Annotated in this window: 52 protein-coding genes and 1 tRNA gene (1 of these 53 cut by a window edge); 35 read left to right on the top strand and 18 right to left on the bottom strand. The window is 61.2% G+C overall.

Annotation, left to right across the window (positions count from 1 at the left end):
* Positions 1–780, bottom strand: partial view of a LysR family transcriptional regulator gene (locus AC1Q6X_RS16750; protein WP_492497860.1) — the 5' portion only. Its footprint begins 138 nt before the window's first position; 780 of the gene's 918 nt are visible here — the first part of the coding sequence; the start codon lies at positions 778–780; the stop codon falls past the left edge of the window.
* A 112-nt stretch (positions 781–892) separates the two neighbouring features.
* Here AC1Q6X_RS16750 and AC1Q6X_RS16745 point away from each other — a divergent pair, with 112 nt between their 5' ends.
* The 5 genes from AC1Q6X_RS16745 to AC1Q6X_RS16725 all read left to right on the top strand — a co-directional run bounded on the left by AC1Q6X_RS16745 (position 893) and on the right by AC1Q6X_RS16725 (position 6,453).
* Positions 893–1,492, top strand: coding sequence for a short chain dehydrogenase (locus tag AC1Q6X_RS16745; protein ID WP_121670302.1), 600 nt, complete (start codon positions 893–895; stop codon positions 1,490–1,492).
* Positions 1,493–1,601: 109 nt separating this feature from the next.
* Complete coding sequence (locus AC1Q6X_RS16740) at positions 1,602–3,323, top strand: dipeptidyl-peptidase 3 family protein (protein WP_492497859.1); 1,722 nt, start codon at positions 1,602–1,604, stop codon at positions 3,321–3,323.
* 151 nt (positions 3,324–3,474) lie between these two features.
* The gene (locus tag AC1Q6X_RS16735; protein ID WP_492497858.1) at positions 3,475–4,167 is read left to right on the top strand and encodes a hypothetical protein; all 693 of its coding nucleotides are present in this window, start codon (positions 3,475–3,477) and stop codon (positions 4,165–4,167) included.
* 104 nt (positions 4,168–4,271) lie between these two features.
* Positions 4,272–5,003, top strand: coding sequence for a BON domain-containing protein (locus AC1Q6X_RS16730; RefSeq protein ID WP_492497857.1), 732 nt, complete (start codon positions 4,272–4,274; stop codon positions 5,001–5,003).
* A 157-nt stretch (positions 5,004–5,160) separates the two neighbouring features.
* Complete coding sequence (locus AC1Q6X_RS16725; RefSeq protein WP_492497856.1) at positions 5,161–6,453, top strand: MFS transporter; 1,293 nt, start codon at positions 5,161–5,163, stop codon at positions 6,451–6,453.
* A gap of 59 nt (positions 6,454–6,512) precedes the next feature.
* Here the strand turns inward: AC1Q6X_RS16725 and AC1Q6X_RS16720 are convergent, their stop codons facing one another.
* Positions 6,513–8,672, bottom strand: coding sequence for a dipeptidyl-peptidase 5 (locus AC1Q6X_RS16720; RefSeq protein WP_492497855.1), 2,160 nt, complete (start codon positions 8,670–8,672; stop codon positions 6,513–6,515).
* A gap of 174 nt (positions 8,673–8,846) precedes the next feature.
* Between AC1Q6X_RS16720 and AC1Q6X_RS16715 the strand changes: the two genes are divergently transcribed.
* Together AC1Q6X_RS16715 and AC1Q6X_RS16710 are read left to right on the top strand one after the other, a co-directional pair.
* Complete coding sequence (locus tag AC1Q6X_RS16715; protein WP_492497854.1) at positions 8,847–9,893, top strand: lysozyme inhibitor LprI family protein; 1,047 nt, start codon at positions 8,847–8,849, stop codon at positions 9,891–9,893.
* Positions 9,894–9,896: 3 nt separating this feature from the next.
* The gene (locus tag AC1Q6X_RS16710) at positions 9,897–10,400 is read left to right on the top strand and encodes a hypothetical protein (RefSeq protein WP_492497853.1); all 504 of its coding nucleotides are present in this window, start codon (positions 9,897–9,899) and stop codon (positions 10,398–10,400) included.
* 14 nt (positions 10,401–10,414) lie between these two features.
* On the opposite strand, the gene AC1Q6X_RS16705 is transcribed toward AC1Q6X_RS16710, so the two are convergent.
* The 6 genes from AC1Q6X_RS16705 to AC1Q6X_RS16680 form a co-directional block, all read right to left on the bottom strand.
* A complete protein-coding gene (locus tag AC1Q6X_RS16705) occupies positions 10,415–10,819 on the bottom strand; it encodes a hypothetical protein (RefSeq protein WP_492497852.1) in 405 nt (134 codons plus the stop codon).
* 295 nt (positions 10,820–11,114) lie between these two features.
* Positions 11,115–13,502: a BACON domain-containing protein gene (locus AC1Q6X_RS16700; protein ID WP_492497851.1), complete on the bottom strand. Its 2,388-nt coding sequence runs from the start codon at positions 13,500–13,502 to the stop codon at positions 11,115–11,117.
* 707 nt (positions 13,503–14,209) lie between these two features.
* Positions 14,210–14,285, bottom strand: a tRNA-Lys gene (locus tag AC1Q6X_RS16695).
* Positions 14,286–14,353: 68 nt separating this feature from the next.
* On the bottom strand, positions 14,354–16,120 hold the full coding sequence (locus AC1Q6X_RS16690; protein ID WP_492497850.1) for a GspE/PulE family protein: 1,767 nt from the start codon (positions 16,118–16,120) through the stop codon (positions 14,354–14,356).
* Positions 16,121–16,167: 47 nt separating this feature from the next.
* Positions 16,168–16,956, bottom strand: a complete 789-nt coding sequence (locus AC1Q6X_RS16685; protein ID WP_230502510.1) for a class I SAM-dependent methyltransferase — start codon at positions 16,954–16,956, stop codon at positions 16,168–16,170.
* Between the two features lie 235 nt (positions 16,957–17,191).
* Entirely contained in the window at positions 17,192–17,704 is a 513-nt protein-coding gene (locus tag AC1Q6X_RS16680; RefSeq protein ID WP_492497849.1) for a glycine zipper 2TM domain-containing protein, read from the bottom strand.
* Positions 17,705–18,105: 401 nt separating this feature from the next.
* On the opposite strand from AC1Q6X_RS16680, the gene AC1Q6X_RS16675 reads away from it, so the two are divergent.
* The 5 genes from AC1Q6X_RS16675 (at position 18,106) to AC1Q6X_RS16655 (ending at position 23,433) form a co-directional block, all read left to right on the top strand.
* Positions 18,106–18,504 (top strand): barstar family protein, encoded by a 399-nt coding sequence (locus tag AC1Q6X_RS16675; protein WP_034747450.1) that lies wholly within the window; start codon positions 18,106–18,108, stop codon positions 18,502–18,504.
* A gap of 156 nt (positions 18,505–18,660) precedes the next feature.
* Positions 18,661–19,269: a phosphoribosylglycinamide formyltransferase gene (purN, locus tag AC1Q6X_RS16670; RefSeq protein WP_070289225.1), complete on the top strand. Its 609-nt coding sequence runs from the start codon at positions 18,661–18,663 to the stop codon at positions 19,267–19,269.
* 21 nt (positions 19,270–19,290) lie between these two features.
* Positions 19,291–20,610: an RsmB/NOP family class I SAM-dependent RNA methyltransferase gene (locus AC1Q6X_RS16665; protein ID WP_492497848.1), complete on the top strand. Its 1,320-nt coding sequence runs from the start codon at positions 19,291–19,293 to the stop codon at positions 20,608–20,610.
* A gap of 122 nt (positions 20,611–20,732) precedes the next feature.
* Positions 20,733–22,091 carry a mechanosensitive ion channel family protein gene (locus AC1Q6X_RS16660; protein WP_492401895.1) on the top strand — a complete coding sequence of 453 codons (1,359 nt, stop codon included), beginning with the start codon at positions 20,733–20,735 and terminating at the stop codon, positions 22,089–22,091.
* Positions 22,092–22,263: 172 nt separating this feature from the next.
* A complete protein-coding gene (locus AC1Q6X_RS16655; RefSeq protein WP_492497847.1) occupies positions 22,264–23,433 on the top strand; it encodes a DesA family fatty acid desaturase in 1,170 nt (389 codons plus the stop codon).
* 149 nt (positions 23,434–23,582) lie between these two features.
* On the opposite strand, the gene rpmG is transcribed toward AC1Q6X_RS16655, so the two are convergent.
* The 3 genes from rpmG to radC form a co-directional block, all read right to left on the bottom strand.
* Entirely contained in the window at positions 23,583–23,750 is a 168-nt protein-coding gene (gene rpmG, locus AC1Q6X_RS16650) for a 50S ribosomal protein L33 (RefSeq protein WP_010400929.1), read from the bottom strand.
* A 22-nt stretch (positions 23,751–23,772) separates the two neighbouring features.
* Positions 23,773–24,009, bottom strand: a complete 237-nt coding sequence (gene rpmB, locus AC1Q6X_RS16645) for a 50S ribosomal protein L28 (protein ID WP_010400928.1) — start codon at positions 24,007–24,009, stop codon at positions 23,773–23,775.
* A gap of 247 nt (positions 24,010–24,256) precedes the next feature.
* Positions 24,257–24,931 (bottom strand): RadC family protein, encoded by a 675-nt coding sequence (gene radC / locus AC1Q6X_RS16640; RefSeq protein WP_070224500.1) that lies wholly within the window; start codon positions 24,929–24,931, stop codon positions 24,257–24,259.
* A gap of 120 nt (positions 24,932–25,051) precedes the next feature.
* On the opposite strand from radC, the gene AC1Q6X_RS16635 reads away from it, so the two are divergent.
* From AC1Q6X_RS16635 to AC1Q6X_RS16610, 6 genes are all read left to right on the top strand, one after another.
* The gene (locus AC1Q6X_RS16635; RefSeq protein WP_070224501.1) at positions 25,052–25,507 is read left to right on the top strand and encodes an FKBP-type peptidyl-prolyl cis-trans isomerase; all 456 of its coding nucleotides are present in this window, start codon (positions 25,052–25,054) and stop codon (positions 25,505–25,507) included.
* A 9-nt stretch (positions 25,508–25,516) separates the two neighbouring features.
* Positions 25,517–26,464, top strand: a complete 948-nt coding sequence (gene ispH, locus AC1Q6X_RS16630; RefSeq protein WP_070224502.1) for a 4-hydroxy-3-methylbut-2-enyl diphosphate reductase — start codon at positions 25,517–25,519, stop codon at positions 26,462–26,464.
* Positions 26,465–26,764: 300 nt separating this feature from the next.
* On the top strand, positions 26,765–27,694 hold the full coding sequence (locus AC1Q6X_RS16625) for a branched-chain amino acid ABC transporter permease (protein WP_492497846.1): 930 nt from the start codon (positions 26,765–26,767) through the stop codon (positions 27,692–27,694).
* Between the two features lie 31 nt (positions 27,695–27,725).
* A complete protein-coding gene (locus tag AC1Q6X_RS16620) occupies positions 27,726–28,943 on the top strand; it encodes an ABC transporter permease subunit (protein ID WP_230502517.1) in 1,218 nt (405 codons plus the stop codon).
* A 12-nt stretch (positions 28,944–28,955) separates the two neighbouring features.
* Positions 28,956–29,729: an ABC transporter ATP-binding protein gene (locus AC1Q6X_RS16615; protein ID WP_034747484.1), complete on the top strand. Its 774-nt coding sequence runs from the start codon at positions 28,956–28,958 to the stop codon at positions 29,727–29,729.
* Positions 29,726–30,445 (top strand): ABC transporter ATP-binding protein, encoded by a 720-nt coding sequence (locus AC1Q6X_RS16610; RefSeq protein WP_070289244.1) that lies wholly within the window; start codon positions 29,726–29,728, stop codon positions 30,443–30,445. Before AC1Q6X_RS16615 ends, AC1Q6X_RS16610 begins: the two co-directional genes overlap by 4 nt.
* A gap of 153 nt (positions 30,446–30,598) precedes the next feature.
* Here the strand turns inward: AC1Q6X_RS16610 and AC1Q6X_RS16605 are convergent, their stop codons facing one another.
* Positions 30,599–31,165 (bottom strand): phasin family protein, encoded by a 567-nt coding sequence (locus AC1Q6X_RS16605; protein WP_070224506.1) that lies wholly within the window; start codon positions 31,163–31,165, stop codon positions 30,599–30,601.
* A 351-nt stretch (positions 31,166–31,516) separates the two neighbouring features.
* Here AC1Q6X_RS16605 and AC1Q6X_RS16600 point away from each other — a divergent pair, with 351 nt between their 5' ends.
* The 3 genes from AC1Q6X_RS16600 (at position 31,517) to pbpG (ending at position 34,428) form a co-directional block, all read left to right on the top strand.
* A complete protein-coding gene (locus tag AC1Q6X_RS16600; protein ID WP_409027992.1) occupies positions 31,517–32,443 on the top strand; it encodes a DMT family transporter in 927 nt (308 codons plus the stop codon).
* A gap of 14 nt (positions 32,444–32,457) precedes the next feature.
* Complete coding sequence (locus tag AC1Q6X_RS16595; RefSeq protein ID WP_492497845.1) at positions 32,458–33,177, top strand: nitroreductase; 720 nt, start codon at positions 32,458–32,460, stop codon at positions 33,175–33,177.
* A 177-nt stretch (positions 33,178–33,354) separates the two neighbouring features.
* On the top strand, positions 33,355–34,428 hold the full coding sequence (pbpG, locus tag AC1Q6X_RS16590) for a D-alanyl-D-alanine endopeptidase (RefSeq protein WP_492401898.1): 1,074 nt from the start codon (positions 33,355–33,357) through the stop codon (positions 34,426–34,428).
* Positions 34,429–34,532: 104 nt separating this feature from the next.
* Here the strand turns inward: pbpG and AC1Q6X_RS16585 are convergent, their stop codons facing one another.
* Positions 34,533–35,312: an IclR family transcriptional regulator gene (locus tag AC1Q6X_RS16585; RefSeq protein ID WP_492497844.1), complete on the bottom strand. Its 780-nt coding sequence runs from the start codon at positions 35,310–35,312 to the stop codon at positions 34,533–34,535.
* A 153-nt stretch (positions 35,313–35,465) separates the two neighbouring features.
* Here AC1Q6X_RS16585 and AC1Q6X_RS16580 point away from each other — a divergent pair, with 153 nt between their 5' ends.
* From AC1Q6X_RS16580 to AC1Q6X_RS16545, 8 genes are all read left to right on the top strand, one after another.
* On the top strand, positions 35,466–35,849 hold the full coding sequence (locus tag AC1Q6X_RS16580; protein ID WP_070224509.1) for a diacylglycerol kinase: 384 nt from the start codon (positions 35,466–35,468) through the stop codon (positions 35,847–35,849).
* A gap of 130 nt (positions 35,850–35,979) precedes the next feature.
* On the top strand, positions 35,980–36,984 hold the full coding sequence (locus AC1Q6X_RS16575; protein WP_070224510.1) for a sulfate ABC transporter substrate-binding protein: 1,005 nt from the start codon (positions 35,980–35,982) through the stop codon (positions 36,982–36,984).
* Between the two features lie 44 nt (positions 36,985–37,028).
* Complete coding sequence (locus tag AC1Q6X_RS16570) at positions 37,029–37,595, top strand: RBBP9/YdeN family alpha/beta hydrolase (RefSeq protein ID WP_326456402.1); 567 nt, start codon at positions 37,029–37,031, stop codon at positions 37,593–37,595.
* A 43-nt stretch (positions 37,596–37,638) separates the two neighbouring features.
* A complete protein-coding gene (locus AC1Q6X_RS16565) occupies positions 37,639–38,277 on the top strand; it encodes a peroxiredoxin (RefSeq protein WP_070224512.1) in 639 nt (212 codons plus the stop codon).
* Positions 38,278–38,590: 313 nt separating this feature from the next.
* The gene (cysT, locus tag AC1Q6X_RS16560; RefSeq protein WP_070224513.1) at positions 38,591–39,400 is read left to right on the top strand and encodes a sulfate ABC transporter permease subunit CysT; all 810 of its coding nucleotides are present in this window, start codon (positions 38,591–38,593) and stop codon (positions 39,398–39,400) included.
* On the top strand, positions 39,397–40,323 hold the full coding sequence (gene cysW / locus AC1Q6X_RS16555; protein WP_492497843.1) for a sulfate ABC transporter permease subunit CysW: 927 nt from the start codon (positions 39,397–39,399) through the stop codon (positions 40,321–40,323). Before cysT ends, cysW begins: the two co-directional genes overlap by 4 nt.
* A gap of 1 nt (position 40,324) precedes the next feature.
* Entirely contained in the window at positions 40,325–41,395 is a 1,071-nt protein-coding gene (locus AC1Q6X_RS16550) for a sulfate/molybdate ABC transporter ATP-binding protein (RefSeq protein ID WP_034747519.1), read from the top strand.
* 13 nt (positions 41,396–41,408) lie between these two features.
* Complete coding sequence (locus AC1Q6X_RS16545; RefSeq protein WP_070224514.1) at positions 41,409–42,341, top strand: CysB family HTH-type transcriptional regulator; 933 nt, start codon at positions 41,409–41,411, stop codon at positions 42,339–42,341.
* Here the strand turns inward: AC1Q6X_RS16545 and AC1Q6X_RS16540 are convergent.
* Both AC1Q6X_RS16540 and AC1Q6X_RS16535 read right to left on the bottom strand, forming a co-directional pair.
* Positions 42,338–42,691, bottom strand: coding sequence for an MmcQ/YjbR family DNA-binding protein (locus AC1Q6X_RS16540; protein ID WP_492497842.1), 354 nt, complete (start codon positions 42,689–42,691; stop codon positions 42,338–42,340). The two genes, AC1Q6X_RS16545 and AC1Q6X_RS16540, sit on opposite strands and share 4 nt — an antisense overlap.
* Positions 42,688–43,299, bottom strand: coding sequence for an immunity protein Imm33 domain-containing protein (locus AC1Q6X_RS16535; protein ID WP_070224516.1), 612 nt, complete (start codon positions 43,297–43,299; stop codon positions 42,688–42,690). Before AC1Q6X_RS16535 ends, AC1Q6X_RS16540 begins: the two co-directional genes overlap by 4 nt.
* Before the next feature lie 338 nt (positions 43,300–43,637).
* On the opposite strand from AC1Q6X_RS16535, the gene AC1Q6X_RS16530 reads away from it, so the two are divergent.
* Complete coding sequence (locus AC1Q6X_RS16530; RefSeq protein WP_227742023.1) at positions 43,638–44,195, top strand: PEP-CTERM sorting domain-containing protein; 558 nt, start codon at positions 43,638–43,640, stop codon at positions 44,193–44,195.
* A gap of 84 nt (positions 44,196–44,279) precedes the next feature.
* Here the strand turns inward: AC1Q6X_RS16530 and AC1Q6X_RS16525 are convergent, their stop codons facing one another.
* Positions 44,280–46,703 carry a TonB-dependent receptor plug domain-containing protein gene (locus AC1Q6X_RS16525; RefSeq protein ID WP_492497841.1) on the bottom strand — a complete coding sequence of 808 codons (2,424 nt, stop codon included), beginning with the start codon at positions 46,701–46,703 and terminating at the stop codon, positions 44,280–44,282.
* A gap of 289 nt (positions 46,704–46,992) precedes the next feature.
* On the bottom strand, positions 46,993–47,907 hold the full coding sequence (locus AC1Q6X_RS16520; RefSeq protein WP_492497840.1) for a LysR family transcriptional regulator: 915 nt from the start codon (positions 47,905–47,907) through the stop codon (positions 46,993–46,995).
* Between the two features lie 221 nt (positions 47,908–48,128).
* Here AC1Q6X_RS16520 and AC1Q6X_RS16515 point away from each other — a divergent pair, with 221 nt between their 5' ends.
* The 4 genes from AC1Q6X_RS16515 to AC1Q6X_RS16500 all read left to right on the top strand — a co-directional run bounded on the left by AC1Q6X_RS16515 (position 48,129) and on the right by AC1Q6X_RS16500 (position 51,613).
* Positions 48,129–49,220, top strand: a complete 1,092-nt coding sequence (locus AC1Q6X_RS16515; protein WP_492497839.1) for an alpha/beta hydrolase — start codon at positions 48,129–48,131, stop codon at positions 49,218–49,220.
* 9 nt (positions 49,221–49,229) lie between these two features.
* Positions 49,230–50,444, top strand: a complete 1,215-nt coding sequence (locus AC1Q6X_RS16510) for an MFS transporter (RefSeq protein ID WP_492497838.1) — start codon at positions 49,230–49,232, stop codon at positions 50,442–50,444.
* Positions 50,445–50,469: 25 nt separating this feature from the next.
* Positions 50,470–51,039, top strand: coding sequence for a cyclophilin-like fold protein (locus tag AC1Q6X_RS16505; protein WP_492497837.1), 570 nt, complete (start codon positions 50,470–50,472; stop codon positions 51,037–51,039).
* 127 nt (positions 51,040–51,166) lie between these two features.
* Positions 51,167–51,613 (top strand): (R)-mandelonitrile lyase, encoded by a 447-nt coding sequence (locus AC1Q6X_RS16500; RefSeq protein WP_492497836.1) that lies wholly within the window; start codon positions 51,167–51,169, stop codon positions 51,611–51,613.
* Positions 51,614–51,622: 9 nt separating this feature from the next.
* On the opposite strand, the gene AC1Q6X_RS16495 is transcribed toward AC1Q6X_RS16500, so the two are convergent.
* Entirely contained in the window at positions 51,623–52,672 is a 1,050-nt protein-coding gene (locus AC1Q6X_RS16495) for a quinone-dependent dihydroorotate dehydrogenase (RefSeq protein ID WP_492497835.1), read from the bottom strand.
* Positions 52,673–52,875: 203 nt separating this feature from the next.
* Between AC1Q6X_RS16495 and AC1Q6X_RS16490 the strand changes: the two genes are divergently transcribed.
* A complete protein-coding gene (locus tag AC1Q6X_RS16490) occupies positions 52,876–56,199 on the top strand; it encodes a S41 family peptidase (RefSeq protein WP_492497834.1) in 3,324 nt (1,107 codons plus the stop codon).
* Positions 56,200–56,254 lie beyond the last annotated feature (55 nt).

Here is a 56,254-nt window from a genome sequence, read left to right as displayed (position 1 = left end):
GCCGGCCAGCAGCGGCACCAGCCTGCCGGCGGTGATATCGCCGGCCATCAGGATCTCCGCCTGCATGACGATGCCGAAGCCGTGCAGGGCCGCCACGCGCAGCGCCTGACCATTGTTCGAGCGGAAGCGGCTCTCGCGCACGGGGCTGCCATCGTCGTCGCCGCTCCTGGCCAGGCGCCAGCGCACGTGGCGCGTCCATTGCATGAAGTCCAGGCATTCGTGGCGCGCCAGGTCGGCCGGCGTGCGCGGCGTGCCGTGCTTTGCCAGGTAGGCGGGCGCGGCGCAGATCACCATCGCATACGGCCGCAGCACGCGCGCCACCATGGCGGAATCTTCCAGCTTGCCGATGCGGATGGCCGCATCGAACCCTTCTTCCACCAGGTCCACCGTCCTGTCGTTCAGGTTCAGTTCCAGGCTCACTTCCGGATACGCATCGAGGTAGTCGGCCATCAGCGGCGCGATGCACTCGCTGCCGAAGGACACGGGCGCCGTGATCTTCAGCTTGCCGCGCGGCGCCGCGCGCATGGCTTCCGCACCCCGTTCGGCCGCATGGATGCTGGCCAGGATCTGGCGGCACTGTTCCGCATATTGCTGGCCGATTTCCGTCAGGCTTTGCCGCCGCGTGGTGCGCGCCAGCAGCCGCGCGCCCAGCCGCTCTTCCAGGTATTTGATGTGCTTGCCCACCATCACGGGCGAAATCTGGAATGCCTCGGCGGCGGCCGTGAAACTGCCCGCATCGACGACGGCGACAAAAATCTCCATGCTGCGCAATTTATCCATGACATCCCGATTGCAAACTACAGATTAGTAATCTTGTAAATTCTAGCGTATTTATTCCTTTTTGTAAGCGGCGCATACTGGCTCCATCGTTCAACCCACACAAGGAAGCAGCATGAAAATCGTCATCATCGGCGCCAGCGGCACCATCGGCACGGCCGTCGCCGCCCAACTGGCGCAACGCCATGAAATCATCGAAGTGGGCAGCCGCAGCGGCACGCACCAGGCCGACATGGGCGACATCGCGCAAGTGCGCGCCCTGTTCAAGCGCATCGGCAAGGTCGATGCCGTCGTCGTCACGGCCGGCAAGCTGCATTTCGGCCCGCTGAGCGAATTTACGCCCGAGCAATTCCGCCTGGGCCTGGACAGCAAGCTGATGGGCCAGGTCAACGTGGCGCTGGTAGCGCAGGAATACCTGAACGACGGCGGTTCGATTACCTTGACCAGCGGCATCGTGGCCGACCAGCCGATCCGCTTCGGCACGGCCGCCAGCATGACCAATGCGGCCGTGGAAGGTTTTGTCAGGGGCGCCGCCATCGAGCTTGCGCGCGGCGTGCGCATCAATGTCGTCAGCCCGACGGTGCTGGCCGAATCGCTGGAATCGTACGGCCCCTTCTTCTACGGCTTCGAGCCGGCCGCCGCCAGCCGCGTGGCGCTCGCCTACAGCCGCAGCGTGGAAGGGGCGCAGACGGGGCAGGTGTACAAGGTCTGGTAAGCCGCTTGCCATGCCATGGGGGCAGGTGGGACAATCGCAGGCTGAGCAAGAAAGCGGTAGCGCGCCATCCGCGCCAGCCGCGTCTGAGAAAAATCCAACCGAGACCTCCATGAAAAAACTCCTGATTCCCCTGCTGATGGCTGCCGCCGTCGGCAGCGCCTGCGCCGCAACGCCAGCCACCCCGGCCACCGCGCAACAACTGACGGCCATGAGCGCCCGTTACGCCCCCGTCGCGCTGACGGCCGACGTCACGCACCTGTCCGCGGGCGACCGCCAGGCCATCGCCAAACTGGTCGAGGCGGCCAAGCTGGTCGACGTGCTGCAGTTGCGCCAGCGCTGGTCCGGCAATGAAGCGCTGTGGGCGGCCCTGAAGAAGGACAAGTCGGCCCTGGGTCAGGCCCGCCTGAATTATTTCTGGATCAACAAGGGGCCATGGTCGGTGCTCGACGCGCACGCCTCGTTCATGCCGGCCAGCTATGCGGGCATCGCCATTCCTGCGCACAAGCCGGAAGCGGGCAACTTCTATCCGCAGGGCGCCACCAAGGCCAGCCTGGAAACGTGGATGAATGGCTTGTCGCCAGAGGACAAGCAGCAGGCGCAATGGTTTTTTACCACCATCCGCGCGGGCAAGGATGGCAAATACCAGACCGTCAAGTATTCGGACGAATACAAGGTGGAGCTGAAACAGCTGGCCAAATTGCTCGATGAAGCGGCGGCCGCCACGGACAATGCATCGCTGAAGAAATTCCTCACCCTGCGCGCCAAGGCTTTCCTCGACAACGACTATCTGCCGTCCGACTTCGCCTGGATGGACCTCGATTCGCCCGTCGACATCACCATCGGCCCGTATGAAACGTATAACGATGAGCTGTTCGGCTACAAGGCCGCGTTCGAAGCCTACGTGAACATCCGCGACCAGGCCGAGACGCAAAAGCTCAACTTCTTCGCCAAGCACATGCAGGAGCTGGAAGACAACCTGCCGCTCGACGCCCAGTACCGCAACCCGAAAGTGGGCGCGCTGGCGCCGATGGTGGTGGTCAACCAGGTGTATGGCGCCGGCGACGGCAACATGGCCGTGCAGACGGCCGCCTACAACTTGCCCAATGACGAGCGCATCATCAGTGCGCGCGGCTCCAAGCGCGTGATGCTGAAGAACGTGCAGGAGGCCAAGTTCAAGGCCACCCTGACGCCTATCTCCAAGTTGGTGCTCACCCCGGAAGCGCAGCAGGACGTCGATTTCAATTCCTTCTTCACGCACATCCTCGCGCATGAAATCATGCACGGCCTGGGCCCGCACGCCACCGTGGTCGACGGCAAGCCATCGACGCCGCGTCAGGACCTGAAGGAAGCCTATTCCACCATCGAGGAAGCCAAGGCCGACATCACGGGCCTGTTCGCGCTGCGCTACATGATGGACAAGGGCCAGCTGAACGACACCCTGGGCCAGGGCGAGGCGGCCGAGCGCAAGCTGTACAACACCTTCCTCGCCTCCGGTTTCCGCACCCTGCATTTCGGCCTGACGGATTCGCACGCGCGCGGCATGGCCATCCAGATGAATTACATCCTCGACAAGGGCGGTTTTGTCTCGCTGGGCGATGGCAGGTTCGGCGTCGATTTCGGCAAGATCAAGCAGGCCGTGATCGACCTGGACCGTGAATTCCTGACCATCGAGGCGACGGGCGACTATGCGCGCGCGCAAGCGATGATGACGAAATACGTGGTCATCCGCCCTGAGGTGCAGGTGGCGCTCGACAAGATGAAGGCCGTGCCCAACGATATCCGTCCGGAATTCGTCACGGCCCGCGCGCTGGACAAGGCGGCGAAGAAATAAACCCGATGCCGTATTGGCAGAGTGAACAGCCGGCGCTGCTGCGCCGGTTTTTTTTCGTCTTTATTTGTGAAAAGTTGCCAGTTTTTCCTTGTGGAAATGTATTCACCGCTTACTCTGCAGTGGTAAATCCTCTCTTCTCCGCACCGATCCCATGCTGAATCCGCTCTTGTTGATGAGCTTGCTCATCGCTTTCTCTCCTTTGCCTGCCGTGGCTGCCGCCCAGCTCACCGAACTGGAAACCCGTTGGCTGCAGTCGGGAAAACCCGTCATCGATTACGCACGTACGCAGGGCTTGCCCATCGATATCATCGTGCAGCCGCAGGATGCGCCCGGTGCCGTGCCGCTGGCGCTGGGCTACGAAGGGGGGCGCTGCAAGCTGGTGCTGTCCTTGCGCGGCAATGCGCAGGCGGACAGTGTCTTGCAGGGCGTGCCGGCCGCGGGCCGCGGCTTGATGATCGAAGCGATGACGGCGCATGAGATCGGACATTGCCGGCGCTATGCACAGGGCGACTGGCACGCCTTGCCACGCGGGTTTGTCGAGCCGCGCAGCGTGCAGCGCGGCCAGTTGACACCGCTGGCGCGGGAGCTGCGCGAGACGCGCCGCGAAGAAGGGTACGCGGACCTGGTGGCCCTGGCCTGGATGCACGGACGCCACCCCGGGCAGTACCGGGATGTGCTTGCCTGGATGCGCGGCGTGCGCGCCGGCGGCGATGGCGCGGGCGGTTCGCACGCCACGCAAGGCTGGCTGGCGCTGGCCGATGGCGCAGGTGCATTTGATGGGGCCGTTTCACCATTTGAACAGGCGCAAGTATTGTGGCGGATGGGTTTGAGCGGCGACAAATAAACGGTGATTTTTAAGCGAATGGACTGTCAGCGTGTGCTGTCGCACGGAGCTTTGCGCACGGCAGGGGTCTAATCTGGGCATCAACTAACCAGAGAGGAACCATCATGAACAAAATGATCGCACTCATGCTGGCCGCCAGTGCCAGCGCCCTGCTTGCCGCCGCGCCCGCGTATGCGCAGGATGCCTCGTACAAGAGTTTGACGGACAAGGCATCGGCCGACTACAAGCAGGCCAAGGCCGCCTGCGACAGCCAGAGCGGCAACGCGAAAAAAGTCTGCGTGGAAGAAGCCAGGGTAGCGCGCGCCAAGGCCGATTCGGATGCCGTGGCGCAATACCGCAACACGCCGCGCGAGCTGACCAAGGCCCGCAAGGATGTCGCCAATGCCGAGTATGACCTGGCCAAGGCCAAGTGCGGCGACCGCACGGGCGCCGACAAGACCACGTGCATGAACGATGCCAAGGCGGCGAAAACGGCCGCGCTGGCCGACGCCAATACGGGCGCCAAGGCCGGCACCAACGTGGCGCAGAATCCGCCCGCCACCACGAAGGAGAATTGCGACGCCATGGATGCGACGGCCAAGGCCGCCTGTGTGGCGCGCAATGCGGCTGGCAGCACCAAGGTGGCCGTGGAAGATTCCGTCATCACCACCAAGATCAAGGCGGACCTCGTCAAGGACAATGACTTGAAAGCGCTTGACGTGCACGTGGAAACGGTCAACGGCGTCGTCATGCTCAGCGGCTTCGTGCCTTCCCAGGCGCAAGTCAAGAAAGCCGCCGACCTGGCCCGTGGCGTGGAAGGCGTGAAAGACGTGAAGAATGGCTTGAAGGTGAAGTAAGCGCACTGTGTACAAGCATTGACACAGGAACTGGAGCCGCATACCGAGGGCGGGTGGCTCCAGTTTTTTTTGCTTGTATAAATTATGTACGTAATATAACATGGAAAATCTGGCCGGCGAGTGGTGCTCGGCATCCACTTTTTCTCATGAGGACGGCATGCTTTCTCTTCCCTTTTCGCAATGGCTGGCGCGGCGCGGCATCCACTTTGCCTGGGTCATCGTCGCCATTACTTTCCTCACGGCCCTGACGTCATCGGCCGCGCTGGGCTTGCCGGGCGCACTGATGCAGCCCCTGAGCCGCGAATTCGGCTGGGATGCCGAGCAGATTTCCTCGGCGCTGGCCGTGCGCTTCGTGCTGTTCGGTTTGATGGGGCCCTTTGCCGCCATCCTGATGGAGCGTTTCGGCTTGCGCAATATCATCTGCGTGGCCTTGGGCCTGATCGCGTGCGGCATGCTGCTGGCCACGCGCATGACGCACTTCTGGCACCTGGTGGCCCTGTGGGGCATCCTGCTGGGGCTGGGCTCGGGCATGACGGCGCTGGTCCTGAGCGCCGTGGTGGCCAACCGCTGGTTCGAGACGCACCGGGGCCTGGTGGTGGGCGTGCTGACGGCCAGCTCGGCCACGGGCCAGCTGCTGTTCCTGCCCGTGGGCGCCTGGCTGATCGAGCATTTCGGCTGGCGCACGGCCGTCATGCCCGTGTTTGCCAGCTGCGCCATCGTCGCCGTGCTGGCCTTCCTGTGCATGCGCAACCGGCCGCAGGACGTGGCCTTGCGGCCCTACGGCGCCGATCCGGCCACGCCGCTGACGGCGCCAGTGGCCGCAAAAATGACGTTCGCCACACCTTTTTTGATCCTGCGCAGCGTGGCTTCCAATCGCACCTTCTGGATACTGTTCGGCACCTTCTTCATCTGCGGCCTCAGCACCAACGGCCTGATCCAGACGCACTTCATTTCCCTGTGCGGCGACTCGGGCCTGTCCGCCGTGCCGGCCGCCTCCGTGCTGGCGATGATGGGGGCGTTCGACCTGTTCGGCACGATCTTGTCCGGCTGGCTGTCGGACCGCTATGACAACCGCAAACTGCTGTTCTGGTACTACGGCTTGCGGGGGCTGTCCCTGTTCTGGCTGCCGTATTCGGAATTCACCCTGTACGGCCTGTCCCTGTTTGCCATGTTTTACGGCCTGGACTGGATCGCCACTGTGCCGCCGACCGTGAAACTGGTGGGCGCCACGTTTGGCCGGGAGCGGGCGGGCATGGTGTTCGGCTGGATCTTCGCGGGCCACCAGCTGGGCGCCGCCGTGGCCGCGTACGGCGCGGGCCGCATCCGCACCCTGATGCTGACCTACAATCCGGCCCTGTTCGCGGCCGGCGCCGCCTGCCTCGTCGCCGCGTTAATGGTGCTGGCGATCCAGCGGCAGAAGGCGGCCGTGGCCGCCGTCCAGCCCGCATGAAAAAAAGCCAGGCCCGCATATGCGGAGCCTGGCTTTTCATTTCAAGAACGTTTCAGGATTTATTTAAGGTATTTGGCGAGCCAGCCCTCGACTTCGCTGTAGAAGAAACGGCTGTTCTCGCCCTTCAAAATCCAGTGGTTTTCGTCCGGGAACACCAGCAATTTCGCCGGCACGTTCAGGCGTTGTTGCACGGCAAAGTTCATCAAGGCATTGTTGGCCGGCACGCGGTAGTCGAGCTCGCCCACGGTGATCAGGATGGGGGTGGTAAAACCCGTGCCTTTTTCGTGGTTGCCCGCTTGCATGACGGGGCTTTGGTCGCGCCACACGGGCAGGTTCGACCAGACGGGACCGCCCGCATTCGTTTCACGGCCGAAGCCGCCATCGCTGGTGCCCCACTGCATGATCAAATCCATTTCGCCCGCGTGCGAAACGATGGCCTTGTAGCGCGTGGTGGTTGCCTGCAGCCAGTTGGCCAGGTGGCCGCCATAGCTGGCGCCGCCGGCGGCCAGTTTCGTGCTGTCGATGAACGGGTATTTCTTGATGGCTTCATCGACGCCCTGGTTGACTTCATCGCCCGGACCTTTCAATGGGTCGAACTGGATCGAGCGCGAGAATTCCTCGCCATAGCCGGTGGAACCCTTGTAGTCGGTCAGCAAGACAACGTAGCCTGGCTTGGCCAGCAAGTGATAGTTCCAGCGCAGCACGAACTGGTCGCGCCACATGCTGGCCGCGCCGCCGTGGATGACGGTAAACAGCGGGTATTTCTTGTTCGGGTCGAAATTCGCGGGCTTGACGAGCATATTGTGGATACGGCGGCCGTCGGCCGTGGTGAACCAGAAGTGCTCGGGCGCCTGCCAGTCGATCTTGTCTGCCTTGTCCGTATTGAAAGCCGTCAGCCGTTTCGGCTGCTTGCCGTTGAAGGCATAGATTTCCGGCGGGTTGATGGACGACTCCCACACGCCGACGAGGGCCTTGCCGCCGCTGCTCAGCGAGTTGATGGTGCCCGTCGACAAGGATGGCTCTTCGCGCACGTCGCCGCCTTTGACATCGATCGAGTACAGCTTTTCCAGGCCCGCATGTTCATAGCTGAAGATGACGCGCTTGCCGCCTTCGGGCAGCACGTAGCGGGAAATCGAGCGGTCCAGCTTGGCCGTCAGGATGGTTGGCGCAGGATTGCTCATCGGCCAGGCGAAGCTGGCCAGGCGTTTCACGTCATACACTTTACCGGGCGTTTGCGCGTCGCTCAAGGCGAACAGGGTCTTGCCGTCGGCCGCAAATTTCAGGGAACCGTAGCTATGTTTATCCTGCGTCAAACGCTGCGCTTCGCCGCCCGCCACGGGCAGCAGATACAGTTGCGAAACCACGGCTTCGCGCTGGGCCGCGTCGCGGTTGGTGGCCGCGTTGAAGACGACGGCCTTGCCGTCCGGCGTCCAGACGGCGTCCAAGGATTGTCCCTCGTCGCCCTGGCCGCCGCCAAAGCCGGGCAGCGCCACCAGTTGCGTGCCCGACAGGATGTCGCGCGGCGTGTTTTCACCTTTCGATTCAGGTTGCGCATCGACGATGAACAGGCGTACCTGCTTGTCCGTCAGCCATTTGTCGAAATAGCGCGGCGCCGTCGTTTCATATGAACGGGCACTGACTTTGCGGTCCTTGCGCTCTTTCGCGCTTTGCTTGACGTCGGCCTCCGTCTTGTTGCCTGGATAGATGTCGCTGATGAACAGCAATTGCTTGCCGTCCGGGCTCCATTTCGGCATGCGCGCGCCCAGGGTGAGCGAGGTCAGGCGCTGCGCTTCGCCGCCGGCGGCCACGTCGAGGCGGTAGATCTGTCCCGCTTCATCGCCGTCGCGCTTGGCGACAAACACCAGCTGGCGGCTGTCCGGCGACCAGGCCACGGCGCTTTCGCCGCCCTTGGAATACGTCAGGCGACGCGCGGGGCTGTCATCAAGCAGGGACTTGACCCACAGATCCGACGATTGTTCCTTGCTATCGTAGGCGCTGTCGACCACGGAAAACACGGCCCAGCGCCCGTCCGGGCTGGCGACGGGCGCGCCCACCCGTTTCATCAGCCACACGTCTTCATGCGTGATGGCGTGTCTGGCTTGCGTTTGCGTGGCGGCAACTGGGGTCGTGGCCTTGGTCTCGGCGGCGTGAGCCAGCGAGGCGCAGGCTGCTGCGATCAGCAGGGAGCCGAGGGAACGGCAAAGACGGGGTGAGGTCATGGGCGTGGTCCGGGTAGTGAAAAAAGTACAGCGGGCAACATTATTGCCCATCGATTCGGCCGCTGCCAAGGCCATGAACCGTTACTTACCAGGCACGATGTGCGTGTACCGGGCGTGCGCAGCCTGGCTGATCAGTTAAACTTGCCGCTTTATTCACGCTGGCGCTGATAGAACATGAAAATTTGTCTACCCTTATTGAAAACGGCATTGCTGGGCGCGAGCTGCCTGCTGGCGGCCCCGGTTTTTGCCGCCGCCGCCGCACCGTACCCGAACACCAGCGCCATGGGCGTGGGTCATGCGGAAAGCACGGCCTGGTATGCGGGCTGCCTGAAGGTCAAGGATGCGGCGCCGCCGCCGGCCGACCTGCCGGCGCCGTCCGCCGTGGCGTCCTTGCAGCAATGCCAGGCGACGGACCTGTATTACGATACCAAGAGTATGTCCTCGCCCAAGCCGGCCGACTGGCGTCCCGCACGCCATTGCGCCATGGCAACGCAGAACAGCGCCGTGTTGATGATGCTGTACCAGAATGGACAGGGCGTGCAGAAAGACCCGCTGCTGGCGCTCAAGTATGCGTGCAGCATCGACGCGGCACCGGCCGAGATGCGGGGCCGCATTGAACACTTGCAGCAGATCAATGCCAGCGGGCGCGGCATGATCGACTTGTGCGATGACATTACCAGCGGCTACATGATGGGCGTGTGCAGCGCCATCGATGCGCGGCAAAAGCAGCGCGTGCGCGCACAGGCGACAGGCAAGGTCAGCGCAAGCATGCCTGCCGTGGCGCAAGCGTCGCTGCAAAATCTGCAGGCGGCCGCAAGCAAGTTTGCCGACGCGCGCGCGGCCAATGAAACGGACTTGAGCGGCACGGCACGCGCCGCCCAGAGCATCGCGGCCCGCACGGCCGAGCTCGACTTATTGGCACACGATTTGCGCGAATATGAAGCGGGCAAGCTGCCTGCCAGCATGTCGAAGGCGCAGGCGGCGGCGCTCGACAAGGAGCTCAACGCCATCTACGGCAAGCTGATGAAAAAGCCCGCGTCCACCTATGCGGGTGCCGTGGATAAGGACGGCATCCGCGCCACCCAGCGCCTGTGGCTGGCGTACCGCGATGCCTGGATGAATTTTGGCGCCGTGCGCTATCCGTCCGTCACCAGCGAGACCTGGGCCGGCCTGCTGACGGCGCGGCGTAATGCGCAACTACAAGATTTGCTGGGGAATTGAGGCATGCGCGAAGCGTATTATCACGAAGATGACTATTGCATGATCGAACTGCTGCCGCTGGATAATTTGCAGCACTGCTTGACGCAGATGGGCGAGCAGCAGGCGTTCGCCGATGCGCACCGCAGCGGCGCCGGCTGGACGGACATGTACGTGATCAAAGCGCCACCGTCGCCACTGCGCGCGCTGGGCCTGACGGCCGAGCAACTGCGCCTGGCGCTGGACCATGCCTTGCCGCCGTATGACGCCGTCTACACGGGCTACAGCAGTTACCGCGTGGAATGCAAGAACGTGCTGGCCTTTGGCGGCGACAAGACGGAAACCCTGTTTGCGGGCCTGGACGAGCAGGGTATCGTGTGCGACCTGTGGTGCAGCGATGGCATGCCGCAACTGTTGCTGCTGCCCTTGAAAGAGCAGTTGCTGCTGGCCGATTGGGGCGCGGGGTTTGCGTGTCCGCTGGCCGATGGGGACTTGTTCGCCCGTTATCTGCAGGAGTATGAACTGGACTGATCGAACTGAACTGACTACTCGCAGGCGATGGCGTTCGGCTGCGCCACTTTGACCACTGACGCCAGGCGCGCCATGTCGTTGCCGTCGCCTTGCTCGACGTACGGTTGATAGGTATCGATGACGATGCGCGCACGCGCTTGCCAGCCGCAATTGTCGGCCTGGCGCGCGGGCACGCGCAGCAGGCGGCGCGCCTGGGCATCGTTGCTGAAACAAAACCATGCATCGTGCGTGGCGGCAGGGCGGGGCAAGCGGCCCCATTGCGCCTTGTCGGGCGCGAAGCAGACGCGGTTGCCGATGATTTCCAGACTCATCTCGTCCGTGCGTGCGCTGTACTGGCCGTCGAGCACGATGGGCGTTTGCGCCTGGGCTGGCAGCAACAAAGAGCACAGCAGGGGGGATAGCAGGGTGGCAAGTTTCACAGTGCGTCTTTCCGTATCGTCAGCAGATGCGCCAGTATATCGGCACTGGCGGCGCACGATTGCATTGCTCGCGGGGAGATTCTTTCCGCATCCGTCACGCACTGCTTTCGCTCAGCTTGTCTCTGGTCGAATTTACGCAAAAAAGGGCTGGAAAATGCTAGTTTGCCAACCCTGTGCGTACTGCTGTCTTCGTGGCAGGAGGGGATTAATGGTTCCCGTTGCCATGGACAAGGAATACTATATTCAAAAGAACCTCAACCAGCCGAAGCAGGGAGTATTTCCGCCGCCACTCCCCTTATGGGCCTACTGGTACAAATACCAGCAGGGGGTCGTCTGTCTGGCCCACCATCATGAGTCCATCAGCGGAAATACCCAGGGTGCGGGTCATCAGGCTCCTCGCGTACCCGGCAAACTTGAAACTCTTGAGCAGCATGCCGTTTGCGTCGTGCACCCATACGTCGGCGCTCGAATACCAGCCTGAGATGCCGCAGTAAACGCGATCATCGCTGCCCACCTCGACGTTGTTGGGGTAGGCATCTCCGCCGCTGAGGCTGCCGATGAAGCTCAGGTCCGACGGTTTTACGCTGCTGCAGCGGTAAGGTGCAGCCGACGCGACATACAGGCGCATGCCGTCAGCGCTGACCGCGATGTCTTGTCCATTCGATGCGCCGTTGATGAAGCCGGCGGAGCCCGCCGAAGCGCTGAACAGGGCACCGCCACCAATATCGGCGTAGTCAACTACAATTGCGCTTACCGATGCCGGGCTATAGCCTGAATCTTGCAAGTAGAGGCGGCTTCCGTCGCTCGATGCTGCCATGCTGTCGGCGTTGCCGATCATGCCCGCCACGGCGCCTGTGCTGGCCAGGTATGCCTTGCCGTCGGCTGCTGCCACAATCTCTACGCCATTTGGCCGCAGGGCCAGCAAGGCCGACGATTGCTGGACTGCTGCTGCCATTGGCCAACTGGTTTTTTTCGTCAGCGTAGCCAGGTCCACGACGATGATATTCCGATTGGCGGTATCGTAGGTGTAAAGATGCCGGCCATTCGGGCTGATGGTCATGTCTCCCATCGCGCCACCGAGGTTGCTGATGGTGCCGACTTGGGTGGCGGAATAGATGTTATACACATCGATATCGCCTGTGCCGTTGTTTGCATACAGCAAAGGTCGGATCGGATCGGTCTTGAGGTGGCTGTAGGACTTCGTCAATTTCGTCGTGACGGCCGGCGTGACGCTTCCTTTCCAGATCGCAACATGCAGCTGCTCTGAAGTCTGAATACCATTCTCGCTGGCCAGGCTGACGGTGGCATAGCTGATGGCGTCGACCGGTAAAGTGGATGGATCGGCCGTCAGCGTCAGCGCATTTCCGCTGCGTTGCACGGACAGCCATGCCTTGTCGGAACTGGCAGTCCATGCAGGAGTTAGCCCGAAGTTGTCGCGCACGGTGACCTTGCGCGACAGGCGTGACCAGCCTGGGGTGGAGGACAGCCCGACGCCGACTTCCGAGAACAGCAGTTTGCGCGTATCGCGCTGGGCGGTGATGGTGACTGGTACCGAGATGGTATCGCCATTGACTTGCGTGCTTGCGGTCAAGGTCGTGGCACTGGTTCCGATGGGCTGGTTGGCGCCGATTTGCGAAAACACAATGCTGCTGCCAGCCTGATTCACCGTACCGCTGGTAGCGCTCGCGCCTAGCCATGCAGGCAGTGCCGAGAACGACCAGGGATAAGCGTTCGCCATGGTGTTGAGATTCAGCGTCAGGTTTGCTGTCGACGCAGGCGAGCGGCCATAAGGTCCTCCCAGCGTGATGCTGTCAATCGAGGACGTTAAGGTGGCTTTCGTCAAGTTCAGCGTGACAGGAACTTTGCTGTCGCTGACGTTCGGTGCGGTAATCGTTAACATTGCATCGTGTCGGCCGCTGGCAAGCTTGCCGTTCGCCGGGTCGACATATACCGATGCAATGGCAGGTGTGGTGCCGCTCGTCGGGGTCACTCCTAGCCATGCCGCGCTGGCGGTGGCTTTCCAGTTCGCCGCTAGGTTAGGTGCCGTAAATTTAACGGGCGCTGCCGCAATGGGAGCGCCGTTGATGCCATTGAAGGTAATCTGGCCGTGATCAATGGAAAAAGCGGCAGGCAGCAATTCGGCACTGACAGGCAGCGAGGCGATTTGCCCGTCGCTGCTTGTGACTACGATAGTGCCTGTCTGGACGCCAAATGTCAGCGCGGAAACATCGTAGCCGACAGTAAACGAGCTGACGCCGTGACCTGCTGCCGTCGAGAGCTTGATCCATGCCGCGTTCGTGTTCACAGTCCATGTGCGACTTTTCGCGCTGACGTTGACAGTGACGGGCGCTGGCGCCGGATTTCCCTCAGAAATGGTCGCGTTGAGAAGGCCAAGTGGCGCCACTGTCATTGGTGACAAGGGTATCGGCACGACAGTGATCGCATATGGCAACTGCATCGGCGAACCGGGGAAGTGTTGCGTACAAGCGGCATCCTTGCAAACTTTGACTGAAAAAGTGCCTGTATGTTTTCCGATGGGCAGCGTCGGCGCAGTCTGGAGCAGAATGCTGTAACTGCCTGGGCTTAGCTGGGAAAATTGTACCTCCGGCAGTATCACGCCTGTCGTATCGATGACGTAGGCGAACACACTGTTTACATTTTGAAATTCCGATGGCGTGTTCACAGTCGCTAGCAATGACAATGCCTTCGTGCTCCCCTCATCGGCGGTAGCGGCGGCCGTCGGCACGCTGAATGTCAATGTTGGCGTGGGCGTCGGGGTAACTGGCACCGGAGGGGCAACGCCGCTGCTTCCGTCGCCTCCACCGCTTGGGCTACCACCGCCGCCACAGCCAGCCATTAATGTGGTTGCGAGCAAGTATGCCAGTGCGCGCGAAATGCTGTACCTGAAAAGAACGGACGCCATTTTTGTCGGAGGTAATCATTAAGAGAGAGGCATTATTGCTTATTTTAAATTGTTTGAATAGCATTTAGTTGCCAATAATTAATTTCCTTTATTTATTTTCTTTTTTACAAGTAATGGCATTCTCGACGCATTGCCTGTATGGCATCGTTGAAGCTGGCGAGCTGGATATGCTGGAGGGGAGGAAGCGCGTGCTGTATTTGCAACGAGCACGTTGGCATCGCGGTGGCGCGCCATTGCCATGGGCATGCGTCTTATTTCCTCACGGGTTTGGGAGTGTTGCGCAAGGCGCGGCTCAATGCTTGCTTGTCCGTCCTTTAGAAACATGGGTTAAGGCAGTGCCGGGAGAGTTTCTGCACTTGGCGGTGACCGGGGCACATTTCCCCCATGTGGGCAATATCACGGATAAAGACGCAAAAAAGGGTTAGCAAACGATAGTTTGCTAACCCTGATCTGTACTGCTGTATTCGTGGTAGGCCGTGCGGGATTCGAACCTGCGACCAACGGATTAAAAGTCCGCTGCTCTACCAGCTGAGCTAACGACCCGAAAGAGGCCGCATTATATATCAGTTGAAAAAGAATGCAAAGCATTCCTGCACGAAAATGAAGATGGCTTAATGCAGGGCGGCCGTGAGCTTCAGCACTTCGTCGATGCTGGTCGTGCCATCGATGATCTTGCGCGCGCCGGCGAGGCGCAGCGGCGTCATGCCGTCGAGGATGCTCTGGCGGCGCAAGGCGTGCAGGTCGGCGCCCGCCTTGATGAGCTGGCCGAACGTTTCCGTCACGCTCAGCAGTTCATAGATGCCGGCCCGGCCCAGGTAGCCGCTGTGCCGGCACTGGGCGCAGCCGACGGGGCGGTACATGGCATGGGGCCGTTCCAGCTGGCCGCCCGTCAGGCGCTGCCATGACGCGTCGTCCGGGGCGCCGCCCGGCTGTTTGCAGGCCGGACACAGGCAGTGCAGCAGGCGCTGCGCCAGCACGCCGATCAGGCACGCTTCCAGCAGATAGGCGGGCAAGCCCAGTTCCAGCAGGCGCATGACGGCCGAGGGCGCGTCGTTGGTATGCAGGGTCGACAGCACCAAGTGGCCCGTCAGCGCCGCCTGGATGGCCATCTCGGCCGTGGCCAGGTCGCGGATCTCGCCGACCATGATGATGTCGGGATCTTGCCGCATCAGCGCCCGCACGCCGTCGGCAAACGACAGTTCGATGCCGGCCTGGGTTTGCACCTGCATCTGGTTGAAGGCCGGCTCGACCATTTCGATGGGGTCTTCCACCGTACACACATTGACTTCGCTGCCGGCCAGCGCCTTCAACGTGCTGTACAGGGTGCTGGTCTTGCCCGAGCCCGTGGGGCCCGTCACCAGCACGATGCCGTGCGTGCGCGCCGTCAGCTGGCGCCAGCGTTCGGCGTCCGCGGGCGGAAAGCCCAGTTCGGCGAGACTCTTGACGGCCACTTCCGGATCGAAGATGCGCATGACGAGCTTTTCGCCGAAGGCCGTGGGCAAGGTCGACAGGCGCAGCTCGATTTCCTGCCCTTGCGCATTGCGCGTCTTGATGCGGCCATCCTGGGGGCGGCGCTTTTCCACCACATCCATGCGCCCGAGCAACTTGATGCGCGCCGTCATGGCCAGCATGACGACGGGCGGCAATTGATAGGCCTGGTGCAGGCGGCCGTCGATGCGCAGGCGCACGAGGCCCGCGTCGCGCTTCGGTTCCAGGTGGATGTCGGACGCGCGCTGGGCGAACGCGTATTGCCACAGCCAGTCGACGATGCGCACCACGTGCTGGTCGTTGGCGTCGAGGCTGGTCTTGTTGCGCCCCAGTTCCACCAGCTGCTCGAAATTGTGGCGCAGCGCGAGGTCTTGCGTGGACGCTTGCCTGGCCACCTTGACGGAGGTGGCCAGGCTGAAAAATTGCGCGATGGCGTCGGCGATGTGCAGCGGGTTGGCGATGACCAGGCTCAGCTTGCGCGGCGCCAGGTTGCCCAGCTGCGCCTGCCAAGCGAGCGCGTAGGGCTGGGCCGTGGCGATGACGATGCGGTCAAGCGTGCTTTCCACTGGCAGGATGTTGAAGCGGGCCGCATAGCCGGCCGTCATGACGTCGGCCACCTGGCTGAAATCGATGTGCAGGGGATCGATGCGCAGATACGGCAAGCTTGCGCGTTGTGCCAGCCACGCGCACAGGGTATCGAGCGTCAGTGCGCCGTGGGCGATGCTGCACAGCGGATGCAAGGCGGGCGCCGGCAGCAGGGCGGCCTGGGTGGCGATGGCGGCCGCTTGCGCTGCGTCGAGCAAGCCGTCTGCCTGCAGCCAGGCCAGCAGTTGCGGCAGTTCCAGTGGCGTGTCGGGCGAGATGGGAGAGGGAGGCGGGGAAGCGGGCATGGCCGGCGTCTTTCAGGACTGCCGGCCTAGCCTGGGAATGCCGGCGCTTACAGGGTGCTGGCGATGCCCTTGACCCAGGACTTGGCGGGCAGCTTCGTCTCGGCGACGATCTGCTTGGCGCGCTCGAGCAGGGCGGCTTGCGCTTCGGCATCGAGTGCCACTTTCGTCTTGAATGCGATCGCCACCACGTTCCCATCATGGACTTCCGGCAGGCAGATCACCTGTGCAAACGCAAACTTCATCGCCTTGATGTTCTTTGCGTAGCTGGGATGGTCGCCGAACAGGTTGACCGTCATGATGCCGTGCGGCGCCAGGCAAGCGCAGCAGGCGGCATAGAAATCGGCGCTGTCGAGCACGGGACCGCGTGCCGTGGCGTCGTACAGGTCCACTTGCAAGGCGTCCAGGGTGCCGTGGTTGGCTTCATCGTTGACGTAGTCGAGCGCATCCATCTCGCGCACGTGCAGACGCTCGTCGTTGGGCGGCAGCTTGAACATCGAGGCGCAGATGGTGATGACGGAAGGATTGAGTTCGATGGCCTCGACCTGTGCCTGCGGAAACTGACGGTAGCAAAATTTCGTCAGCGCGGCCGTGCCCAGGCCCAGCTGGGCGATGCGCTGCGGCTGCTCGATCCACAGCATCCACGCCATCATCTGCTGCGCATATTCGAGTTCCGGCCAGTCCGGCTTGCGGATGCGCATGGCGCCCTGCACCCATTCCGTGCCGAAATGCAGATAACGCACGCCATCCATTTCCGACAGCGTGACAGGGGCGTAGCGGGGCTTGCGCGCAGGGCGCGAGGATTCGACTTGTTCGATGGATTTTCGTTTGATAAGCATAAGGCGGCCTGAAAGTGTGCCGCATTATAGCCCGTGCCGGAGCGCCATAAAAAATGCCGGCCCCATGAGAACGACATGGGGCCGGCATTTTCATACTGAGTAAGAACGCCTGACAGAAGCGTCGCGAGCGGAAGGCAGAGGTGGCCGAGAAGCGCAACCGTGCTTAGTACGGGGGCGCCGAGCCGGTGAGCATCGCAGGCCGCCTATGCCGACGCGCAGCAGCTTATGTCAAGCGTTACTGCTGTGCTGGTTCAATCGAGACGCGCAGACGGATGCGCTCGCCCGGATCGTAGGACATGATGCTCGTGTAGTTGCGGCCGCGGTAGTCGTAGGTGACCTGGTAGCCATTGTTGCGCGATTCCCAGTGGTCGACCTGACGGCATTGCTTGACGGCTTGTTCCTGCATGCCGCCCTGGTAGTTGTTCTGGTTGTCGACACGGTCGCCCACGACGGCGCCGGCGATCGCGCCCGCCGCTGCTGCTGCCGTGCGGCCATTGCCGCCACCGACCTGGCTGCCGAGCAGGGCGCCGGCGATACCGCCGACGATGGAGCCGCCAGCGCTGCGCTGTTGCGGCGGTGCCTGGACTTGCACGTATTCCGTACGGCATTCCTGGCGTGGACGATTGATCTGTTCCACTTGCGGCACGACGCGTACGACCTTGCCGAAATCTTCAAAGTCGGCGGCCTGGGCGAGTGACAATGTGCCGAGACAAACGGCTGACAACATCAATTTGGCTTGCAAGTTCATTTGTAACCTCGTTATCTAGAGAATCTTTCAGGGTATTTTTTACAACTTGGGACTATAGTAATCCCGCCAGAGCGGGGCAAGTGTTTCGCATGGCAACAAAATGTAACAGCCCAAGCCCCTTGCCCCACAGTCTGTAACATGCACTTTCAATCGATACAAGATGTTGAAGTGACTTGAAACCAGCGGTTTGTAACAAATCTTGCGTTTGACATCATATTCGGGTTGATTCATGCAGGACAACACGTTACCCTAATACGCGTATGGCTTATATAAAATCGCACTGAATCGCATAAAAGTTGATACAGATCGAATCACCGCGTGCGCATTGACCCGCGTGCGGGGATGCAATAAGAAGAGCAGCTAGAAAAAATCCATACATAACAGGTCGATTTGAGGGAAAAATGAGTTTGTTACTAACCGTGCCGCCCAACCTTGTCCAGTCCATCCGTGCCTTTCGCGTGACCGAATTACAAGACGAGGCGATCCGTCTCGGGCAGCACTTTTTATATGCGCATTGCAACGCTGGACAGACCAAACAACAAGTCATCGGCATTATTGCGGAAGCCTTCCTGTTTCCGAAAAACCTGGCGAAGAATTTCGATGCCCTGCGCCTGTGCCTGACGGACACCATGTTCAAGGCGGGCACGCAGACGGGCTTCCTGGTGGTGCTTGAGCAATTGCCAAATACGCAAAAATTTGACAAGGAAGCGCGCGAGATCCTGCTCGACGTGTTCCGCGACGCGGCCGACTACTGGGCCGAGAAAAAAGTCCCGTTCCGCGTCTTCTATTCGTTCGAGTAAGCACCTACTCACGCCGCGGAGGCGCCAAACCAGCCTTTCATGCCCTGATCGGGCGGCGTAATCGGGCAGCGGCGGCGGCCCGGTCGCTATGTTGCGCCGCAACAATAATAGCGGCCTTTCTTGGTTCGCATCGCCATAGCGGGTACAATGCGCGCTATGAAAAATATCGTTATCCTCATTTCCGGACGCGGCAGCAACATGGAAGCGGTCGTGCGCGCGGCGCAAGCCGAGCAATGGCCAGCCCGTATTGCCGCCGTCATCAGTAACCGGGCCGATGCCCAGGGACTGGTTTTTGCCGCGGAACATGGGATAGCGACGGCAGTCGTTGCCAACAAGGATTATGCCAGTCGCGAACAGTTCGATGCGGCGCTGCAAGCCGTGATCGACGGCTACACCCCCGACCTGGTCGTGCTGGCCGGTTTCATGCGCATCCTGACGCCGCCCTTCGTCGAGCATTACGCGGGGCGCATGCTCAATATCCACCCGTCGCTGCTGCCTTTGTTCCCGGGCATGGCGACGCACCGCCAGGCGCTCGAGGCGGGCGTGACGGAACACGGCGCGACCGTGCATTTCGTAACTGCCGAGCTCGATCATGGCCCGGCCGTGGCGAGCGCGAAAGTCCCCGTCTTGCCGGGCGACACAGAAGACAGCTTATCGGCGCGCGTGCTGGTACAGGAACATCTGCTTTACCCGCGCGCCATCCGCCTGTTCATTGACGATAAACTGTCGGTCGAGCATGGCCAGGTCCGCGTGGACCCTCAATAAAATATTACAGGAAGAATAACAATGAGATTGCCACCAGCGATACTTGCCAATGCTGAAGAAGTGTTGCGCGAAATTTTACGTTTCACGGCCCCGGCCGACACCACCCTGTCGCGCTATTTCCGCGACCATCCGCGCCTCGGTTCGCGCGAACGCGGCGCCATCGCCGAAGGCATTTATGCCGTGCTGCGCAATAAATCGTTCTTCACGGACTTCGCCGAAGCGGGCAGCGGCCCGACCATGCGCCGCCTGACCATCCTCGGCCTGGCCGAAGCCGTGGGCGCCGACTCCTTGGGCGGCCTGACGGAAGAAGAAGTGGAATGGCTGGAACGCATCACGCAGATCGACCGCAGCCTGATGCCGGCGAACATGCGCGCCAATATGCCGACCTGGCTGTTCAACAAGCTGATCGCCCAGTTCGGCGAAGCGGAAACCATGAAGCTGGCCGATGCGCTGAACGCGCCGGCGCCGCTGGACTTGCGCGTCAATTCGCTCAAGGCCACGCGCGAAGACGTGATGCTGGCCCTGGCCGAAGCGCCGATTCTCAGCACGCCGACGCCGTTTGCGCCGCTGGGTTTGCGCGTGATCAAGAAGCCATCGCTGCAAAACCTGCCATTGTTCCAGAGCGGCGCCATCGAAGTGCAGGATGAGGGCAGCCAGATCCTGTCGCAGATCGTCGGCGCCAAGCGCGGCGAGATGGTGGTCGATTTCTGTGCCGGCGCGGGCGGCAAGACGCTCGCATTGGGCGCGCTGATGCGCAACACGGGCCGCTTGTACGCGTTCGACGTATCGGAAAAGCGTCTGGCCAAGCTCAAGCCGCGCATGGCCCGCAGCGGCCTGTCGAACGTGCATCCGGTGCAGATCGCGCATGAGCGCGATGCCAAGATCAAGCGCCTGGCCGGCAAGATCGACCGCGTGCTGGTCGATGCCCCGTGCAGCGGCCTGGGCACCCTGCGCCGCAATCCGGACGTCAAATGGCGCCAGCAGCCGAACTCCATCGTCGAGCTGCAAGCCAAGCAGGCAGCCATCCTGGCCGGCGCGGCGCGCCTGGTCAAGGGCGGCGGCCGCCTGGTGTACGCCACCTGCAGCTTCCTGAACGAAGAAAACGATCAGATCGCCGAGCAATTCCTGGCGGCCAACCCCGACTTCACCCTGGTGCCGATGAGCAAGGTGCTGGCCGAACAGAAGATCGAGCTGGAAATGGGCGACTACCTGAAACTTCTGCCGCACCTGCACCAGACGGACGGCTTCTTCGCCGCCGTGTTCGAGCGCAAGGTCATGCCGAAAAAAGTCTACGCCGATGAAAAGCCGGCCGACGACGTTGACGCTGAACCAGCCGAGTAAGCCTGTCACGGGTCGCCGCTGCACCCTGCAGCGGCGCCCTTCAATGCCGCCAGCCCGCCTGGCGGCATGGGATCACTCCCCATCCGTACCATCTTCGTCCCACCTTCCGGACCGCATCCGCCATGAATGAAACCCCGCTGCTCAATCTGATCACTGATTTTGTCAATGATTTCCGCCAACCGGCCATCCTGTGGCAGGCGCTGGTCATCCTTGCCTGCCTGGCCCTGAGCTGGCTGCTGGTGCGGCAGTTGCGCGTGTTCCTGCATAAGCGGGCGGAAGCGGCGGCCACGCCCGCCACGCCGGAAACCTTGCAGCGCACGGACAGTTTCATCCGCATTTTGACGCCCGTCCTGGCGGCCATGCTGCTGGGCATTGCGCAACATTTCCTGGCCAAGTTCCAGTCGGTGAACCTGCTCAGCATTGCCATCCCCCTGTGCACGTCGATGGCGCTGGTGCGCTTCGGCTTTTATGTGCTGCGCCGCATTTTTGCCCGTCATGGCGACATCAGTCCCACCATGTTGTTGCTGGAAAAGATTTTCACGGTGGTGGTGTGGGCCGGCATGGCCCTGTACATCACGGGCCTGTGGCCGGAACTGCATACCTTCCTGGAAAGCATCGTCGTGCCGCTGGGACGCAACAAGGTGTCGGTGGCTGCCATCCTGCAAGCCGCTATTTCCGTCGCCGTGCTGCTGGTGCTGGCCATGTGGGCCGGCACCTCGCTCGACGAGCGCCTGATGAAAATGCAGGGCTTGCACACTTCCCTGCGCGTGGTGCTGTCGCGCATGGGGCGCGCCGTGCTGATTCTCGTTTCCGTGCTGGTCAGCCTGTCGCTGGTGGGCATCGACTTGACGGTGCTGTCCGTGTTCGGCGGCGCCTTCGGCGTGGCGCTGGGCTTCGGCTTGCAAAAGATCGCCGCGAACTTCGTCTCCGGCTTCATCATCCTGCTCGACCGCAGCCTCACCATCGGCGACATGATCACGGTGGGTCAATTCACGGGCAAGGTCACGCAGATCAATACGCGCTATACTGTGTTATTGGGTGGCGATGGGGTTGAATCCATCGTGCCGAATGAAATGCTGATTTCCGGCGGCGTGCAAAACATGTCGCTGAGCAACCGCATGGTCTGGCTGTCGACGGCCGTGTCGGTGGGCTATGAAACGGATCTCGATGTGATCTTCCCCTTGCTGGAAGCGGCAACGGCCAAGGTGCCGCGTGTGTCGCAAAGCAATCCGCCCTCGGCGACGCTCGTGCGTTTCGGCGCCGACGGCCTCGACGTGCAGATCGGCTTCTGGATCGCGGATCCGGAAAACGGCACGGGCGGCGTGAAGTCGAATGTGAACCGCGCCATCTGGCGCACCTTGCAGGAACATAAGGTCACTGTACCGTTTCCGCAACGCGAATTGCGTATTGTTGGTACGCCTCCTGCCCCGCTCGCCAGCGCTGCAGACGGTGAGTCCCCGCCATCCGGCACCCAGCCTTAACCTAGCTGCCTGCCTCCGTTTTTGCCTGATAGCACCCATTAGGGCGTACAATCACGCCTAAAATTAACTCTGCCGGACCTCCAGAGTCACTGGAGCGACCGTGCGCACGCCCTGTCCACTTGGAGTAGCAGTAATGACATTGAGTTCCGTTTTACACGACGTTTTGCAGTTCATGGCAACTGGCATTACCGATCTGTCCGCATGGCAAGTTTTCCTGTACACCATGGTGGTCACGCATATCACGATCGCCAGCGTCACGATTTACCTGCACCGCCACCAGGCCCACCGGGCGCTGGAATTGCACGCGCTCCCCAGCCATTTCTTCCGCTTCTGGCTGTGGCTGACGACGGGCCAGGTCACCAAGGAATGGGCGGCCATCCACCGCAAGCACCATGCCAAGTGCGATACGGAAGAAGATCCGCACAGCCCCGTGACGCGCGGCATCAAGAAAGTGTTCTGGGAAGGCGCCGAGCTGTACCGCGCTGAATCGAAGAACATGGAAACCATGGCCAAGTATGGCCACGGCACGCCGACGGACTGGATCGAGCGCAACCTGTACACCAAGTACAGCTGGCTGGGCGTGGTGTCGCTGTTCGTCATCAATTTCGTGTTGTTCGGCGTGATCGGCATTTCCGTGTGGGCTGTGCAAATGATGTGGATCCCCATCACGGCGGCCGGCATCATCAACGGCATCGGCCACTACTGGGGCTACCGCAACTACGACTGCGCCGATGCGGCCACCAACATCATTCCGTTCGGCATCCTGATCGGCGGCGAAGAGTTGCACAACAATCACCATACGTATGCGACGTCGGCCAAGCTGTCGTCGAAATGGTATGAAATCGATATCGGCTGGGCGTACATCCGCGCGCTGGAAATGCTGGGCCTGGCCAAGGTGAAAAAGCTGGCGCCGGAACCGAAGTTCTCGCACGGCAAGCTGGAAGCGGACTTCGAGACCTTGCAATCGGTCATCGCCAACCGCTACGACGTGATGGCCAAGTATGCGAAATCGATCAAGCATGCCTGGAAGGAAGAGCTGGAACACCTGAAGCACAAGGCCGAGCTGGAAAAGCGCTTCCTGAAATCGTCGCGCAAGCTGATGCAGCGCGAGCCGGGCAAGCTGGCCGATGCACACCACGAGCAACTGTCGGAACTGTTCCAGCACAGCAAGGCGCTGGAAACCATGCACCACATGCGCGTGGAACTGGGCGCCATCTGGGAGCGCTCGCACTTTACGCGCGAGCAATTGCTGCAAAAGCTGCAAGACTGGTGCGCGCGCGCCGAAGCGTCGGGTATCCAGTCGCTGCAGGACTTCTCCTTGCGCCTGCGCAGTTATGCATAAAGTTATGCATAAGTAAGCTGCCGCATATCAAGGCCCTGGTTTCCAGGGCCTTTTTTTCGTCCCGGCACAAGGCGAGGGGAGCCGGCTGAAAATCAGGGCGAAAAAAAACCGCTCATCGGAGCGGCTCTTTTTACAGAACACAAGATCAATTACTTGATTTTGGTTTCTTTGTACGTGACGTGCTTGCGTGCTTTAGGATCGAATTTCATGATCTCCATTTTCGCAGGCGTCGTACGCTTGTTTTTGGTAGTCGTGTAGAAGTGACCCGTACCGGCGGTCGATTCTAACTTGATTTTGTCGCGGCCTGATTTTGCCATGATAGCTCCCTTATTCTGCTAATTAGACTTTTTCGCCACGAGCGCGCATATCGACCAATACGGCGTCGATGCCGACTTTATCGATGACGCGCAGACCGGCGTTGGACAAACGCAGGGAGACCCAGCGGTTTTCAGATTCAACAAAAATACGACGATTCTGCAAGTTAGGCAAAAAACGACGTTTGGTTTTGTTGTTTGCATGGGAAACATTGTTGCCGACCATCGGCTTCTTCCCAGTGACTTGGCAAACACGTGCCATGGCGCACTCCTTAAAGATATTCCAAATTGGAAAAACGAGAGTATATCCAAAATAAGCAGATTTATCAATGACTTGCGAAAAACAATTGTGTCATGTTGTATTGAAAAAATTTAACAATTTGGCGTCTGCCTATTCTTCATAGGGCAGCCGCTGGTAAGCCGCGTCGTTTACTGCTAGATAACAGTCCCTCTGCTGTCACGTATGTCCTTGTTTACACATGGTTAACTGTGAATCGGCTGGCGCCGGCTTAGATCTGGCCGTGCTCCGCAAACGAATGCACTTGCCGCCCGGCCACGACGAAATGGTCGAGGATGCGCACGTCCACCAGCGACAGGGCTTGCGCCAGCGCGCGCGTCAGTAATAGATCCGACTCGCTCGGTTCCGGCGTGCCGGACGGGTGGTTATGGGCCAGCATGACGCTGGCCGCGTTGTGCAGCAGCGCCTGTTTCACCACTTCGCGTGGATACACGCTGGTGTGGGTGAGGGTGCCGCGAAACATTTCCTGTGTCGTGATCAGGCGGTTCTTGACGTCCAAAAACAACACGTGAAACGCTTCATGCGCCAGGTTGCCCAGGGTCAGGCGCAAATAGTCTTTGACGGCGTGCGGCGAATTGAGGGCTTGTCCCGCCTGCAAGTCCTCGATGATGGCGCGCCGCGCCAGTTCCAGCACCGCTTGCAGCTGCGCGAACTTGGCGCTGCCCATGCCGTGCACGGCGGAAAAACTCACGAGGCTGGCGCCGAACAGGCCCCGCAGGGAGCCGAAGTGCTCGACCGTGTCGCGCGCCAGCTCGACGGCGCTCTTGCCGCGCACGCCCGTGCGCAGGAAGACGGCCAGCAATTCCGCGTCCGACAGCGATTGCGCGCCATCCTCGATCAGGCGTTCGCGCGGCCGTTCGCCGGCCGGCCAATCCTTGATGCCCATGCTGTTCTCCTGTTTGGCACCGGCGCGCGCCCCAGTGTGGCCTTCTTTGACGAAGCCATGGGGCAGGCGCGGCCAGTGTGGCTTACAATATCGTTTTGCACCAGTTACCTGAAAACTACTATGTCCAACGAGCAACCAGCAGTCGTCACCGAAGCGGCTTACCTCACCCTGCATTATCGTCTTGCTACTGTTGACGGTACTGATATTGTCACTACCTTCAGCGGAAATCCTGCTACCTTGATGCTGGGACAGGGCCAGCTGGCGCCATTCCTCGAGCAGCGTCTGCTGGGCTTGCCTGAAGGCACGCACCAGACGTTCGAGCTGGCGGCCGGCGAAGGCTTTGGCGAGCGCAATCCCGAGCTGGTGCAGTCCGTTTCGCGCGCGACCCTGGACGAAAACTCCGTGCCGGGCGCCGACTACAAGATCGGCGACCTGGTCGACTTCGCCGCGCCGGGCGGCGGCCGCTTTGCCGGCGTGCTGCGCGAAATGCGTGAGGACTCCGCCCTGTTCGATTTCAACCATCCGCTGGCGGGCCAGCCGTTGCGTTTTGAAGTCAAGCTCATTTCGGTCCTGTAAGGAATAGCGATGGATAAAGAACTGTTACTGGCCCAGCCCCGCGGTTTCTGCGCTGGCGTCGACCGGGCGATCGAAATCGTCGAGCGCGCCTTGCAGCAATTTGGCGCGCCGATCTACGTGCGTCATGAAATTGTCCACAACGCCTATGTGGTGGCCGACTTGCGCAACAAGGGCGCCATCTTCATCGATGACCTCGACGACGTGCCTGCTGGCAATACGCTCGTGTTTTCCGCGCATGGCGTGTCGAAAGCCGTGCGCGCCGAGGCGGAATCGCGCGGCCTGAGCATTTTTGACGCCACTTGCCCGCTCGTCACCAAGGTGCACATGGAAGTGGGCAAGATGCGCCGCGAAGGCCGCGAGATCATCATGATCGGCCACGACGGCCATCCCGAGGTGGAAGGCACGATGGGCCAGGCCGATATGGGCATGCATCTGGTGGAAACGCTCGAAGATGTGGCGAAATTGCAGGTCGCCAATCCGGAGAGCCTGGCCTATGTTTCGCAAACAACGTTGTCAGTTGACGACACTAGCGACATTATTGCGGCCTTGAAAGCGAAATATCCGAATATCGCCGAGCCGAAAAAAGGCGACATTTGCTACGCCACCACGAACCGCCAGGAAGCCGTGAAATTCATGGCGCCGCAAGTGGAAGTGGTGATCGTTGTGGGCAGCCCGAACAGCTCGAATTCGAACCGCTTGCGCGAAGTGGCCGAGAAGATGGGCACGCCTGCCTACATGGTCGACAATGCCTCGCAGATCGACCCCGCCTGGCTGGAAGGCAAGCTGCGCGTGGGTGTGACGGCTGGCGCCTCGGCACCCGAGGTGCTGGTGCAAGCCGTCATCGACCGCTTGAAGGAGTGCGGCGTGAAGAGCGTGCGCCCCCTCGATGGCGTGCAGGAAGCCGTCACGTTCCCGATGCCGAAAGGCCTCGATGGCATCAAGCGCGACGTCGCCTGAGCCTGCGGGACGATTGAGTATCAATGAAATAGCCACCTCAAAACAGAATTTAATTCGGAAATGATCGATTTATTCCAAGTTTAGTTTTTGCAAAAGATCGTTATGATTGCCTCAAGCTTGAATATGTTGTCGTTATGACTAAGCAAGGTCACGCGCGTTTTGAGTGCGTGCACCATGCTGGTGAGAACGGTCCAGGGATGGCACTGCAGGATTTCTTCCTCCGGTGCCGTTTTTGTATCAGCGACATGTTCTGGTGGAAGTTGTTCCCGAAAAATGCATATTTGATAGGGCAATCTGACCATGGATACATTCATCCAGCAAATCATCAACGGCTTGGTGTTGGGCAGTATGTATGCCTTAGTCGCCCTCGGTTACACCATGGTGTACGGCGTGCTGAACCTGATCAACTTCGCCCACGGCGATGTGCTCATGATCGGCGCCATGGTGGGCTTGACCATTCTCAAGCTGCTGGGCATTTATGTGCCGGACTGGCCCGGCTATTTGAAACTGGCCACCGCCATCCTCGGCGCCATTCCCATTTGTATTCTGGTCAACATCATCATCGAGCGGGTCGCCTACCGCCGCCTCCGTAACGCCCCCCGCCTTGCCCCCCTGATTACCGCCATCGGCGTCTCCATCCTCTTGCAAACCTTCGCCATGATGATCTGGACGCGCAATCCGCTGCCATTTCCCCAGTTGCTGTCGACCGACCCGCTGCACATCGGTGGCGCTGTTATTTCCCAAACGCAAGTATTGCTGCTGGCCCTGGCCGCCATTTCCATGGGATCCCTGGTCTTACTTATTGAGAAAACCAAGATGGGCCGCGCCATGCGGGCCACGGCGGAGAATCCTCGCGTGGCGGGCCTCATGGGTGTCGATTCCGACAAGGTCATCGTCGCCACGTTCGCCATTGGCGCCGCGCTGGCCGCCGTGGCGGGCGTGATGTGGGGCGCCAACTATGCCTCGGTAAAGTTTTCGATGGGAGCGCTTCCCGGGCTGAAGGCATTTTGCGCGGCCGTGCTGGGCGGCATCGGCAATATCTATGGCGCCATGCTGGGCGGCATCCTGCTGGGCCTCATCGAGAGCCTTGGTGCCGGGTATATCGCCTATCTCACCGCTGGTTTCCTCGGTAGCAATTACCAGGATATCTTTGCCTTCATCGTGCTGATCATCGTGCTGACCCTGCGCCCGTCCGGCATCATGGGCGAACGCGTGGCCGACCGCGCCTGACGTCATCCATAAAAACAAGGAGTTGACCATCATGGCACTACTCGATTTTGACGCTAAGAAAAATCCGACCAAAGCCTACGCCGGCATGCTGGGCCTGGCCGCGCTGCTGATGGTGTTCCCGTTTTTTGCCGCCCAGTTCGGCAATTCGTGGGTGCGCATCGTCGACATGGCCTTGCTGTACATCATGCTGGCCCTGGGCTTGAACATCGTCGTCGGCTTTGCCGGCCTGCTCGACCTCGGCTACATCGCCTTCTACGCCGTGGGCGCCTACCTGACGGCCTTGCTGGCGTCGCCCCAGTTCGCCATCCTGCTCGAATCGGTGGTAAATCAGTATCCCGTGCTGGGTGAAACCCTGGTGCAACTGATGGGGCCGGAAATCCGCGAAAACGGCGTCCACCTGTCGATCTGGATCATCGTGCCCCTGGCCGCTGCCGTGGCCGGTCTGTTCGGCGCCCTGCTGGGCGCGCCAACGCTCAAGTTGCGCGGCGACTATCTGGCTATCGTGACCCTGGGCTTTGGCGAGATCATCCGTATTTTCATGGGCAACTTGAATGAGCCCATCAATTTCACGAATGGCGTGCAAGGCATCAACATGGTTGACCCCATCCGCATCTTCGGCGTCAACCTGGCGGGCGAGGCGGGCACCAACAGCACCGTGACGGTGGCCGGTTTTTCCATGCCGTCCGTGAACGCCTATTACTTTTTGTTTCTCTTCCTGTGCATCGCTGTCGTGTTCGTCACCAAGCGCCTCCAGCATTCGCGCCTGGGCCGCGCCTGGGTGGCCATCCGCGAAGACGAGATCGCCGCCAAGGCCATGGGCATCAATACGCGCAACGTCAAATTGCTGGCCTTTTCCATGGGCGCCTCGTTCGGCGGCGTGGCGGGCGCCATGTTCGCCTCGTTCCAGGGCTTTGTCGCGCCGGAATCGTTCTCCTTGACGGAATCGATCGCCGTGCTGGCCATGGTCGTGCTGGGCGGCATCGGCCATATCCCTGGCGTGATCCTCGGCGGCGTGATCCTTGCTTCGATACCCGAAGTGTTGCGCCATGTCGTCGAGCCGGCGCAGAAGGCGCTGTTTGGCGAGATCATCATCGACGCTGAAGTCTTGCGCCAGTTGCTGTACGGTCTGGCCATGGTACTTATTATGCTTATACGTCCCGCCGGCTTGTGGCCATCGCCGAAGCACGAAGACCGGCCCGACCACGATGTCGACCAGCCCAACAAATCCACCGGCGTCGTGTCCGCGTAAGGGAGGGATAGCATGAGCGAACAGATCATTCTCAATATCGCTGGCGTAAATAAACGTTTCGGCGGCTTGCAGGCGCTCACCGATGTGGGCATTACCATCCGACAAGGGCAGATCTATGGCTTGATCGGCCCGAACGGTGCCGGCAAGACGACCTTCTTCAACGTGATCACGGGCCTGTACCAGCCCGACACGGGCACTTTCGAGCTGGCCGGCAAGCCGTATTCGCCGTCCGCGCCGCACAAGGTGGCCAAGGCGGGCATCGCGCGCACGTTTCAGAACATCCGCCTGTTTGGCGACATGACGGCGCTGGAAAACGTCATGGTGGGGCGCCACGTGCGCTCGCACCAGGGCGTGTTCGGCGCCATCTTCCGCCACAAGGCGGCGCGCGAGGAAGAAGCATCGATCCGCAAGCGGGCGATGGAGCTGCTCGATTTCGTCGGCATCGCCCAGTTCGCCAGCCGCACGGCGCGCTTCTTGTCGTACGGCGACCAACGGCGCCTGGAAATCGCCCGCGCGCTGGCCACCGACCCGCAACTGCTGGCACTCGACGAGCCGGCGGCCGGCATGAATGCCACGGAGAAGCTGGCCCTGCGCGAGTTGCTGGTGAAAATCAAGGCTGAAGGAAAGACCGTGCTGTTGATCGAGCACGACGTGAAACTGATGATGGGACTGTGCGACCGCATCACGGTGCTCGAGTATGGCAAGCGCATCGCGGAAGGCTTGCCGGCCGAAATACAACAAAACCCGGCCGTCATCGAGGCTTATCTGGGGGGATCGCACGCATGAGCAATATATTGAAGGTGGCGGGCCTGCACGTGGCTTACGGCGGCATCAAGGCAGTGAAAGGCATCGACCTGGAAGTCAACCAGGGCGAGCTGATCGCCCTGATCGGCGCGAACGGCGCCGGCAAGACGACGACCTTGAAAGCCATCACGGGCACTTTGCCTGCGTGCAAGATCGAAGGCACGATCAGTTACCTGGGCGAATCGCTCAAGGGCACGAAGTCGTTTCACCTGGTGGAAAGGAAGCTGGCCATGGTGCCGGAAGGGCGGGGCGTGTTTACCCGCATGTCGATCCGCGAAAACCTCATGATGGGCGCCTACACGCGCACGGACAAGGTTGGTGTCGAAGATGACATTGCCAAGTGGTTCGACGTGTTTCCACGCCTCAAGGAGCGGGCGGCGCAGATGGCCGGCACCCTGTCGGGCGGCGAGCAGCAGATGCTGGCCATGGCGCGCGCCCTGATGAGCCATCCGAAGCTGCTGCTGCTCGACGAGCCGTCGATGGGCTTGTCGCCCATCATGGTCGAGAAAATCTTCGAGGTGATCCGCAAGGTGTCGTCCGAAGGCATCACGATCTTGCTGGTCGAACAGAATGCCCGTTTGGCCCTGCAGGCGGCGCACCGCGGCTATGTGATGGATTCCGGCCTGGTCACCATGGGCGGCAATGCGGCGGCCATGCTCGACGATCCGCGCGTGAAGGCGGCGTATCTGGGAGAGTAAGGGCGGGAAAGTAAAAGCGCATAAAAAATGCCCCAGCAGGGCTGGGGCATAATGGCATCCGTCAGGGAAGTGCGGGATGGATGCCTGGAGGAGCTGGTACTAAAGTAACCCCCGAGGATTACTTAGCGGACCGCCGTGGCGGTCGCGCAGGAATTACTTGGCGGCAGCGCGCGGAACGACTTTTTCAGCCGCTTGCGTGAACTGGTTCACGGCCGAGGTCAGGTTCGCTTCGATGGCTTCGACGGCTTGCTTGCTGGTTTTCGAGAACTGCTCGTAGCCTGCATTGGCGTTGCCGATGGCGCTTTTCAGGATGGCAACGGCGTTTTCCGAACCGGCTGGCGCGTTCTTGGTGACTTCTTCCACCAGGGACAGGACTTTACGGTTGGTTTCAGCGATTTGCGTTTCAGCAGCTTTGCTGAACTCGGCTTGCGTGCCCGACGTGATGGCAGCCAGGTGACGGCCGTAAGCGATGGCTTTTTCGGCGCTAGGCTGGGCTTGAGCAGCGCTCAGCGAGAAGAATTCTTGTGGATCTTTTGCCGACAGCAATTGCTTGGCGGCGGCGGTCGATTCTTCCAGCGTTGCCTTGGCAGCGGTCAGGTTCAGTTCGACGATCTTTTCGATGCCTTCGAAGGCTTTGCCCGTCAGCGACGAGAACAGGGCGAATTGGGCTTCCAGGTTGGCTTTGGTAGCGGACGAAAATTGCTCAGGAATTGAAAACATATAAATCTCCAAAAAATCGAAATCTGGTTAATTTGATGCTGCGTGTACCGTTTGGGAAAGCAGGTGAATCTAAATTTTTCAAGCTGAACAAGAATTGTGCAACGCAACAAACCCTATTCTACGGCGAAAAAAAACGAAGTCAAGCGTTTCTTGTGCGATGCAACAATTGAATAGATTTGCATCAAAAGTCATTGTTTCTAAAGAGAAATATTTGATTTCTACGTGTCAATGGTTTATGTCTAAACTATCATTTCCAATGGCTGCGGGGACGATCGCGGCGCAGCATGCTAGACTTTGCCTCCCGCACTGGCGCAGCTCTCCGGTGCCGATCCTGTTTCCCGAGTTGATACCATGTCCAATCTTCCCGCCGCGGCTGGCGCCAGCGGCAAAGCCTCCAAAACCCCTTTCCTGACGACCCTGGCACCGATGGCCTTGCCTGGTTTCTTCGTGTTGTTATGGAGCACAGGTTTTATCGTGGCCAAGTTCGGCTTGCCGTACGCACCGCCGCTGACCTTTTTGCTGCTGCGCTTCCTGGGCGTGCTGGTGATCCTGCTGCCGCTGGTGCTGCTGTTGCGCGCGCCGTGGCCAGTGGGGCAGTTCCGCCAGATCGCCGTGGCCGGCATCCTGATGCAGGCTGGCTACCTGGCTGGCGTCTGGTGCGCCATCAAGCTGGGCATGCCGGCTGGCCTGTCGGCCCTGATCGTCGGCATGCAACCCGTGCTGACGGCCTGCGCCGCGCCGCTGATCGGCGAATCCGTGCGCCCGCGTCAGTGGCTGGGCCTGTTCTTTGGCTTGCTGGGCGTGGCCCTGGTCGTCTACGCGAAGATCAACCTCGTGGGCCTGACGGTGGAAAGCGTGCTGCTGTGCGTGTTCGCCCTGCTGTCGATGACGGCCGGCACCATGTATCAAAAACGCCACTGTCCGCAGTTCGACTTGCGCACCGGCACGGTGGTGCAGTTTGCCGCTTCCATCGTCGTGGTCTTGCCATTCGCCTTGTATTACGAAGGCTTGGACTTGCATTTCAGCAACGTCCAATGGACGGCGAATTTTATTGGCGCCTTGCTGTGGTCGGTACTCGTGCTGTCGATCGGCGCCATCTTCCTGCTGTTCGCCCTGATCCGCCGCAGCGACGCGACGAAAGTGACGGGTTTGCTGTACCTGACGCCGCCCACGACCGCCGTGATGGCCTGGCTGATGTTTGGCGAAGCCTTTAATATGCTGGGCATCGCCGGCATGCTGGTGGCCGTGGTCGGTGTGGTGTTTGTAGTCAAGAAATAGCAGGGAGCAGCGCAGTGAGCAAGCCAGTATCTGAAACACAGGCGGCGCAGCAAGCCGTCGATAGCGTCATCCTGTCGCGCCGTTCGATCCGCGCCTTTTTACCCACGCCGGTGGCGCAGGACGATATCGCGCGCATCCTGGAAGTGGCGGCGCGCGCGCCCTCGGGGGCCAATATGCAGCCGTGGAAAGTCTACGTGCTGTCGGGCGAAGCGCGCCTGCGCCTGTCGCGCCGCATCCTGGCCGCGTATGCCGAGCCCAAGGCACCCGATGCGCCCGCGCGCACGGCGTCGTATACCTATTACCCGCGCCAGTGGACGGCGCCGTTCATCGAGCGCCGCCGCAAGATCGGCCTGGACCTGTATCAGCTGCTGGGGCTGGAGCGGGGCGACACGGCCGGCATGGCGGCCCAGCATGGACGCAATTTCCAGTTTTTCGATGCACCCGTGGGCCTGATCTTTACCATCGAGCGGGTGCTGGAACAGGGTTCCTGGCTCGATTACGGCATGTTCTTGCAAAATATCATGCTGGCGGCGCGCGCGCGGGGACTCGACACGTGCCCGCAAGCGGCCTTCATCCATTACCATGACATCATCCGCGACGAGCTGGGCGTACCGGCCAGCGAAATGGTGGTATGCGGCATGGCCCTCGGCTATGCCGACCCGGACAAGATCGAAAACCGCCTGAGCACGGAACGCGAGCCGCTGGCCGGTTTTGTTAAATTCATGGACAAATAGACATTGCTGGCGATGGACGCCGGCAAACAGCCGCTCAAAGATGAGCTTGTTTGCTGATCGCCAACGATTTGTATTTCAGTGCTGCAATAAATACTGTCGTAACTGTTAAATAGGCTTGCGAATACTCTGCATTTCGCTACACTGCAATAAGGCAACAGCTTCACGGGGAATTATCGAATGGCTAAGTTTAAACTTGCGCTGGGTATCCTGGCTTCCCTGCTGTTTGCATTGGCGCCGGCTGCGGCCGTGCACGCCAGGGAAGCGAACGGCAAATCCTCAGCCTCCAAGAAACACAACACCAAGAAAATCAAGATCGTGCTGCGCAAGGGCGCAACGGCCGCGCCACGCGAAAAGAGCGTGCGCCGGGTCGTCATGGTGCGCGGCAAACGCAAGGTCATCTATCAAAAAGTCAGCAGCGTGGCCGTGCCCATGGCCGCCCCGATGCCGACCATGGGCGACCTGGCGGGCCTGAACCTCACGCGCGATCCGCTCGATCTCAAGTCGAGCGTGGCGCTGGTGCTGGACCAGAACAATTCGGAAGTGCTGTTTGAAAAGAATTCGAATGTCGCCCTGCCCATCGCCTCCATCACCAAGATGATGACGGGCCTGGTGGTGGTCGAAGCGCGCCAGGATATGGACGAAGTGCTGACGATCACGGACGAGGACGTCGACCGCGCCAAGTTCAGCAGCTCGCGCCTGAAAGTGGGCTCGCAATTGACGCGCGCGAATATGCTGCACATCGCGCTGATGAGCTCGGAAAACCGCGCCGCTTCGGCGCTGGGCCGCAATTATCCGGGCGGCTTGCCGGCGTTTGTCGACGCCATGAACAGCAAGGCGCGCCAGCTGGGCATGATGGATACGCATTACGTCGATTCCAGCGGCTTGTCGAAAATGAACGTGGCCAGCGCGCGCGACCTGGGCAAGCTGGCCATGGCCGCCTTCCGCCATCCGCTGCTGCGCGAGTACTCGACGGACCCGAAAGCCATCGTCGAAGCCAGCGGCCAGCCTATGCAGTTTGGCAATACGAATCATCTGGTGGCGAATCCGGGCTGGGAAATCGGCTTGCAAAAGACGGGCTTCATCAATGAGGCGGGACGTTGTCTGATGATGCAGGCCGTCATCGAAGGACGGGCCGTGATCATGGTCTTCCTCGATTCCAAGGGGAAACAATCGCGCACGGCCGATGCGGGACGCATGCGCAAGTGGCTGGAGGCACTCAAACCCGCCAACATGAGCCTGCCCGGCGGTTAATTAAGTTTACTGCGAATGTCCATGGCGGCGTCGACTGGGGTCAGACCCGCCGGGGGAATTTCCTCAACGGAGGAAATTCCGATCTTGTAAGACTGACCCCAGCTTTAGTCCTGTGGAATAAAACCCAGTGTGACGGAAATCTGATTCGCCGTTTCCACCAGGTCCACCAGCCACTCATCCTGCAGGCGGTCGGCGGGGGCGGAGATCGACAGGCCGGCGATCAGTTTGCCCGAATCGTCGCGGATGCCGGCGGCCATGCAGCGCACGCCCAGTTCCAGCTCTTCATTGTCGCGCGCATAGCCGCGTTCGCGCACCAGGCTCAGCTCGCGCTCGAGCTTTTGCAGATCCGTGATGGAATTCTTGTTGTGCCCGGCCAGCCCCGTGCGCGTGGCATACGCGCGGATGGCTTTCGGTTCATCGACGGACAGGAACAGCTTGCCCGTCGATGTCAGGTGCAGCGGGCCGCGGCCGCCGATGGCGCGCACCACCTGCATGCCCGAGCGCTCGGAAAAGGCGCGGTCGATGTAGACGATCTCGTCGCCCTGGCGCACGGACAGGTTGATCGTTTGCTGGGTTTTCTTGTGCAGCTGGCGCATGAAATCCAGCGCCGCTTCGCGCACGCTGAGGCGGCTTTTCACCACATTGCCCAGTTCCAGCAGGCGCATGCCCAGCCGATACGTGCCCGGTTCGATGCGGTCGACGAAGCGTGTGAGCACCATGTCGTTGAGGATGCGGTGCGCCGTCGAGGGGTGCAGGCCGGACACTTTCGACAATTCCTTCAGGCTGACCGGGTCCGAATATTTGGCCAGGGCATCGAGCAGGGCGATCATGCGTTCGATCACCTGGATCGTCGTTTTTGGGGCTGCGACCGGTTCAATTTTCATGATGGATTTGGTGCAATGCAGTATTCATGCATCTTTATACCATGATGTGAAAAAATAGTGAAATGTTCCGAGATATTCAGCGAATAAATTGTCACAATTCTCATGTTGGCCGTCATAATTGGCGGCTGGATGGACTTTGAACCATGGAAAACTATGCAACCTGTCAATGAATTCAAGAGCAAAAGCGGCTTGAAACGGATTTTTTCCGCCTTTTTCTACTCGCTCGACGGCTTGAAGGCGGCCTGGCGCCATGAACACGCGTTCCGCCAGGAGCTGGGCCTGTTCGTCGTCGGCACCGTGATCGCCTTGCTGCTGCGCATCTCCGCCTTTGAAAAACTGGTGCTGATCGGCGTGCTGCTGCTGGTGCTGATCGTCGAACTGATCAATTCGGCAATCGAAGCCGTGGTCGACCGCATCTCGCTCGAGCGCCATCCGCTGTCGAAAAACGCCAAGGACTTCGGCAGCGCCGCCGTGCTGCTGACCTGCATCCTGGCCTTTGCCACATGGTCCGTGGTGCTGTTCAACCGCTTCTATTAAGCACTAAATCCCCGTTGCGCGCCGTCCATATGCGAAAATCGCATATCAAACGGCGAAACGCTTCGTTCTCTTTGCGGCTGAGGCGACGTAATCTGGTGGCTCTGAAAGTTCAACCATACGGGGATCTTAGATGCTGTCGAAAAAAATCATCATTGCCGCTGCCATCAGCGCGTTTGCCATTCTGCAAACGGCGCAGGCTGCCGATATCACCCTGCTCAACGTGTCGTACGACCCGACGCGCGAGCTGTACCAGGATGTGAATACGGCATTTGCCAAGGAATGGAAAGGCAAGACGGGCGACAACGTCAAGATCAAGCAATCGCACGGCGGCTCCGGCAAGCAGGCGCGCGCCGTCATCGACGGCCTGGAAGCGGACGTGGTGACGTTGGCCCTGGCCTATGACATCGACGCGCTGGCCGAGCACAAGCTGCTGGCCGCCGACTGGCAAAAGCGCCTGGCGCACAACAGCTCGCCTTACACCTCGACCATCGTCTTCCTGGTGCGCAAGGGCAACCCGAAAGGCATCAAGGATTGGAATGACCTGATCAAGCCTGGCGTGTCCGTCATCACGCCGAATCCGAAAACCTCGGGCGGCGCCCGCTGGAACCACTTGGCAGCTTGGGGCTATGCCTTGCGCCAGCCGGGCGGCAGCGAAGCGAAGGCCAAGGATTTCCTCGGCAAACTGTATAAAAACGTGCCCGTGCTCGATTCCGGCGCGCGCGGCGCCACCACCACCTTCGTCGAACGCGGTATCGGCGACGTGCTGATCGCCTGGGAAAACGAGGCGTATCTCGCCGTCAAGGAACTGGGCCCGACCAAGTTCGACATCATCACGCCGTCCGTCAGCATCCTGGCCGAGCCGCCCGTGGCCGTCGTCGACAAGTTTGCCGACAAGCATGGTACGCGCAAGGTGGCCGAGGCCTACCTGAACTACCTGTACACGGACGAGGCGCAAGACATCATCGCCAAGAATTACTACCGTCCGGCAACGGACAAGGCGGCAAAGAAATACGCGTCGCAGTTCGCCAAGGTCAACCTGTTCACCATCGAGCAGGTGGCCGGCGGCTGGACGGCGGCACAGAAGGCGCACTTTGCCGACGGCGGCATCTTCGACCAGATCTACCAGCCTAAGTAATACCGGATGGCACGATTGCCAGACCGTTACTAAAAGGAACCATCATGGCGCTGCGCAGCTTTTCCGATTACCGGGTACTGATCGTGCCGGGCTTGCATAACAGCGGTCCCGAGCACTGGCAGAGCCGCTGGCAGCGCCTGTATCCGCAATTCGAGCGGGTCGAGCAGGATGACTGGAACACGCCCGACCTGGCCACCTGGTCGGCGCGCCTGGACCAGGTTCGGCGGCAGGATGCGCGCCCGACCCTGATCGTCGCCCACAGCTTCGGCTGCCTGACGACGGCGCACAGCCTGGCGCGCGACCCGCAGGGCGTGGCCGGCGTGCTGCTGGTGGGGCCGGCCGACCCCGACAAGTTTGGCGTGGCGAAGGCATTGCCGCAAAAGCGGCTGCCTTGCCCCGGCATCCTGATCGCCAGCCAGACGGACCCGTGGATGACGGCCGAACACGCGGCGCAGTGGGCGCGGCGCTGGAATTGCAAGTATATTGATGGCGGTGCGTTGGGCCATATCAACGCCGAGTCGCGCCTTGGTGACTGGGTCTACGGCCAGGCGCAGCTGCAAACACTGTTTGATCTGGCACAAAGCGACAAGCGCCACCGTCAGGCAGCCTGATACGATGAACATCTTCGCCACACAACTTCTGAAGGAGATCACGATGACTTTACGCCTGGGCGATGTCGCCCCTGATTTTGAACAAGACAGCTCGATCGGTCCGCTCAAGTTCCACGAGTGGGCGGGCAATTCCTGGGTGGTGCTGTTTTCCCACCCGGCCGACTTTACCCCCGTGTGCACGACGGAACTGGGCCTGACGGCCAAGCTCAAGCCGGAATTCGACAAGCGCAACGTGAAAGCCATCGCCCTGTCCGTGGACGCGGCCGAGTCGCACAAGAGCTGGATCAAGGATATCGAAGAGACGCAAAATACGGTCGTGGGCTTTCCCATCATCGCCGACGTCGACAAGAAAGTGTCGGTGCTGTACGACATGATCCACCCGGAACAGTCCGTCACGGCCACCGTGCGCTCCGTCTTCATCATCGACCCGAACAAGAAAGTGCGGCTGATCCTCACGTATCCGCTCAGCACCGGCCGCAACTTCAATGAAATCCTGCGCGTCATCGACGCCCTGCAGCTGACGGACGGCTACACGGTGGCCACGCCCGGCAACTGGAACGATGGCGACGACGTCATCATTCCACTGACCGTGCAAGACCCGGACGTGATCAAGCAGAAATATCCGAAGGGCTTTACGGCCGCCAAGCCATATCTGCGCCTCACGCCGCAGCCCAACAAGTAATTCCGGGGTCAGTTGCTGATGTACCCCAGAAGCAAGTTCTGAGGTCGGACCCTGAGGGTCCGACCCCGGTATTTCACAGGGGTTTCTCAAGTGACACCCAAAAAACGCACCTGTCCGGTGCGTTTTTTTTCGCCCATGGATTCTGCCGGCAAGTATGCAAAATCCATCTAAGCAAATGAGAAATGGTTAGTTCTTTTTATAACGATTGCATGTGATTATTGCGCCCTATAACTCAAAAATGTAATAAGAAGGGGTTTCCATGTCTGAAGCAACACTAGCGCCGCCCAAGGCGCGCGGAGCGCCGTTTCGGGTCATGCCGGGGTTTAAGCTGTCACTGGGCTTCACGCTCTTTTACCTGGCCTTGATCGTCCTCATTCCCTTGTCCTCGGTGTTCCTGAAAACCTTCACCATGACATGGGACGCCTTCTTCAGCGCCGTCACGTCCGAGCGCGTGATGGCGTCGTACCGCTTGACGTTTGGCGCCTCGCTGATCGCCGCCCTGCTGAACGTGGTGTTTGGCGGCATCCTGGCCTGGGTGCTGGTGCGCTACAAGTTTCCCGGCAAGCGCATCATCGACGCGCTCGTCGACTTGCCGTTCGCCTTGCCGACGGCCGTGGCCGGCATCACCCTGACGGCCCTGTATTCGTCGAACGGCTGGTTCGGCCAGTTCATCGAAGGCGTGCTGGGCATCAAGGTGGCGTTCACGCCGCTGGGCGTGGTGGTGGCGCTGACCTTCATCGGCTTGCCGTTTGTCGTGCGTACCGTGCAACCGGTGCTGGAAGACGCGGAAAAGGAACTCGAAGAAGCGGCCGCCAGCCTGGGCGCCAATTCCCTGCAAACATTCATCCGCGTTATCTTCCCCACGATTCTGCCATCGTTGCTGACGGGCTTTGCCTTGGCCTTTGCCCGAGCCACGGGCGAGTACGGTTCCGTGATCTTTATCGCCGGCAACATGCCGATGGTGTCGGAAATCACGCCGCTGTTCATTATTACCAAGCTGGAGCAATACGATTACGCAGGCGCCACGGCCATCGCCGTGGTGATGCTGGTGGTGTCTTTCCTGCTGTTGTTGACGATTAACCTGCTGCAAGCATGGACGCGCGGAAAGGCGAAGAAATCATGAGTACGAATACGACTGCCGCCGCTGGCGTGGACACTGCGCGGCCGACAGCGCGCCGCTTCGAGCCGAATGTCGGCCCCGTCGTGCTGGAACCATTGTGGGTGCGCACGGTATTGATCACCATCGCCTTGCTGTTTCTGACGGCTTTCCTGATCGTGCCCCTGGTGGCCGTGTTTGCGGAAGCGTTCAAGAAGGGCTGGGAAGCGTATATCGCCGCCATCATCGATCCGGACGCCATTTCCGCCATCAAGTTGACCCTGATCACGGCCGCCATCGCCGTGCCGCTGAACCTGGTATTCGGCGTGGCCGCTTCCTGGTGCATCGCCAAGTTCGAGTTCCGCGGCAAGAGCATTTTGCTGACCCTGATCGACTTGCCGTTTTCCGTCTCGCCCGTGATTTCCGGCCTGATCTATGTGCTGATGTTCGGCGCCCAGGGCTGGTTCGGCCCGTGGCTGCAGGCGCACGATATCAAGATCCTGTTCGCCGTGCCCGGCATCGTGCTGGCCACCATCTTCATCACCTTCCCGTTCGTGGCGCGCGAACTGATCCCGCTGATGCAGTCGCAGGGCAGCGAAGAGGAAGAGGCCGCCATCGTGCTGGGCGCCTCGGGCTGGAACACTTTCCGCAGAGTCACCTTACCGAATATCAAGTGGGGCTTGCTGTATGGCGTGATCCTGTGTAACGCCCGCGCCATGGGCGAGTTCGGCGCCGTGTCCGTGGTCTCCGGCCATATCCGCGGCGAAACGAACACCATGCCGCTGCAGGTGGAGATTCTGTACAACGAGTACAACTTCGCCGCCGCGTTTGCCGTCGCCTCGCTGCTGGCCCTGCTGGCCCTGGTGACCCTGGCCCTGAAAGCCTTTATTGAGTGGCGTTTGAACGAGAGCGACGCCGACGATTCCGCCTTACGTTCTACGGAGCACTGATATGACCATCGCAGTTAAAAACATCCACAAGCGCTTCGGCGATTTCGTCGCCCTCGACAATATCTCGCTGGACTTTCCCGCCGGCGAATTGACGGCCCTGCTGGGCCCGTCCGGTTGCGGCAAGACCACCTTGCTGCGTATCATAGCCGGCCTGGAACATCCGGACAGCGGCCAGGTGCTGCTCGATGCGGAAGACGCGTCGAACCGCCACGTGCGCGAGCGGCAGGTCGGTTTCGTCTTCCAGCATTACGCGCTGTTCAAGCACATGACCGTGTTCGAAAACGTGGCGTTTGGCCTGCGCGTGAAGTCGCGCAGCGAACGGCCGTCGGAAGACCAGATCCGCCGTAAAGTGAAAGATTTGCTGGAGCTGGTGCAGCTGGACTGGCTGGCCGACCGCTATCCGCCGCAACTGTCGGGCGGACAACGCCAGCGCATCGCCCTGGCGCGCGCCCTCGCTGTCGAGCCGCGCGTGCTGCTGCTCGACGAACCGTTCGGCGCGCTCGACGCCAAGGTGCGCAAGGAATTGCGCCGCTGGCTGCGCCGCCTGCATGACGACTTGCACGTGACCAGTATTTTTGTGACGCATGACCAGGAAGAGGCGCTGGAAGTGGCCGACCAGGTCGTGCTGATGAACAAGGGTACCGTCGAGCAACTCGGTTCCCCAGAGCAAGTCTATAACCACCCGGCCTCGCCGTTCGTGTACGGCTTCCTCGGCAACGTCAACCTGTTCCACGGCCGCGTGCATGACGGCGTGATGGCGACGGGCGACGCCAGCTTCGAAGTGCCCGATTATGCGGGCGTGAGCGACAGCAAGGGCACGGCCTATGTGCGTCCGCACGACCTGGAAATCGACCGTTACACGCAGGGCGCCGAAGGCATCGTGGTGAAACTGAGCCGCGCCCATGCGATCGGCCCGCTGGCCCAGCTGGACTTGCAGCGCGTCGATAACAGCGAGCTGATTGAAGCGGTGATGTCGAACGAGCGTTTTACTCATTTGCAGCTGAAGGAAGGCGAAACCTTGGTAGTCCGCCCGAAACGCCTCCACGTGTTCGTTGAACCAACAAGAACCTAAAGGCTGAAAATATATGAACTTTCAACAACTGCGTTCGATCCGCGAAGCGGCCCGCCGCGGCTATAACCTGACGGAAGTGGCCAACGCGCTGTTCACGTCGCAGCCGGGCGTGAGCCGGCAGATCCGCGAACTGGAAGATGAGCTGGGCGTGGTGATTTTCGAGCGCAACGGCAAGCGCTTGACGGGCTTGACGGAGCCGGGCAAGGGCATTTTGAAGATCGTCGACCGCCTCCTGATCGAGGCGGAAAACCTGCAGCAGGCCAGCCTCGAATACAGCGGCCAGACCAGCGGAACGTTATCGGTGGCGGCCACGCACACGCAGGCGCGCTATGCGTTGCCGAAAGTGGTGCAGGGCTTTCGCGCCGCCTTCCCCGATGTGCGCATCGCGCTGCAGCAAAGCGCGCCTGAGCATATCGCGGAATGGGTGCTGTCGGGCAAGACCGATATCGGCATCGCCACGGAGGGCTTGAGCCAGTTCCCCGACCTCGTGTCGTTCCCGTGCTACCGCTGGAGCCATCTGATCGTCGTGCCGGACGGCCACCCGCTGCTCGAGCACTCGCCGATCCGCCTGGAAGACCTGGCGAAATACCCGTTGATTACCTACGACAAGGGGTTCACGGGACGCGGCCATATCGACGATGCGTTCGCCAAGGCGGGCGTGACGACGGACATCATCCTCACGGCCATGGATTCGGACGTCATCAAGCAATACGTGGCGCTGGGCCTGGGCGTGGGCATCGTCGCCTCGATGGCCTTCGACCATGGCCGCGACAAAGGGTTGCGGGCCGTGGAAGCGTCACATCTGTTCGCCACCAACACGACGCGCCTGGCCGTGCGCCGCGGTGCCTACCTGCGTGCCTACGCCTACGAGTTCATCCTGCAGCTGGCGCCGGACCTGACGCGCGAAGACATCGACCGCGCCATGGCGGGCGAGGAAGCCCTCTAGGCGATGGCCGCCTTTTGCGCGCGCGTCAGGCTGGCCACGGCGCGCGCGTAGCTATCCTGCACCAGTTCCGCCAGGTAATCGGTGGGGAAGCGCGCCACATCGACGATGGTGACCCAGTGAAAGCGGCCCATGTAGCGGGCCGGTTTGACGCCCGGCATGTCCGTCAGTTCAATGAAACGCCCGGCGCTGGCGCGCAGGCTGAAACGCCACTGTTCCGGTGCGCTGGTCTTGAAATAGGCAAACTTCTTGCCGCTCACTTCATACACGAGGATGTTCGACGGCGCACCGTACAGCACGGCTTGCGCGCCGGGCAGGGCCGCGCAAAATTGCTTCAGTTCATCTGTTGTCATTCGTCCACCGCCATGAATTGTTGCGTGTTGCGGTCGAAGGCGTACGCCGCGCCGGCAGGGGCGTCCAGCAGCGCAATGAAACGGTCGTCCACGCTGAGCACGGCACCCAGCGACACGAGGGCCACGTTGGCGCTGTCGTTGATGTAGTCGTCGCTCTCGTCGTTGGCCGTGAAGCGCCAGCCGCTGTCGTCGTCGTTGTCCGGCGCTTCGCGGTACAGGTAGCCGACGGGCGCGCCGTCTTCCAGCACGCGTTTCGTGACGAAGCACAGGCCCGCGTAGCGGTTGACGAGGTTATCGTCATCGTCGTGCTGGGTATTGATGATGTGGCGCGCCGCGAAGGCGATGGGGTCTTTGGCGCGCAAATCGGCGATGTAGCCGGGCATGTTGTCGAGCTTGCCCGTAAAGTGCCCATGCGGCTCGACCGTGTCGACCAGCACCCACATGCGCTCGGCGCCCGGCGCCTGCGGATCGTCGCTGTGGAAAGCGAAGATCAGCTTGACCACCTCGCCGGGGCGCACCTGGGCGATGGCTTCGGGCGGCGATTTATAGAATGTGTAGGGATGGCGCGCCGCCAGTTCGGCGGCGTCGGCCAGGTGCCAGCTGGGCATGGTTATCTGTCATCAAGAAGAGTAAACCCCATGGTAGCCGATTGCGTGTCAGGATGACCACGCATACCTGCAGGCTTGCCATTGCCGCTTGGCATGTGCTGATCTACAACAATCCTGCTTCCCCGACCAGCGCCCGGTCATGGCAAGGAGGGCGGTACGCCCCTTCATAGCCGGACTCGGCAAGAAACTGATGAGACCGATTGAAAATACCAATGGTAAAATTTGTTTCTTTTATTGCATTTTGATTTCCTGGATGATATCTTTTGCTCAATCGCAAAAAAATATAACAAAAATATAATCAACATTGTGTTTTTTGAAATTTATCAATAGGGGAAATTATGAACACGACTAAACATGCTGTGCTGGGTCTCTGCCTTGCTGTCTCGGCTTGCCTGGCGCCATTGGCCCAGGCGGCGAACTGGGTGGAAATCACCGATCCCGCCATGAGCGGCTTCCTGGTGGGCGGCAAGACCGTCACCTACGGCAGCGTGGCAGCGGACTCGGTCTGGGTGTTTGACGGCGCCAACCCGTCCGGCCCGCAAAGCGCGGCCGCCATCCAGAGCTTGGTCAGCAGCAAGTTTGGTCTGCCATCCAGCGGCACCGGTTCCCTGGTCTTTGCCGCCCAGGGCGACCTGGAAAGCGGTAAGTCCGGTTCGTTCACCGTCAAGTCCAGCTTCGACTACCTGGCCGTGCACTATGGCCGTGGCGAACTGCTGTTCCACTGGGACGCGCCGCTGGCCGCCAATACGCTTATCACCATCAGCAACCTGCCGCGCGGCCTGAGCAATTTCCGCGCCTACAGTTCCGTCTCGGCCGTGCCTGAGCCAGCGACCTACGGCATGTTGATGCTGGGCCTGGGCCTGGTCGGTTTTGCCGCGCGCCGCCGCCGCGCCTGAGCCTGCAGCGCCTGCGGGCGCAAGACATGAAAAAAAGCCCGCGCATCGGAAGATGCGCGGGCTTTTTGCATGGCGGAGCGGTATTTACCAGCTATAGCCAGCCTTGGCGTAGTAATAGCGGCCGTTGAAACCGTTCGGCGCGAAGATGCTGTAAGGCTGGGTACCGTTGACGTTCAGGTTGCCCGCGCTCGTCACTTGCGCCGGATAGCGGTTGGTGACGTTGTCGATGCCGGCCACCAGGCGCCAGTTCTTGCCCAGCTTCACGGAACCGGACACGTCCAGCACCCATTGCGGGTCATACGTCTGGTCCAGCTTGACGTCGTTCTGCGGCACGGTGAAGCTGCCGTAGCGGGTCACGACGCCGTGCGCATTCCAGATGCCGAAGCCGTAGTCGGCGGCCAGGCTGAACTTGTCCTTCGGCGAGGCCACCGTGATGCGGTCGATGCTCTGGCGGTCGATCAGTTTCAGGTTGTTGGCCGTCAGGATGGCCGGATTATCGGCGATTTTCTGTACCGTGCTCTTGTTGTGGTTGTACGCCACGGTGAGGTCCAGGCGGTCCTTGTCCTGCAGGTCGATGCGGTAGGTGCTGACGATGTCCACGCCTTCCGTGCGCGTATCGACGGCGTTGGTGAAGTAGCGCGCTGCGCCCACGGTCGAGCCTTGCGTCGCCAGCTGGGCCTTCAGCTTGTCGTTCAGCGCCAGATTGGCCGAGAACAGGATGCGGTTGTCGATGTCGATGCGGTAGGCATCGATGCTGGTGGTGAAGTTGCGGCTGGGCTGGAACTGCAGGCCCAGGCTGTAGTTGCGTGCCTTTTCCGGCTTCAGGTCTTGCGCACCGAGGGCGCGCGCCTGCGGCGTGTTGACGGCGAAGGTGCCCGTCTCGATGGCCGTATTGTTGCCGTTGATGACCTGGAAGTTGGTGGTGGTGATGGTGTAGTACTGCTGCGCCAAGGATGGCGCGCGGAAGCCGCTCGACACGGTGCCGCGCAGGGACAGGGCGTCCGTGAAGGCATAGCGCGCGGAACCCTTGGCCGAGGTGGTGCTGCCGAAATCGCTGTAGCGCTCATGGCGCAGGGCCACGCCGCCCGACAGTTTCTTCGTCGCTTCCGCTTCCAGGTTCACATAGATCGACTCGTTGTGGCGCGAGTGGCTGCCCGCGTTGACAGGACGGAAGCCGGCAAAGCCTTGCGAACCACCGCCCGTGTACGATGCTTCATCGCCGGCGCCGATCGAGTATTTTTCATGCCGCGCTTCGGCGCCCACGGCGACCGTCAGCGGGCCCGTAAAGTAAGACACGGGAAATTCGCGCGCCGCATCGAGGTTGAACACGGTTTGTTCGTTTTTCAGCGAGCCCGCATAGAAATGCGTGGGGCTGTTGGCGCCCAGCGACTGGTTGACCGTGTTGTCCAGGTCCAGTTCGAACTTGTTGCTGCCGTAATTGAGGCTGGCATCCCAGCGCCAGCCGGCCGCTTCGCCGCGCAAGCCCGTCACCAGGGACTGGTCCGTCAGGGTGCTGTTTTGCAATGGCAAAAAGCCTTCCGGGAAGAGCGGCGTGCGCTGGACAAACTGCTTCGAATTATTCGGGTCCGTGATCAGCGCCGTGCGCCAGGTGGCGGCGGCCGACGTGTCGCGCTTGCCGTAGTTGCCGAAGGCATACCAGTCGAGGTTGTCGCTGATGTGGTATTCGCTGTTGAGGAAAATCGTTGCCGGCTTGCTTTCCGGGTCGCCATAGCGCTGGTTGACCTTGCCGTAGCGCGGTTCCAGCGGGTTGCGGAAATCGGCACCAGCGCGGTTGGTCGGGTCGCGTTCCGCCACTTCGGCCGAGACGCGCACCCACCCGTCCTCGCCCAGGGCGAAGCCGGCCGAACCCTTGATGGATTTTTGCTTGCCGTCGCGTTCCTGCGTCTGGCCATAACCCACTTCGATATCGCCGCCGGCCGCGCCTTTTTTCAGGATGATGTTGATCACGCCGGCAATCGCGTCGGAGCCGTACTGGGCCGCCGCGCCATCGCGCAGCACTTCCACGTGGTCAATGGCGGCCAGGGGAATGGCGTTCAGGTCGACAGGCGCCGAGCCGCGGCCCAGCGAGCCGTTGACGTTGACCACGGCCGAGGTATAGCGGCGCTTGCCGTTCACCAGTACCAGGGTCTGGTCGGGCGACAGGCCGCGCAACTGGGCCGGACGCACGGCGTCGCTGGCGTCGGCGCCCGTGGCGCGGGCAAAGTTCAGCGATGGCAGCAGGCGCGCCAGCACGGTGGCCAGTTCGCCCGAACCCGTGCTTTGCAGGTCGCGCGAGGTGAGGATGTCGATCGGCGATTCGGAATCGATGGTGCGGCGGTTCTTGGCGAAGGTGCCGGTGACGACCACCGATTGCAATTCGCCTTCGGCCGGCAGCTCTTGCTGCGCTTGCGCCTGCATCGGCAGGCTGAAGCAGGCGACCAGGCTGGCGGCGATCACGGTTTTTACGGGGAGGGCGGGACGCTGGGAGCGGGCGTTGCTTGAACTCATCGACGATATCTCTTCGGTTGTGGTTGCGCGGACCATGGCGGTCCGGTGATGCAATCAGATTAACAGTGGGCACGCGGCGTGCTTACGAATCGTTCTGTCTATCGATATGCAATAAATATCTGAAAGACGTCAACATGGTGCGCGTAGCGCATATGGCCTCGTTTCCAGCATACGACCGGGCACGGCAAGGCCGCAATGCTGCACAGCAGTAAATTGCTCAGTGTTGTATAAATGCGACTATGCATTCCCCGGATCGGGCTGGATGGCGGCCGGGGCGGTACTGGCAGTCTCAATGCGGCTGACCCGGAATGGACTCCCGGTGGCGGATCGCTTCGACGACGATCCGCAGCGCCCGCGATTCATGGCGGCGGCTGGGATAGTAAGCATGGAGGCCAGGAAACTTTCCACACCAGTCACGCATGACGCTGATTAAGCGGCCTTCGCGTACATGCTCGGCCACCATATCTGCCGTCACGAAGGCCAGGCCATTGCCGCTCAAGGCGGCTTGCACCATGGGAACGGCGCTGGTAAACACGGTCTGGCCACGCACCCGCGCTTCCACATTGCGCCCCTCATGCTGGAGCTCCCACGCGTAAATGCCGCCACTGCTGGCGAGGCGCAGCGTGATGCAATTATGTTTCAGCAGCTCTTGCAGGCTGGCCGGTTGCGCATGCCAGGAGAAGTAGTCTGGCGAACCGACGATCATGGTCGGAATGTCGGGCGTGAGCCGCACGGCGATCATGTCCTCCTCGACTTGATCGCCGTAGCGCACGCCGATGTCATAGCGGTCCGCCGCGATATCGACCAGCTTGTAATCGGATTGAATCTCGATATGCAGATCGGGATACTGGGGCAGTACTGGCGCAAGCCTTGGCCACAGCAGCGTATCGATAATATGGTCGATGGCGGTGATGCGCACGGTACCCGCCGGCTTGCCATTCAAATCGCTGACAGCAGCGATTTCGGCATTGACCTCTTCCAGCCGCGGCGCGACGTTGGTCAGCAGGCGCTCGCCTGCTTCTGTCGGTGAAACACTGCGCGTCGTCCGATTGAGCAGCCGCACGCCCAGCCGCGCTTCCAGGTCACGAATGATGTGGCTGAGCGTGGATTGGGACATGCCGAGCTTGACGGCGGCACGCGTGAAACTGCGTTGGCGAGCCACCTCAAAAAATATCAGAATATCAATAATATTGTCTCTGGCCATGTGCATCATTCCTGAACCGGCGGTGAAGGGTATCCCGTGGTAGTGCCCTGCAAGCGATGATACCAAGGGGGAGTGTGCGAATTTTCATATAAATATACAGAACATTCATGGCTGTGGCACATATACCTGTTCGGGTTTCCGGTGCGCCGATGCGGCAAGTGCCCCGTACGATGTCGCCAAGGTATTCAACTCATCCCAAACGCACGAACTGGAGAACAGAGATGACCATCAATGATGTAGCGCGCCGCGATTTCCTCAAGACTGCTGGCACCGGCATGGCCGTGCTGGGCAGCCTGTCCCTTGCAGGTGGTTCCGCGTTCGCTGCCGAAAGCAAGCCCGTGCCTGATATGTCGAACCAGGCTGACAATTTCTACCGGAGCGAAACCGTCGTCGCGCAAAAGGTCGCGTTTGACAACCAGTACAAAATGAAGGTGGTCGGGAATCTCTTCACGCCCAAGAACCTCAACCGGAATTCCATGCATCCGGCGATCATCATCGGCCATCCGATGGGCGCGGTGAAAGAGCAAAGCTCGAACCTGTATGCACAAAAGCTGGCCGAACAGGGCTTCGTCACGCTGGCCATCGACCAGTCGTTCTGGGGTGAAAGCGCAGGCCAGCCACGCAATGCCGTGGCGCCGGACATCTACGCGGAAGCCTTCAGCGCGGCGGTAGACTATCTGGGCACCCAGCCGTTCGTCGACAGGGAACGCATCGGCGTTCTCGGCATTTGCGGCAGCGGCAGTTTCGTCATCAGCGCCGCCAAGATCGATCCGCGCATGAAGGCCGTTGCCACTGTCAGCATGTACGACATGGGCGCGGCCAACCGCAATGCGCTGCATCACTCGCAGACGCTAGAGCAACGCAAGCAGATCATTGCCGAGGCGGCGCAACAGCGCTACGTGGAATTTACCGGTGGCGCAATCGCGTACACGGGCGGCACCGTGCACAAGCGCGATGGCAATACGCATCCGATCCAGCGCGAGTTCTATGACTTCTATCGCACCCCGCGGGGAGAGTTCACGCCGGCAGGATCGTCGCGCGAGCTGACGACGCACCCGACGATGACCAGCAACGTCAAGTTCATGAACTTTTATCCGTTCAACGACATCGAGACGATTTCCCCGCGTCCCATGCTGTTCATCACGGGCGACCAGGCGCACTCCAAAGAATTCAGCGAAGAGGCCTACCGGCTTTCGGCCCAGCCCAAGGAACTGGTGATCGTGCCAGGCGCCGGACACGTCGACCTGTATGACCGCGTGAAACTCATCCCGTGGGACAAGCTGCAGGCCTTCTTCCACCAGCATCTGGCATAGGCGCATACCATGACAGTACCGATAAGCAGCGCGCCTCAAGATGGCGTCCGCGGGCACGGCAATACCGGGGCGCAGGCGACCATGTGGGGTGGTGTCTTTGCGATGACGCTCTGCGTTTTCGCGCTGATCGCCTCGGAGTTCATGCCGGTCAGCCTGTTGACGCCGATGGCCAGGGATCTGCTGGTCAGCGAAGGCCTGACAGGGCAGGGGATCGCCATCTCCGGCGCGTTCGCGGTACTCACCAGCCTGTCGATTTCAGCAATGACTGGCAGCATGAACCGCAAGACCCTGTTGCTGGGGCTGACAGCACTGATGGCCGTCTCCGGGGCTGTTGTCGCGATGGCGCCGAATTACTTCCTGTACATGGTCGGCCGCGCACTGATCGGCGTGGTGGTGGGAGGTTTCTGGTCATTGTCGGCCGCCACCGCGATACGCCTGGTGCCATCGGATCAGGTGCCGCGTGCCCTGGCCATCTTCAATGGCGGCAATGCGCTGGCGACCGTTGTTGCCGCGCCACTGGGCAGTTACCTCGGTTCCGTCATCGGATGGCGTGGCGCATTCTTCTGCCTGGTGCCCGTGGCCTTGATTGCCTTTCTCTGGCAGTGGATCAGCCTGCCTTCCATGCCGCCTCAGGCCGGGTCGGCCGGTTCGCGCAACGTCTTCAAACTGCTGCAAGACCCGAAGGTTGCCCTGGGCATGCTGGCTGTCAGCACGTTTTTCATGGGACAGTTCGCCCTGTTCACCTATTTGCGCCCCTACCTTGAAAGCGTTACGCGGGTAGACATCTCCACGCTGTCGCTGATTCTGCTGGCAATCGGCGCAGGCGGCTTCATCGGCACCACCATCATCAGCAAGTTCTTGAAGTGGCATTTTTTCCGGACGCTGGTTGGCATTCCCATCGTGATGGCCTTGATCGCCGTGGCGCTGACCGTCTTTGGCAGCAAGGTCGCGGCCGTGACGGTACTGCTGGGCATCTGGGGCCTGGTCGCGACCGCCGCGCCGGTAGGCTGGTGGTCATGGCTGGCAATAACGCTGCCCAGGGATGCAGAGGCGGGTGGCGGCCTGATGGTCGCTGTCGTGCAACTCGCCATCGCCCTCGGTTCCACGGTCGGCGGCTTGCTGTTCGATAAAAGTGGGTACCAGAGCACATTCATCGCCAGCGCGGCCGCACTGCTGCTGGCGGCTTTCCTGACCTCGCGCCTGCAAGCGTTGCGGGCAGCTTGAATCCTTTACAAGGAAGGAGCAGACTATGATCACGTGCAAGCCAGCAGTTCCCAACGGCGCCCGGCATGGACTGGGCCTGTTGCTGGGCCTGCTCTCCCTCGGCGCTTGCGAAGCCCGGCAGCAGCCCGCTTCCGTGCCATACGCTCCGGTCCCGGTCCCGGTCGCCGCTGGCGCCTCCCTCAAGCCCGAGCGGTTGCGCATATCGATGCGCGTGGGCGAACGCCGCTTCGCCGTCACCTTGTCCGACAACGCGACGGGGCATGCCTTTGCCGCAATGCTGCCGCTGACGCTGGATATGGCCGAACTCAACGGAAACGAAAAGCATGCGGATCTGGCGAAGGCGCTGCCTGTCAATGCATCGCGGCCAGGCACCATACGCAATGGCGACCTCATGCTGTACGGTACGAAGACCGTCGTGGTTTTCTACAAGACATTTACGTCACCGTATGCCTACTCGGCCATTGGCCGCGTAGCCGATCCTGAAGGTCTGGCCCAGGCACTGGGCCGGCATGGGGCCCAGGTCGAGTTTATCCAATACCAGTCAATACCCGGTGGTGGCGCTTGCCACCTGGATAGCACAGATGTACAAGCCTGAGATCGAAGCGAACATGGCTTCGCTATACAAGAAACCCGGATACGGCCCTTTCTGAGCAGGACGCAGAATAGCCCGATTCGAATCGCCGCAGACAGCCGACCCAAACTCACCCTCGAAAGGAAACACCATGATACTCAAACGCGCCGGCACACAGCCATCCCAAAAAGGACCAGCCGAATATTTTACTGGCGTGGTTCGCATCGATCCACTGAACTTCCCACCCACACCGGCGCGCGTATCGTGCGCGAGCGTCACGTTTGAACCGGGTGCGCGTTCGGCCTGGCACACCCATCCACTCGGCCAAACCCTGCTCGTCACGGCCGGCTGCGGCTGGACGCAATGCGAAGGCGAAGCCATCGTTGAAATCCGGGCCGGTGATGTGATCTGGTGCCCGCCCGGTCACAAGCACTGGCACGGTGCGACCCCGACCACCGCGATGACCCACATCGCCATCCAGGAAGCGCTCGATGGCGTCAACGTGATCTGGATGGAAAAAGTGACCGACGAAGAATATGCGGCGGGACTGGCATCAGACCGGCTGGCAGCCCCACAAAATGCCTGTCGGGCGTCTTGATCTTGCTGATCATGCCGCCTGTTTGCCGCGCAGCGCGCGCGCGCAATCCTTGATCAGGGCGGGACCGGCATAAATCAGGCCGCTGTACAGCTGCACCAGCTGCGCGCCTGCCTCGAACTTGGCCAAAGCATCCTTGCCCTGCATGATGCCGCCCACGCCGATGATGGGCAGCGCGTCGCCCAGTTCCGCCTTCAGCAAGCGGATGACATTGTTCGACAGCTCGAACACGGGCGCGCCCGACAGGCCGCCCGCTTCGGCGCCGTGCGGCATGCCTTCGACGGCGCTGCGTGACAGGGTCGTGTTGGTGGCGATGACGCCGTCGATCTGGTGGCGCGTGAGTGACTCGGCGATGCTTTTCACCTGCTCGCCATCCATGTCCGGCGCGATCTTCAGGGCCAGCGGCACGTAGCGCTTGTGCTTGTCCGCCAGGCGCGCCTGGGCATCCTTCAGTTGCGACAGCAGGGCGTCGAGTTCCGACGCGCCCTGCAGCTGGCGCAAATTCTTGGTGTTCGGCGACGAGATATTCACCGTCACATAGCTGGCGTAGGGGTAGACTTTTTCCAGGCACAGCAGATAGTCGTCGGCCGCGCGCTCGATGGGCGTGTCGGCGTTCTTGCCGATGTTCAGGCCCAGCACGCCGGCGCGGTTCTGGTAAAACTTCGACGCCTGCACATTGGCCACAAAGGCGTCCACGCCGCCATTATTGAAACCCATGCGGTTGATGATGCCCTGCGCCTGCGGCAGGCGGAACATGCGCGGTTTCGGATTGCCCGCCTGCGCGCGCGGCGTGACGGTGCCCACTTCGATCGAGCCGAAACCCAGGTCGGCCAGTGCGTCGATGTAGGCGCCATCCTTGTCCAGGCCGGCGGCCAGACCGACGGGATTGGGGAAGGTGATGCCCATCACCGTGCGCGGATCAGCGGCCGGTTTGCCGGCCAGCTTCGTCAGGCCCAGCGCGCTGGCGCGTTTCAGGGCGGGCAGGGTGAAATGGTGGGCCGCTTCGGCATCCATCGAAAACAGCAGCGGGCGGGCGAGGGAGTACAGGAATTTTTCAGACATGGGGCGCTTTGAGTAGGTGTGCGGGCCGCCGGGAAGGGCTGGCGGCGCGCGAAATAAGTGCCGTATTTTACCGTGTTCCGCGCGGCGGACGGGTGTATAGTTCTCTTTGGTCTAATGCAACATTGATTCCTTGTTAATTCGCATTCGGCCGCGGACCTTCCTGTTTTTTCTCTGTTCTGTTGACTTCATAAGCGAGACATCGATTGAAAAAGACACGCATCCTGACCGCCATCGCGGCCGCCAGCGCACTGCTGCTGAGCCATCCGGCCCTGGCCCTGCCCAATACCCAAGACACCCGCATGCTGAGCGAACCGGCCGTCTCCAGCCGCCATATCGCCTTCATCTATGCGGGCGACCTGTGGCTGTCGAACCTCGACGGCGGCGGCGCGCGGCGCCTGACGTCCGACCTGGGCGACAAATCGAATCCCGTGTTTTCGCCCGACGGCAGCCTGATCGCGTACAGCGCGAACATCGACGGCAATGTCGACGTGTACGTGATCGCGGCAGCGGGCGGCGTGCCGCGCCGCCTGACCTTCCACCCGGGCGCGGACCTGGCGCAAGCATTCACGCCCGATGGCCATGCCGTGATGTTCACCTCGCCCCGCGCCGCCTTCAACAACCGCTTCCAGAAGCTGTTTACGGTGCCCGTGGCGGGCGGCGTGGAAACCCAGCTGGAAATCCCGAACGCATCGCGCGCCACGTATTCGCCCGATGGCAAGCGCATCGCCTACAACCCGCTGGCGCCGGCCTTCAAACAGTGGAAGCGTTACCGGGGCGGCACCAACTCCTGGCTGTGGCTGTTTTCGTCCAGCGACAAGTCGATTGAAAAAATCCCGCAGCCGACCACGCGCTCGAACGACGTCGACCCGATGTGGCTGGGCGACACCGTGTACTTCCGCTCGGACCGCAACGGCGAATTCAACCTGTTTGCGTATGACGTCAAGACGAAAGCCGTGCGCCAGCTGACGCGGCACAAGGATTTCCCCGTGCTCAACGCGTCGGCCGCGAACGGCACCATCGTCTACGAGCAGGCCGGGTATCTGCACTCTTTCGACATCGCCAGCGGCCAGGCGCACAAGCTCACCATCGGCGTGGCCAGCGACCTGGGGCAGGCGCGGCCCCGCTGGGTGAAGAACGCGAAATACATCCGCGACGCGTCGATTTCGCCGTCGGGGGCGCGCATCGCCTTCGAATACCGGGGCGAGATCGTCACCATTCCCGCCGACAAGGGCGACGTGCGCAACCTGACGCAGACGGCCGGCGCCCACGAGCGCACGCCCATCTGGTCGCCCGATGGCCGCTCGGTCGCGTATTTTTCCGATGAATCGGGCGAATACGAGCTGCACGTGCGGGCGCAGGACGGCAAGGGCGCCGTGCGCAAGTTCAAGCTCAATGGCAGCGGCTTCTATGACAATGCCGTCTGGTCGCCCGACAGCAGGAAGATCGCGTTTGCCGACAACGGCTGGAGCATGTACGTGATCGACGTCGGCAATGGCAAGGTGCAAAAAATCGCCACGGAACCGATGTATGGCGTCGACAAGAGCATGCGCGCCGCGTGGGCGCCCGATTCGCGCTGGCTGGCCTACACGCTCAATTCGCCCACCTACACGCGCAGCGCCTACATCTATTCCGTTGAGCAGAACAAGTCGATGCCCGTGACCGATGGCCTGTCCGACGTGGCCCAGCCCGTGTTCGACAAGAGCGGCAAATACCTGTACTTCTTCGCGTCGACCAACGCAGGCCCCAGCAACAACTGGTTCTCGCAGCAGAACGAAGACAACCTGGTGACGCGCACCGTGTGGATGGCCGTGCTGCGGCGCGACTTGCCGTCGCCCCTGATCAAGGAAAGCGACGAGGAAAAGGCGGCCAGCGCGGAGAGCCGGATGGAGTCGGCGAAGGCCGAAGCCGAGTCGAAAAACGACGCGAAGAGCGAAGCGAAGATCGATCCGAAGACGGGCCGCGACGATCCGAAAGTGGCCGTGGCCCCCGTGGCGCCGATTGCCATCGATTTCGACGGCATCGCCACGCGCATCGTCGACCTGCCGCTGCCGGCCGCGCAGTTCTCCAGCCTGGCCGCCGGCGCCGCGGGGCAGATCTTTTTGCTGCGCGAAAGCGACGGCAAGAAGGCCGTGCAGCGCTTCGACCTGAAGGAGCGCAAGGCGGAAACCGTGGTGGCCGAAGCTGATGATTTCGAGGTCTCGGCCGACGGCAAGAAGCTGCTGTACCGCCAGAAGGACAACTGGGCCATGGGCTCCGCCACGGGCAAGCTGCTGGCGCCGGGCGAAGGCAAGATCAAGGTCGACGCCATCGAAGTCAAGGCCGATCCGCGCGCCGAGTGGACGCAGATTTTCAATGAAGTGTGGCGCATCAACCGCGATTACTTCTATGACCCGGGCATGTATGGCGTGGACTGGAAGGCCATGCGCGACAAGTACGCCGTGTTCCTGCCCGAGCTGTCGAGCCGCGCGGACCTGAACCGCCTGATCCAGTGGATGTGCAGCGAACTGGCCGTGGGTCACCACCGTGGCGGCGGCGGCGACGACTTTATCGAGGCGAAGAAGGTGCCGGGCGGGCTGCTGGGCGCCGACTATGAAGTGAGCGACGGCCATTACCGCTTCAAGAAGGTGTATGGCGGATTGAACTGGAATCCGGCCCTGCGCGCGCCGCTGACGGAGCCGGGCCTGAACGTCAAGGCGGGCGAATACCTGCTGGCCGTCGACAGCCGCCCGCTGGCGCCGCCGACGAATATCTACAGCGCCTTCGAGAACACGGCCGGCAAGGCCATCGACCTGACTGTGGGACCCTCGGCCGACGGCAAGGGCGCGCGCACGATCACCGTGGTGCCCGTGCCGGCCGAGGATGCCTTGCGCAACCGCGACTGGATCGAGGGCAATATGCGCAAGGTCAATGCGGCCACCAACGGCAAGGTGGCGTACGTGTACGTGCCCAATACGGCGGGGCTGGGCCACACCTACTTCAAGCGCTATTTCTTCCCGCAGGCGGACAAGCAGGCCATCATCGTCGACGAGCGTTTCAATGGCGGCGGCAGCGTGGCCGATTACTACATCGAGATCCTGCAGAAGAAGGAAATCGCCTGGTGGACCATGCGCTACGGCGCCGACATGAAGACGCCGTCCGCCTCGATCCAGGGACCGCGCGCCATGCTGATCGACGAGACGGCCGGCTCGGGCGGCGATCTGCTGCCGTGGATGTTCCGCAAAAATAACATGGGTCCGCTGATCGGCAAGGCAACGTGGGGCGGCCTGGTGGGCATCCTCGGCTTCCCCGTGCTGATGGATGGCGGCACGATCACGGCGCCGAACCTGGCGTTCTGGACGCGCGAAAATGGCTGGGGCGTGGAAAACGAAGGCGTGCCGCCCGATATCGAAGTCGAGCAAACGCCGGCCGACGTCATCGCCGGCCGCGATCCGCAGCTGGAAAAGGCGATCGAGGTGATCCAGGCCGAACTGGCGAAAAAGCCGCCCGTGCGGCCTGCGCGTCCGGCGTTTCCGGACAAGAGCAAGTAAGCTGAAGTGCAGGGGGCAGACCCTCGCGATTGTTCGCCGGTAGGTCGGATTAGCG

Source organism: Janthinobacterium sp. GW823-FHT06H09, assembly GCF_058794735.1.
This window is presented reverse-complemented; position numbering and strand designations above follow the sequence as displayed.

Bases quoted from the DNA above. Each gene is read 5' to 3' on its own strand.
- cysW (WP_492497843.1), top strand. From the start codon at position 39,397: ATGAGTACGAATACGACTGCCGCCGCTGGCGTGGACACTGCGCGGCCG.
- radC (WP_070224500.1), bottom strand. From the start codon at position 24,931: ATGGGCATCAAGGATTGGCCGGCCGGCGAACGGCCGCGCGAACGCCTG.
- AC1Q6X_RS16520 (WP_492497840.1), bottom strand. From the start codon at position 47,907: ATGGCCAGAGACAATATTATTGATATTCTGATATTTTTTGAGGTGGCT.
- AC1Q6X_RS16495 (WP_492497835.1), bottom strand. From the start codon at position 52,672: ATGTCTGAAAAATTCCTGTACTCCCTCGCCCGCCCGCTGCTGTTTTCG.
- AC1Q6X_RS16740 (WP_492497859.1), top strand. From the start codon at position 1,602: ATGAAAAAACTCCTGATTCCCCTGCTGATGGCTGCCGCCGTCGGCAGC.
- AC1Q6X_RS16605 (WP_070224506.1), bottom strand. From the start codon at position 31,165: ATGTTTTCAATTCCTGAGCAATTTTCGTCCGCTACCAAAGCCAACCTG.
- AC1Q6X_RS16505 (WP_492497837.1), top strand. From the start codon at position 50,470: ATGATCACGTGCAAGCCAGCAGTTCCCAACGGCGCCCGGCATGGACTG.
- AC1Q6X_RS16615 (WP_034747484.1), top strand. From the start codon at position 28,956: ATGAGCGAACAGATCATTCTCAATATCGCTGGCGTAAATAAACGTTTC.
- AC1Q6X_RS16665 (WP_492497848.1), top strand. From the start codon at position 19,291: ATGAGATTGCCACCAGCGATACTTGCCAATGCTGAAGAAGTGTTGCGC.
- AC1Q6X_RS16655 (WP_492497847.1), top strand. From the start codon at position 22,264: ATGGCAACTGGCATTACCGATCTGTCCGCATGGCAAGTTTTCCTGTAC.
- rpmB (WP_010400928.1), bottom strand. From the start codon at position 24,009: ATGGCACGTGTTTGCCAAGTCACTGGGAAGAAGCCGATGGTCGGCAAC.
- AC1Q6X_RS16635 (WP_070224501.1), top strand. From the start codon at position 25,052: ATGTCCAACGAGCAACCAGCAGTCGTCACCGAAGCGGCTTACCTCACC.
- AC1Q6X_RS16575 (WP_070224510.1), top strand. From the start codon at position 35,980: ATGCTGTCGAAAAAAATCATCATTGCCGCTGCCATCAGCGCGTTTGCC.
- ispH (WP_070224502.1), top strand. From the start codon at position 25,517: ATGGATAAAGAACTGTTACTGGCCCAGCCCCGCGGTTTCTGCGCTGGC.
- AC1Q6X_RS16675 (WP_034747450.1), top strand. From the start codon at position 18,106: ATGAGTTTGTTACTAACCGTGCCGCCCAACCTTGTCCAGTCCATCCGT.
- AC1Q6X_RS16540 (WP_492497842.1), bottom strand. From the start codon at position 42,691: ATGACAACAGATGAACTGAAGCAATTTTGCGCGGCCCTGCCCGGCGCG.
- pbpG (WP_492401898.1), top strand. From the start codon at position 33,355: ATGGCTAAGTTTAAACTTGCGCTGGGTATCCTGGCTTCCCTGCTGTTT.
- AC1Q6X_RS16745 (WP_121670302.1), top strand. From the start codon at position 893: ATGAAAATCGTCATCATCGGCGCCAGCGGCACCATCGGCACGGCCGTC.
- purN (WP_070289225.1), top strand. From the start codon at position 18,661: ATGAAAAATATCGTTATCCTCATTTCCGGACGCGGCAGCAACATGGAA.
- AC1Q6X_RS16515 (WP_492497839.1), top strand. From the start codon at position 48,129: ATGACCATCAATGATGTAGCGCGCCGCGATTTCCTCAAGACTGCTGGC.
- AC1Q6X_RS16660 (WP_492401895.1), top strand. From the start codon at position 20,733: ATGAATGAAACCCCGCTGCTCAATCTGATCACTGATTTTGTCAATGAT.
- AC1Q6X_RS16525 (WP_492497841.1), bottom strand. From the start codon at position 46,703: ATGAGTTCAAGCAACGCCCGCTCCCAGCGTCCCGCCCTCCCCGTAAAA.
- AC1Q6X_RS16720 (WP_492497855.1), bottom strand. From the start codon at position 8,672: ATGACCTCACCCCGTCTTTGCCGTTCCCTCGGCTCCCTGCTGATCGCA.
- AC1Q6X_RS16725 (WP_492497856.1), top strand. From the start codon at position 5,161: ATGCTTTCTCTTCCCTTTTCGCAATGGCTGGCGCGGCGCGGCATCCAC.
- AC1Q6X_RS16735 (WP_492497858.1), top strand. From the start codon at position 3,475: ATGCTGAATCCGCTCTTGTTGATGAGCTTGCTCATCGCTTTCTCTCCT.
- AC1Q6X_RS16710 (WP_492497853.1), top strand. From the start codon at position 9,897: ATGCGCGAAGCGTATTATCACGAAGATGACTATTGCATGATCGAACTG.
- AC1Q6X_RS16730 (WP_492497857.1), top strand. From the start codon at position 4,272: ATGAACAAAATGATCGCACTCATGCTGGCCGCCAGTGCCAGCGCCCTG.
- AC1Q6X_RS16690 (WP_492497850.1), bottom strand. From the start codon at position 16,120: ATGCCCGCTTCCCCGCCTCCCTCTCCCATCTCGCCCGACACGCCACTG.
- cysT (WP_070224513.1), top strand. From the start codon at position 38,591: ATGCCGGGGTTTAAGCTGTCACTGGGCTTCACGCTCTTTTACCTGGCC.
- AC1Q6X_RS16500 (WP_492497836.1), top strand. From the start codon at position 51,167: ATGATACTCAAACGCGCCGGCACACAGCCATCCCAAAAAGGACCAGCC.
- AC1Q6X_RS16600 (WP_409027992.1), top strand. From the start codon at position 31,517: ATGTCCAATCTTCCCGCCGCGGCTGGCGCCAGCGGCAAAGCCTCCAAA.
- AC1Q6X_RS16715 (WP_492497854.1), top strand. From the start codon at position 8,847: ATGAAAATTTGTCTACCCTTATTGAAAACGGCATTGCTGGGCGCGAGC.
- AC1Q6X_RS16625 (WP_492497846.1), top strand. From the start codon at position 26,765: ATGGATACATTCATCCAGCAAATCATCAACGGCTTGGTGTTGGGCAGT.
- AC1Q6X_RS16580 (WP_070224509.1), top strand. From the start codon at position 35,466: ATGCAACCTGTCAATGAATTCAAGAGCAAAAGCGGCTTGAAACGGATT.
- AC1Q6X_RS16530 (WP_227742023.1), top strand. From the start codon at position 43,638: ATGAACACGACTAAACATGCTGTGCTGGGTCTCTGCCTTGCTGTCTCG.
- rpmG (WP_010400929.1), bottom strand. From the start codon at position 23,750: ATGGCAAAATCAGGCCGCGACAAAATCAAGTTAGAATCGACCGCCGGT.
- AC1Q6X_RS16550 (WP_034747519.1), top strand. From the start codon at position 40,325: ATGACCATCGCAGTTAAAAACATCCACAAGCGCTTCGGCGATTTCGTC.
- AC1Q6X_RS16545 (WP_070224514.1), top strand. From the start codon at position 41,409: ATGAACTTTCAACAACTGCGTTCGATCCGCGAAGCGGCCCGCCGCGGC.
- AC1Q6X_RS16570 (WP_326456402.1), top strand. From the start codon at position 37,029: ATGGCGCTGCGCAGCTTTTCCGATTACCGGGTACTGATCGTGCCGGGC.
- AC1Q6X_RS16620 (WP_230502517.1), top strand. From the start codon at position 27,726: ATGGCACTACTCGATTTTGACGCTAAGAAAAATCCGACCAAAGCCTAC.
- AC1Q6X_RS16565 (WP_070224512.1), top strand. From the start codon at position 37,639: ATGACTTTACGCCTGGGCGATGTCGCCCCTGATTTTGAACAAGACAGC.
- AC1Q6X_RS16610 (WP_070289244.1), top strand. From the start codon at position 29,726: ATGAGCAATATATTGAAGGTGGCGGGCCTGCACGTGGCTTACGGCGGC.
- AC1Q6X_RS16585 (WP_492497844.1), bottom strand. From the start codon at position 35,312: ATGAAAATTGAACCGGTCGCAGCCCCAAAAACGACGATCCAGGTGATC.
- AC1Q6X_RS16680 (WP_492497849.1), bottom strand. From the start codon at position 17,704: ATGAACTTGCAAGCCAAATTGATGTTGTCAGCCGTTTGTCTCGGCACA.
- AC1Q6X_RS16535 (WP_070224516.1), bottom strand. From the start codon at position 43,299: ATGCCCAGCTGGCACCTGGCCGACGCCGCCGAACTGGCGGCGCGCCAT.
- AC1Q6X_RS16685 (WP_230502510.1), bottom strand. From the start codon at position 16,956: ATGCTTATCAAACGAAAATCCATCGAACAAGTCGAATCCTCGCGCCCT.
- AC1Q6X_RS16510 (WP_492497838.1), top strand. From the start codon at position 49,230: ATGACAGTACCGATAAGCAGCGCGCCTCAAGATGGCGTCCGCGGGCAC.